Raw genomic sequence first — 57061 nt, 5'->3', positions numbered from 1 at the left:
TACCCACGAAGGACTTACGCCATGACCATTTACAAGGCTCCGCTCGACGACCAGCGTTTCGCCCTCTTTGACGTGCTTGGTGCTGAAGCCGTCCTCACCAAGCTGCAAGGTGGCGAAGGCCACACGCGCGATCTGCTGGACGCCGTGCTGGAAGAAGCCGGCCGCCTGAGCGAAGCGGTGTTGGCGCCGACCAATGCCAGTGGCGACGAGGAAGGCTGCCACTTCGACAAGGCCACCCAGACGGTAACCACGCCGAAGGGTTTCAAGGCGGCCTTCAAGGCGTTCGCCGACGGTGGCTGGACCGGCCTGACCCAGGCCGAGCACTTCGGCGGCCAGGCCCTGCCGAACACCATCGGCACGGCCACCACCGAGATCTTCCAGTCGGGCAACCTGTCGTGGAGCCTGTACCCGCTGCTGTCCGAAGGCGCCTGCCACGCGATGGAGCTGCACGGCACCGAGGAGCAGCAGAACACCTACCTCAAGCCGATCGTGGAAGGCCGCTGGACCGGCACCATGTGCCTGACCGAGCCGCAGGCCGGTTCCGACCTTGGCCTGCTCAAGACCCGCGCCGAAACCGCGGAGAACGACAGCTACAAGATCACCGGCACCAAGATCTTCATCAGCGCTGGCGAGCATGACCTCACCGAGAACATCATCCACCTGGTACTGGCCCGCCTGCCGGATGCACCGGCCGGCAGCCGCGGCATCTCGATGTTCATCGTGCCGAAGTTCAAGGTGAACGCGGATGGCTCGCTCGGCGCGCGCAACGCCGTGGCCGCGGGCGCGATCGAGCACAAGATGGGCCTGCGCGGTTCGGCCACCTGCGTGATGAACTTCGACGCCGCCGAAGGCTATCTGATCGGCCAGCCGCACAAGGGCCTGGCTGCCATGTTCACCATGATGAATGCCGCGCGCCTTGGCGTCGGCGTGCAGGGCCTGGCGCTGACCGAACGCGCGCTGCAGAACAGCAGCAACTACGCCCGTGAGCGCCTGCAGTCGCGTTCGCTGTCGGGTCCGAAGTTCCCGGACAAGCCGGCCGACAACCTGCTGGTGCAGCCGGACGTGCGTCGCATGCTGCTCACCCAGCGCGCCATCGCCGAAGGCTCGCGCGCCTTGCTGCTGTACACCTCGTTGCAGACTGACGTGGAAGCACGCGGTGCCGACGAAGCCACGCGCAAGCAGGCCAGTGACCTGGTCGCCTTCCTGATCCCGATCGCCAAGGGCTTGGTGACCGAGCTGGCCCAGGAAAGCACCAAGGAAGCGCTGCAAGTCTACGGCGGCCATGGCTACATCGCCGAGAACGGGGTGGAGCAATTCGTGCGCGATGCCCGCATCATCACCTTGTACGAAGGCACCACCGGCATCCAGGCCGCCGACCTGCTGGGCCGCAAGATCCTCCAGCTGCAAGGCGCTGGCTTCAAGATCTTCCTCAAGGAAATCCAGGCGTTCTGCCAGCAGCACGCGCAGGACGCAGCGCTGCGTGAGCTGATCGCGCCGCTGGCCACCTATGCCAAGCAGTGGGCGGATCTCACCCTGGCGCTGGCGCAGCGCGTGCAGGGCAACCCGGAAGAACTGGGCGCCGCAGCGAACGACTACCTGTACTACTCCGGCTACGTCACCCTCGCCTACATGTGGGCCCGTAGCGTGGCGGCCCTCGCCGGCAGCAGCCAGCAGGAGGCGTTCAAGCAGTCCAAGCGCGATACGGCGAAGTTCTACTTCACCCGCATCCTGCCACGCTGCCTGACCCACCAGGCCGCCATCGATGCCGGCATCGACACCTTGCCGGCGATCGTCTGACCGGTGCCTAACGACCCGGCCCGATCCCCGCCGCGAGGCGCGGACCGGGCCGGGACTACCGCGACGACGAGGCAAGGTGTAGAACCAGCAAACCTTTCCTTGGCGGCCCGGTTTCCCCGCATGAGCGATGCGACCTACCTGATTCGTCTGGCTGAAGACGACGACGATTTCATTCTTGGCCTGGTGCCCCGTTTCGTGGACTTCACGCTGCCGCCCTGGCGGCGTCGCCACGAATGCATCGAGGGCATCCGCAACGACCTGCTGCGCCATCTCGAAGACCAGCCGGCCAACAGTTTCCTGTTCGTGGCCGAAGACAGCGATGGCGAAGCAGTAGGCTTCATCCACCTGCAAAAGACCCAGGACTTCTTCAACGGGCGCAGCAATTGCCATATTTCCGACTTGGCCGTGGCGCCGGAACAGGAAGGCCGCGGCGTGGGCCGGGCCTTGCTCGACCATGCCGAAAGCTGGGCGCGCGAACATCGCTGCCAGCTGGTGACGCTGGCCGTGTTCCCCGGCAACGAGCGGGCGCGGGCGATCTACGAAAGCGCGGGCTATGCAGCCGACCTGCTGCGGCTGGCCAAGCCCGTTCGCTGACGCTGACGTAAGACAGGGGCGCTGACCGCGGCGTGCACGGCCTTGATCATCAGGATGCTCTGACCTATTCCGCGGGGGTGGCATGACGTCCAGAAAGCTCGCCGGGTGCGGGGCGGGGCGCAGCGCAGGCTGGCCGCCTGGGCAAGCCGCGCGCTGCGACCTGCGGGCTTTCTGGACATCACCCTAAGGGTCGGTTCTGTCTGCCCGCAGCTGCGCGCCACGCCGTCTCGACAGGCAGCCAGCCTGCCTTCGCCGACCCAGCACACATCTGCGGGCAGACAGAACCGGTGACACCCCCCGCGGAATAGGTCAGAGCATCCTGAAGGGAGACGACCATGGAACAGTCGCTGCATTCCGTTCGATTCCCTGGCGAAACCGACGCCTATCGCCGCTCGCGCGACCGCCTGCTGAAGGCCGAGATGGAGTTGCGCCGGCAGGTCGAAGCCACCGCCGCCCTGCGACGCGCATTGCCGCCGGGCGGCCCGGTGCCGATCGACTACAGTTTCGATGATGAGGGCGATACGCCTGTCGACACGGATATCGAGCGGCAGCTGCGCCTGTCGGACCTGTTCGAGGACGGCAAGGACAGCCTGGTCATCTACAACTTCATGTACGGCCCGGCGATGGCCCAGCCGTGCCCGTCGTGCTCATCCATTCTCGACGCGCTCGACGGCGAGATGCCGCACCTGCGCCAGCGCACCAATGTGGCCGTGGTGGCCAAGTCGCCGATCCAGCGCGTCCGTCACTTTGCGCGCGAACGCGGATGGCGCCATCTGCACCTGCTGTCGTCGGCACACAACACCTACAACCGTGACTACCATGGCGAGACCGCCGACGGTAAGCAGATGCCGATGCTCAACGTGTTCGTGCGGCGCAACGGGCAGATCCACCACACCTGGGGCAGCGAGTTGATGTTCGTCGCCCCCGAGCCGGGGCAGGATCCCCGCCATGTCGACCCGATCTGGCCGCTGTGGCACGTACTCGACTGCACGCCGGAAGGCCGCAGCGTCGACTGGCGGCCCAGCCTCACCTACGGCGGCAGCTAGCGCCGGTTACCTCAGGGCGCCGCTCAAGGCAGCGGCAACGCCATCTGGCGAAATATCGACGCCACGTCACGGGTGCCCCAACGACGCTCGATGTGCCCCTGCCTGATCGCAAACCACTCCATGGCGACGACTTCATAGTCCCTGCCCGTCACCGGGCCATTCTTGAACGGCGCCACCGAGCGGCCGCGTTCGGTATAGCGGACCGCCACGGTTTCACCTTCGGCCACCATGGCGTCGACTTCGAGGCTGACCTGGAAGCAGCGCATCAGGTCGCCCCACAGCGGCCTGGCGACGTCGAGCCCGCCCCAACCGAGCGCGCCATAGATCAGGGCATCGGTGGCAAAGGTGGCGCACATCGCGTCGAGATCGCCACGATTGAAGGCGTCCACATAGGTCAGCACGACACGCTTGTTCTGTTCCGACACGGTGGCACCCCTTCGGAAACGGAGATCACGCCGGGCACTGGATTGGCCCGCTCAACCGGTCATGTCACAGCAAGCATAGCCCCAGGCCGCGCTTGGGTTATGTGAGGGTCCGCCGCGGAACAGGCGCTGGCTAGCCATGGCTGGCACGGCCTGGTGGCGTTTACCCGACCCCCGGCGCCTTGCGCGCCAGGAGAAAGCGTCGCGGCATCGACAGACGCCGCGACGCTGCGCGATCAGTTCTTGGTCGCGGAAGCCGCTTCCGCCACTTCGACCTGCTCGCGCTGGCTCAGGCGCTGGCCGATGCGGTCGATGTTGGACAGCGACAGCAGGTGCGCGTAGATCCAGCCGAACACGCCCTCGCGCAGGAACTCATGCGAGGTCTTCTCGTCGAGCAGGCGCAGCTTGTCTTCGTTCACCACGAACAGGCCATTGAGGTTGATGGACTTGCCATCCTTCTCCAGGCGGATGTTGCGCGGCTCGAGCAGGTTGTGCTTGCGCAGCTGCTCCATGAACCACTGGGTGCGCGCGACATGCTGCTGGAACTCGCCGAGGAACTTCACGGCATTGGCCAGCAGTTCGCTCTCGGCGCCGTCTTCCTTGAACAGGCGATCGCCTTCCGCGGTGCCGAAGCCTTCATAGGCCTCGTCGAGGAAGACGGTGAAGTCATCACCTTCCTGGCCGGCGGGCTTTTCCGCCAGCACGAACGGATAACGACGCACGAAGGCGGGGATATAGGTATTGGCTTCCCACTGGCCGGCCGCGTTGATGAACAGGTTCTCGTTCTCGCGCAAGCCAAGCAGGGCCATCGGGCCGGCATCCTCGGGGGTCATGCCACCGAACAGGATGGGCAGATCACGCGCCGCCGCGGGGAACTCCACGCCGGTCAACGGCACCGAATGCACCGCGCTTGCGAACTTCAGGTTCGGAATCGGCTTGATGCGGAGGTCTTTGTGTGCGGTGCGGTTGAGCGGAACAGGACGCTCGTAGAAAAGAACTTCAGCCACGTTTACTACCTCTCCCCCAGCCGTGCCGGGGTCGCCACCGAGGCTCCCCCTCCCAAACCCGGCCCCGGGTCTACAGATGAACGACCACTATATCAGTGGCCGGCGCCCCAGCGAACACCCCTGTCCATCCGGGGTTCTCCCTGCCCAGACAACCATTTGCGTGTGTTCTGTAACGAATTTGGACTATCCTGCCGTGGTTACGAGCATCGTTGCATCGCCCGAACGTTCATTCGCCTTGGTTGAAGGACGCTTTGCATGCTGATGGAAGTGCCTCGCCGCGTGGTCGACCTGCATTCGACCCGCGTGCTTTCGCTGGATGCCGCTGGCCGCATTCTTGATTGGATCAGCTGGCAGGAGGCGGTTTGCCTCTACGTACGCGACGCCGTCGCCTGGACCCTGGGCGACCCCTGCCTCACCGTGCACGGCGGCCAGAATCGGCTCAGTGGCGAGCAGAGCAAGCTGTCACTGCATCCGATCATCGCCAGCACCGGCCATTGCCGCGACCACGCGATCGATCCGGCCCCTGCGCTCACCAATACCGCTCTCTTCGCTCGCGATCGCTACCTGTGCATGTATTGCGGCGAGCGCTTCAGCCGCGGCGAACTCACCCGCGACCATGTCCTGCCCATCTCCAAGCAAGGCAAGGACACCTGGGAAAACGTGGTCTGCGCCTGCCTGGCCTGCAACCTGCGCAAGAGCAATCGCACGCCCCAGCAGGCCAATATGCCCTTGCTCGCGGTACCGTACCGCCCGAGCTGGGTCGAACACCTGATCCTATCCAACCGCAACATCCTGGCCGACCAGATGGAATTCCTGGTCAGCCACCTGCCGCGCGACCGCCGGCAGCAGATGGCCTAGGGTCTGTTCACATGGCGCGCATGACAGGCCGCGCGTGGCCTGCGGGGCCGGGTGCGGCGCGGCGACCGCAGGTTTTCACTTCTGCGCCCTTGCCCCGCCCTTCCGCTGGGCCAACAATAGGCCCATGAACGACTTGTCCCGATACCCCCATCTGGCGCCCATCGAATCGCCGGCCGACCTGCGCCGCGTCTCCGATGAGGATCTGCCCGCCGTGGCCGATGAGCTGCGCGAATACCTGATCGAGGCCGTGGCCAGCTCCGGCGGCCACTTCGGCGCCGGCCTGGGCGTGGTCGAGTTGACCGTGGCCTTGCATCGCGTGTTCGACACACCGAACGATCGCCTGGTATGGGACGTCGGCCACCAGTGCTATCCGCACAAGATTCTCACGGGCCGTCGAGACCGCATCACCACGATCAAGAAAAAAGACGGCCTCGCGCCGTTCCCGCGTCGCGAAGAGAGCAACTACGACACCTTTGGCGTCGGCCACTCCTCCACCTCGATCTCGGCTGCGCTGGGCATGGCCATTGCCGCGCAGCGCAAGGGCGACCAGCGCAAGATCGTGGCGGTGATTGGCGATGGCGCGATGACCGCCGGCATGGCGTTCGAAGCGTTGAACCATGGCGGCGATGTCGAGCCGAACATGCTGGTCGTGTTTAACGACAACGGCATGTCGATCAGCGAAAACGTCGGCGCGCTGACCAAGATGGCCGGCCGCGCCATGTCCAACCGCACGCTCAACGCCTGGCGCGAACGGGCCAAGCGGGCGATCCCCAAGCAATCGTATTTCGGCCGCTTCTTCAAGCGCTGGGAAGAACACGCCAAGGGCATGTTCGTGCCGAGCACCCTGTTCGAGGAGCTGGGCTTCCACTACACCGGCCCGATCGACGGCCACAACCTGCCGCTGCTGCTGACCGCGCTGCGCACGGTCAAGGACCTGCCGGGCCCGCAGTTGCTGCACATCATCACCACCAAGGGCAAGGGTTACGCGCCCGCGGAACAGGCGCAGATCGAATACCACGCCGTCGGCCCGTTCGACCCGCAGGCCGGCCTGGTCAAGAAATCCGCGCCGTCCAAGCCCACCTATACCGATATCTTCAGTGACTGGCTGTGTGACATGGCCGCGGCCGACAGCCGCCTGCTCGGCATCACGCCGGCCATGCGCGAAGGCTCCGGACTGGTTCGCTTCTCCAAGGAATACCCGCAGCGCTATTTCGACGTGGCGATCGCCGAGCAGCACGCGGTGACGCTGGCGGCCGGCATGGCCTGCGAGGGCGCCAAGCCGGTGGTGGCGATTTATTCCACCTTCCTGCAGCGCGCGTATGACCAGGCCATCCACGACGTGGCGCTGCAGAACCTTGACGTGACGTTCGCCATCGACCGCGCCGGCGTGGTCGGCCCGGACGGTGCGACGCATTCGGGCAGCTTCGACCTGACTTACCTGCGCTGCCTGCCGAACATGATCATCATGGCGCCCGCGGACGAAAACGAATGCCGCATGATGCTCAGCACGGGTTTCCAGCATCACGGTCCGGCCGCAGTGCGCTATCCGCGCGGCACCGGTCCTGGGGTGGCCTTGAGCAAGGAGCTGGAGACGTTGCCGATCGGCAAGGCGGACCTGCGTCGTCGCGGCCATGGCCTGGCCCTGCTCAGCTTTGGCGCGATGTTGGCGCCGGCCGCGGAGATCGCCGCCGAACTCGATGCCACCCTGGTCAACATGCGCTTCGTGAAGCCGCTGGACGAGGCGATGATCCTCGAGCTGGCGAACTCGCATGAAGCCTTCGTCACGCTGGAAGACAACGCCATCGCAGGCGGTGCTGGCAGCGCCGTGGCCGAATGCCTGGCCGCGCATGGCGTGCTGATGCCGATCCTGCACCTGGGCCTGCCCGACGTGTACCTGGAACACGGCAGCCGCGAAGAGGTGCTCACCATGGCCGGCCTCGACCTGCCTGGCATCCGCAAGGCAATTCGCACGCGCTTCCCGCACATGGGTACGTTGAGCCAGGTCACTGCCTGAGTCCCGGTTCTCACCCAGCCGATGTGCTTCCGCACATCGGCTGGCGACGTCTAGTCGCCTTTTTGCCCGCCACTCACCCGGTCCCGCTGCTCCAGGTCGACCGCGGTAAACACCTCGACGAAACCAGCCCCGGCCAGTACGACCCGCACGGCTTCGCCCTGGTTCCAGCCATGCTCCATCATCAACCAGCCACCCGGCTCGAGATGGTTTCGCGCGTCGGCCACGATGCGCCGGATGGCGTCCAGCCCATCGTGCCCTGAGGCCAGCGCGCTGGCTGGCTCGAAGCGCAGATCGCCTTGCGCGAGATGCGGATCGTCCGCTTCGATATAGGGTGGATTCGAGACGATCAGATCGAAGCGTTGATCCGCCAGGGGAGCAAGCCAGTCGCCCTGTACAAACGTGATATTGGCTATACCCAGGCGTTCGGCGTTGCGCCGGGCCACCGCGAGCGCGTCTGCACTTGCGTCGCTGGCCACCACCTGCGCGCGCGCGCATTCGCGCGCAAGAGCCAGTGCGATGGCCCCGCTACCGGTGCCAAGATCGGCCACGCGCGAGGCCCGTTTCGCCGGCAGCTTGTCCAGAGCCAACTCCACCAGCAGCTCGGTCTCGGGACGTGGAATCAGGGTTGCCGGCGTGACCTCGAGATCGAACGACCAGAAACCGCGGAGGCCGGTGATATAGGCCACGGGTTCGCCGATGCGACGGCGCTCGACCAAGGCTGCGTACGCCGCCTCCTGCGCCGCATCCAGCGCATCGTCTGCATGCGCGATCAGCCAGCTGCGCGGCTTGTCCAGCACATGGACCAGCAGCAGTTCCGCCTCCAGCCTGTCACCGAGCTGGAGCGCCGCTTGCGTCAGATACTGGCGTACCTCAGCCATGCGGCAGGCTCCACGCGATCAGGCGACAGGGCGCGAGGGAAAACGACCGAGCAGGCATGCGGATGTCCACCAGCAAAAGGCGCACAGTGTAGATCGAACGCGCGGGAATTCAGCCGACGTCCGGGGCGAGAAACCTGTGCACGGCCTGGACCACCACGGAGCCTTCGCCGACGCTGGAGGCCACGCGCTTCACCGATCCGGAGCGTACGTCACCCACCGCGAAGATGCCGGGCTTGGTGGTGGCGAACGGCGACTCCAGCAGATGGCCTTCGGCACAGCGCCCGGTCAGCACGAAGCCTTTGTTATCGAGTGCAAGGCAGTCCTTCAGCCACTCCGTGCAGGGTTCCGCGCCGATCATCACGAACATGTTGCTGACCGGACGCGTGGTCAGATCACCGCTATCGCGATGACGCCAGGTCACCTGCCGCAAGCGCTCGTCGCCCTCGAGGCCGATGATCTCGCTGCGTGTATGCAGGGTGATCGACGCTGAGCGCGCGATGCGTTGCACCAGGTAGTCGGACATGGTGGCGGCGAGTCCGTCTGAACGCACCAGCACGTGCACGTGTGCCGCGATGCCGGCGAGGAAGACCGCGGCCTGTCCGGCGGAATTGCCGCCGCCGACCACGACGACTTCCTCGTTCTTGCACAGCTGCCCTTCCATCGCGGTCGCTGCGTAATGAATGCCCGCACCCTCGAAACGAGCATAGCCAGGCACATCGAGTTTGCGGTAGCGGGCGCCGGTGGCCACGATGACCGCCCGCGCCGTGACCTTCTGGCCGTCGTCGAGCTGCAGCCGAAACGGCTGTTCGGAGCAATCCACGCTGGCTGCCTGGCGCGAGATGGCCAGGCGCGCGCCGAACTTCTGTGCCTGCGCCTGGGCGCGTCCGGCCAATGCCTGCCCGGAGATACCGGTGGGGAAGCCCAGGTAGTTCTCGATCTTCGAGGAAGTACCTGCCTGCCCGCCCGGCGCCATGCCTTCCACCACCAGGGTGGAAAGGCCTTCGGAGGCGGCATAGACGGCAGACGCCAGCCCGGCAGGACCGGCGCCCACCACCACCACGTCATACACGTGCTGCGGGTCGATCGTCTCGGTGAGTCCCAGCTCATCGGCCAGCTCGGCATTGCTCGGGTTCTGCAGGAAGCAGCGTTCCGGACAGATCACCACGGGCAGCTGTTCGCTCCTCAGCTGGAAGCACGCGACAAAACCGTCCGCGTCCGGATCGACCTCGGTGTCGATCAGCTTGTGCGGGTAGCCGTTGCGCACCAGGAAGCGCTCCAGCCGCAGCGTGTCAGCGCTGTGCCCCGGACCGACCAGCACCACGCCGCCAAGACCCTGCCGGATCAGGCCAACCCGGCGCAGGATGAAGGCGCGCATGATGATTTCGCTGATATCGGCCTCCGACGCAACCATGCGCCGGAAGTCCTCCGAACGCACGCGCACCACCTTGCTGTCGCAGGCCGCGCGCGCCGAAGCCAGGATGCTGCGCTGGTTGAACAGGTTCATTTCGCCGCTGAACTGGCGCGCCGCATGAATGGTGAAGACATTCGCATGTCCAAACTTGTCCGTCTCGAAGATCTCGATCAAGCCGTCCAGCACGAGGAAAAAATCCGCGCCGCGCTGGCCTCGCTCGAACAGCAAGGTCCCCATCGGCACCAGCTCCTCCTTGCCGTAGGCAGCGATCCGTCGAACCATCTCCGGACTCAGGCGCGGAAACATCTGCTCCTTGCGCAACATGGGATCGGTGGGGTCGTATACGACCTCGGGCGGTGGGGACTGATCCGACATGCAAGACACCTCGTCATGGGCCATCCCGACAAGCAGCGCCGGGTTCTTCCAGGGTTATCTGCTGCATCGCACGTTCAATGCGTGCGAACCGATCCGAGCATCCTGCGCCTGTATCCGCGTCATCGGCAAGTCAGTTGAGCCTGTTCACGATCTCCACGTAGCCCGCGTTGAGCGTGTGTGCCCGCCAGGGAGTGATGCGTGGCGAAGCGCCTGACTGGCGGTCAGGTCGAGCCGCGCGTCGCTTCCTGGCGGGCACACGCGCTCAACCCTCTGGGCCGGGTCTGTTTGCCCCCAGTCCTTCGTCATCACTCGGTTGTGTACGGACGTACACGCCCTCGCTCTTCCTCGGCCTGAGCGCAAACAGATCCCGGCGCGGGCCACGTGGAGATCGTGAACAGGCTCTAAGACGATTCCATCGCTTGCGTGATGGCGTGCACGAGGCGCTCGCGAAACCAGCCATGCGCCTGGTCTTCATCCTTGGATTCATGCCAGTAGGCGAGGATCGGAAACGCCTTCAGGCGCATCGGCAAGGGGCGCACCGCAATCGGCAACAGGCCTGCGAGATGGTTCGCATAGGACTGCGGCACGGTCAGCAGCAGATCGCTGGCGGCAGCGATCTGGCAGGCAGAAAAGTAGTGCTGGCAGACCAGGCGCACTTCGCGAAACATGCCGCTCTGGCCCAGCAGCAAGTCCAGCGCGTTCGACTCACCCAGGGGCGAGACGACGACGTGCTGTGCAGCGAGGTAGTCGGCGCGACGCAGCTGGCCCGCCAACGGATGAGCGCGGCGCATGACCACCGCCAGCGACTCGTCCAGCAGATAACGACGCGAAATACGCGGCCCGGCACGCAGCGGCCGGTCCACCGCCAGATCCAGCGCGCCCGTGCCCAGTTCGCGTTCCACCTCGTCCGCGGGGAGGCGCCGACTGACGACCCGCACGCCTGGCGCATGGCGTTCGATGTCCGTCATCAGGGCGGGCAGCGCAATCGATTCGAGGATGTCGCGAAAGCCGATGACAAACTCCATCTGCAATTGCGCCGCGTCGAATTGGGGCTGCGCATGCGTGCTGCCAAGCAGCCCCTTCAGATGCGCCTGCACGGCCGGCATCATCGCGCGCACTTTTTCCGTCGGCAGCAAACGATTGCCCTGGCGTACGAACAGCGGATCGCCGAGATGGTCCCGCAAGCGGCGCAAGGCATGCGTGACGGCGGGCTGGGTAAGGTGCAGCACCCGTGCCGCCGCGCTCACGCCGCCCTGGCTATAGATGGCGTCGAGCACGCGAAACAGATTGAGATCGATGCGACTGTCGCGCTCCACGGCAACCTCCCTAGAGCCGCCCAGGCTCATCGCCAACATATTCACACGACTAATACGCAGACATAAAGCATATTCATTTCAATTATTCGCTGATGCAGGCGTAGGCTGGCCGCTTCTGGAGGAAAGCCATGGACTTCTCACCTTCCGAGCGCACCCAAGCGCTTACCGCACGCCTCCATCGCTTCATGCGTGAGGAAGTGATCCCGGCCGAGACGGTTTATGCCGCCCAGTTGACCGGCGGTGCCGACCATCGCCAATGGCGCCAGCCGGTCATCATGGAGCAGCTGAAGGCACGCGCCCGTGCCGAGGGCCTGTGGAATCTGTTCCTGCCCGACCTTGAAGGTGGCCCTGGCCTCAGCAATCTCGACTATGCGCCGCTAGCCGAAATCATGGGGCACTCCTTCATCGCCCCGGAAGTATTCAATTGCGCGGCGCCGGACAGCGGCAATATGGAAGTGCTGCATCGCTATGGCTCACCTGCCCAGCGCGAACGTTGGCTGACGCCGCTGCTCGATGGCGAGATCCGCTCGGGCTTCGCCATGACTGAGCCGGAGGTGGCCTCGTCCGATGCGACCAATATGCGGGCCACGGCGCAAGTCGATGGCGATCACATCGTGCTCAACGGCCGTAAATGGTGGACGACGGGCCTTGGCCATCCGCACTGCCGCTTCGTGATCTTCATGGGCCTGAGCGACGAGCATGCCGAGCCGCATCGGCGGCACAGCATGGTGATCTGTCCGCTGGACCAGGCTGGCGTGCACATCGAACGCATGTTGCCGGTGTTCCATGACTACGACGAACCCTCCGGCCACGGCGAACTCAGCTTCAACAACGTGCGACTGCCGCTGGGCAACGTGATCCTCGGTCCGGGCCGCGGCTTCGAGATTGCGCAGGGGCGACTCGGCCCCGGTCGCGTCCATCACTGCATGCGCGCGCTCGGCGCTGCCGAACGCACGCTGAGCCTGCTCTGCGAGCGCGCCCATTCGCGCGTGGCGTTCGGCAAGCCGCTGCTTCGTCTCGGCGGCAATGCGGACATCGTGGCCAACCTGCGCATGGCGATCGAACAGGCGCGCCTGCTGACCTTGAAGACGGCGTGGACGCTGGACACGCAGGGCATCAAGGCCGCGCTGAGCCTGATCTCGCAGATCAAGGTGGTAGTGCCTGCGGTGGCGCAACAGGCGGCCGACGCGGCGATCCAGATGCATGGCGCCGCCGGCCTGTCCGACGATGTACCGCTGACGCGGTTGTTCGCCTATGCGCGCGTACTGCGCCTGGCGGACGGCCCGGACGAGGTGCATCGTGCCGTGGTCGCCAAACTCGAAGCGAAGGCGCAGTTGGCGAAAGGAGCGCATGCATGACCGCGATCGAGGACCCGACGCGCCCGGTGCGCGAGGAAGATGCGTTCGATATCGCACGCGTCGATGCCTTCCTCAAGCAACACATCGCGGGCCTGGAGGGCACGCCGGCGGTGACACAATTTCCCGGCGGCGCCTCCAACCTGACCTACCTGCTCCGCTACGCCAACCGGGAGTTGGTACTGCGCCGTGCGCCGCGCGGCGCGAAGGCCAAATCCGCGCATGACATGCTGCGCGAGGCGCGCGTGATGGCTGCGCTCAGGCCCAGCTATCCGTACGTGCCGGCGATCCTGGCCTGCTGTGACGACGCTGACGTGATCGCGCAGGACTTCTACGTGATGGAACGTTTCGACGGCAGCATTCTTCGTCGCGACCTGCCGCCGGCACTGGGACTCGATCGCGATGATGTGCGGCGCCTGTGCACGGGCTTCATCGACCGCCTGATCGAACTGCATCATGTCGACATCGCCCAAGCGGGCCTCGCCGCGCTGGGCAAAGGCGAGGGCTATATCGCACGGCAAGTCAGCGGCTGGAGCGAGCGCTGGCGACAGGCCGCCACCGACGGCTCCGACCCGTGCGAGGACGTACTCAGCTGGCTCGATGCGCAGCAACCTGCCCACGACAACGCCAGCTGCGTCATCCACAACGACTACCGTTTCGACAACGTGGTGCTCGCGGCGGACGATCCGCTGCGCATCATCGGCGTGCTGGACTGGGAGATGGCGACCATCGGCGATCCGTTGATGGACCTCGGCGGCTCGCTGGCCTATTGGGTGCAGGCCGACGACGATCCGGTATTCCAGTCGTTCCGGCGCCAGCCCACGCACGTAGCCGGCATGCTTAGCCGCCGCGAAGTGATCGCCTACTACGGAGAACGCAGCGGCCTGGACGTGGCGAACTTCGGCTTCTACGAAGTGTTCGGCTTGTTTCGGCTGATGGTGATCATCCAGCAGATCTACCGCCGTTACGCCCTGGGCCAGACCACCCAGCCGCAGTTTGCCGGCTTCGGCGACGCCGCGCGTTACATGGGCCAGCGCTGCCGACGCATCATCGCTGGCATGGTGGCGTAAGCGATGCGCGAGTTGCTGCTGATTCGCCACGGCCAGGCCAGCTTCGGCGCGGACGACTATGACCAGCTCTCACCCACCGGCGAGCAGCAATCGTCCCTGCTTGGCGCATGGCTGGCAGCATCTGGCCCTGCACCCGACCTGGTGGCCGTCGGGCCACGCCTGCGTCATCGCGACACGGCGTCCCTGTGCCTGCAGGCCGCCGGCGTGAGTTCGCCAGCCATGCTGTTTCCCGGCCTGGACGAATTCGATCACCACGAGATCCTCGCGCGCCAACGTCCTGATCTCGCCGGACCCGGTGCCTTGCGCGCCGAACTCAAGCAGGACGCTGATCCGCAGCGCGCGTTCCAGCGCCTGTTTGCCGACGCCGTCGCGCGCTGGGTCAGCGGCCGGCACGATGCAGAATACAGCGTGCCCTGGCCGACGTTTCGCGCGAATGTCCTCGACGCGCTGCGGCAGCTCGCCGAGCATCCCGCCAGGACCCTATGGGCGTTCACCTCCGGCGGCCCCATCGCGGTGATCGCCAGCGCCTTGCTGGAAGCGCCTGTCGCGCAGACGTTCAAGCTCAGCTGGCCACTGGTGAATACCGGCGTGACCCGATTGCGACTGAGTTCGCGGGGAGCCACGCTGGTCACCTATAACACCTGGCCGCACCTGGAGCGCGTCAACGACAAGCACCTGGTGACCTTGCGATGAGCATGCGGATTGCAGCCCGCGTCTTCCTGCCCTCTCGAACATCACACATTCATTCCTCGACTAGCGAGTATCGACCATGACCACGCCCGCCACTTTCGACCTCACCGGAAAAATCGCCATCGTCACCGGCGCGAGTCGTGGCATCGGCGCCGACATCGCCAGGTTGCTCGCCGTACACGGCGCCCATGTGATTGTGTCCAGCCGGCGCGAGGCCGACTGCCAGACTGTGGTCGACGGCATCGTGGCGGAAGGCGGCTCGGCCGAGGCGATCGCCTGCCATATCGGCGAGATGGAGCAGATCGAAGCGCTTTTTGCCAAGGTCGAGCAGAAGCACGGACGCCTGAACATCCTGGTCAACAACGCCGCCACCAATCCGTTCTTCGGCCACATCCTCGATACCGAGCCCTCGGTATTCCAGAAGACGGTGGATGTGAACATTCGCGGCTACTTCTACATGTCGACGCATGCTGCGCGCCTGATGAAGCACAACGGCGGCGGCTCCATCGTCAACGTCGCCTCGGTCAACGGCGTCGTGCCCGGCGTGGCGCAAGGCATCTACTCGATCACCAAGGCCGCGGTGATCTCGATGACCAAGGCCTTTGCGGTGGAGTGCGCCGAAGCGGGCGTGCGTTGCAATGCACTGTTGCCCGGCCTCACCGATACGAAGTTCGCGTCGGTACTGGTCAATACGCCGGCCATCCTCAAGCAGGCGCTGGCCCATGTGCCCATGCGCCGCGTGGCCCAGCCATCGGAGATGGCTGGCGCTGCGCTTTATCTCGCCTCCGACGCCGCGTCCTACACCACCGGCGCGGTACTGAATGTCGATGGCGGCTATCTGTGCGTCTGATCCGAAGGAATCCCGCATGACTTATACAGCTTCCCTGCGCGCCGCCGGCAAACGCGCCTTGATCACCGGCGCCGCTGGCGGCCTTGGCTCCGCCACCGCCCGCATGCTGGCCCGCCACGGTGCCAAGGTATTTCTTACCGACCTGGATGCCGCCGCCGCCGCGCAACTGGCCGAAGAGATCAATCGCGAGCTCGGCACGCAGATGGCATGGTCCGCCGCACAGGACGTGCGCGACGAAGCCGTGTGGAAACAGCTTCTCGATGAAGCCGCCCAGGCCCTGGGTGGCCTGTCGGTCCTGGTCAACAATGCCGGCATCGGCTCGCTCGGCAGCATCGAGAACGTCACGCTGAAGGAGTGGCAGCGCGTGATGAGCATCAACCTGGACAGCGTGATGCTGGGCTGCAAATACGCGCTGCCGTACCTGCGCGATGCGCAACCGGCCTCCATCATCAACATCTCCTCGCTGGCCGCCTTCAAGGTCGACCCGGACTACACCGCCTACAACACCTCCAAGGCCGCCGTGGCCATGCTGAGCAAATCGGTGGCGCTGGAATGCGCGCGGCAGAAGATCGACGTGCGCTGCAACTCGGTGCACCCGGCGTTTATCCGCACCGGCATCGTGGCGCCGTTCTTCGAGGCCCTGGGCGAAGAGGAAGCCACACGCAAACTGGTACGAGGCATTCCCCTGAAGCGCCTGGGCGAGCCCGATGACGTCGCCTATGCAGTGCTCTATCTAGCATCCGATGAAAGCCGCTATGTCACCGCCGCCGAGCTGGTGATTGACGGCGGCGCCCGCGCCATCTGACTCCTTCCCCACGAGACCTCTCATGTCATTCGTCAATCGCCAACTGCTGTTGAAAAGCCGGCCCGAAGGCCTGGTCCGCCAGGACAATTTCGAACTGCACGAACAAGCCACTACCGAACTCGCCGAGGGCCAGGCCCTGGTGCGCGTGCTGTATCTGTCGATGGACCCGACCAACCGCGTGTGGATGAGCGATATTCCGCAATACATGCCGCCGGTGGCGATCGGCGAAGTCATGCGCGGACTCGGCCTCGGCCGCGTCGTCGCTTCGCGCTCCGCGCAGTACGCGGTCGGCGACCTGGTGCAGGGATTGGTGGGTTGGCAGGACTACGCCGTGGTCGACGAAAAACGGGCCAAGGACTGGGTGAAGCTGCCGCCAAATCCGCCGGTCCCCTTGCCTACCCTGCTAGGCGCCTGCGGCTTCAGCGGCCTCACCGCCTATTACGGTCTCACTGAAATCGCGCCCGTGCAGCCAGGTGAAACCCTGGTGGTCTCTGCCGCAGCCGGCTCGGTGGGCTCCATTGCAGGACAGATCGGCAAGCTGCGTGGCGCGCGCGTGGTCGGTATTGCGGGTGGCCCGGACAAGTGCCGGCACTTGATCGACGATCTGGGCTTCGATGCCGCCGTCGACTACAAGGCGGATGACTGGAAGCAGGCTTTGGCCGCCGCCACGCCCGATGGCGTGCACGTGAACTTCGAGAATGTCGGCGGCCCGGTGATGCGCGCGGTGCTGTCGCGCATGGTCAACGGTGGACGTGTGGCGCTGTGTGGGCTGATCGCAAACTACACCAGCGGTGCGAAGCCTGCCGACGACTACAGCGTGATCATCGTCAAGCGCCTCACCGTGCGGGGCTTCCTCGCGTTCGACTATCGCGACAGTCAGCGCGCCGTGCAGGACCTGATTGGCTGGGTGCGCGAAGGCCGCATCAAGGCCGGCGAGACCATCGAGGATGGCCTGGAGAACGCGCCGCTGGTGCTCAACCGCCTGTTCGAAGGCAGCAACACCGGCAAGCTGGTATTGCGCGTCGCCGAAGACGCCTGAGCCGCGCAAGATCATCGCTGCGACGGACCATCCGTCGCAGCGATGCATGCCTGCTACTCCGTGGCCGCCGGCACTTGCACTGGCTCGATCGCTTTAGGCTTGCGCGGACGCCAGTAACCACCCGTGGTCCAGGCCTCGAAACCCCAGCGCAACCAGCCGATCAACGCATTTGCCAGCCACAGCGCCCACAGCAGCATGGCGATCTTGTAGACCCATAGCGAGACGCTGAACACGCCGGCATGCGGCAGCACGCCACGACTCTGGTCGGCAAACCAGTTCAGCTGCCAGGCGCTGGAATCGTTGCCGGCGACGTGCATGTCCGGCAGGCCCAGCAGTCCTTTCGGCACCGCCGAGACCAGCACGACCAGGGCCGCCACGGTCATCAGCGCCAAGCCCGCTTGCAGCAGGTTGAAGCGGGTAGCGAAGCGCTCGGCCACGACATGGCGTGCACGCAAACCGAGCAGGATCAGCCAGAGCACCACCAGCGCATACGCGCCCCAGGCAAAGGCCGAGAACCCAAGGCCAAGCAACAGCCATTGATGAAAGCGCAGCGGCGTCGGCGCATGGCGCGACAACAGCCATGCGGCGAGCAGCAGCACGATCAGTTGCGACCAGTACATCACGGCCGGACCCGCTGCCGGACCCCACGTCCACAATACCCAACGATCCTCCGGCAACGTCTGCTGCAAGGAGATGTTGGCCGCCGGCGCATCGAGCGAAAACGTCGGCGTGCGTGTGCGCACGCCGACGCCTTGCGGCTCGCGCAGGCGCAAGCTGTAGCGATGGCTCCCCGGCAACAACGGCAGGCTGAGCTTGCCGTCGCGGATGGCCAGGCTCAGGGGCGCTGCGTCGCGGCGCGCCTCGAGCAATGCCGCCCCCGGTGGCAGGCCGATCACGTGCTCGCCGCCACGCGTGCTGCGCGCAGCAAGCACCAGCACGGTTTCCGTGGCGCGATCGGCCGCATGGCTGCGCACGGTCACTTCATCGAAGGCCAGGCTGTCGCCGGCCATCGCCCTGGGTCGATGGATGGCCACCTGCAGGCTTTCACCGGGCAAGGGCAGGAAGCGCAAGCCATCGTCACTGAGGTTCGCCGGTACGCCCTTCGCTTCGAGATGCCAGATCGGAGCCGCCTGCAGCACCCATACTTCGGCGCGATCATTCAGGCCCGGCGCGGTCAGCGCTAGGCTGTCCGAGCTATCGAGTCGGCTGCTCCAGCGGACCAGGTCCTGGCCGGCGTTGAAGGTCACGCCGATGCGGCCGTCGTGGACCCGGATGTTGTCGCCGAGCGGGTGTTCGCCTGGCAGCAAGGGCAGCTCAAGGCTGAAGCCGCCATCGCTCGGCGCGATCCGCTCGACCGTGTTCTCGACGCTCCAGTCCACGCCAAAGACCAGGGTTCGGGTCAACCTCACATAGGGTGGAAAAGCCTGCGCTGCCGCCGCTTGTGGCTTTCCATCCGACCCTGCGCGCACGCGGTTCAAGCTCAGGCTGTCGCCCAAGAGCCGATGTTCGTCCACACCGTCAGCTGCCCATCCATCGCCACTGAATTCGATACGTTGAGGGGGTAAGGCGAACTGCAGGCTGGCCGTATCCACCGGCGCCGCGCGATAGCGCAACGAAACGCGGTGCACGCCACGCTCCAGCTTGACCAGGAGCACATCGTCCTGCTGGGCCAGGATGGCATCGTGCCCATCCGTGCTGACGCTGCTCAATTGCAGGGAGGCGTCGGCTTGCGGCAAAGGCACGGCCACGCTGGCGCCGGCATGCATGTCCAGATCGAGTACCACGCTGTCGCCGCCGGCCTGCACCGCGGCGCGCGCCACCGCAGCGCAATCCGGCGCGCAGGTCGGCGCTTCGGTGAGGCGCGTGCGCAATTGCGTGAGCACCTCATGGCTGGGCGTGTCTTGCGCCTGTGCGGCGTACGGTATCAAGGCCAGCGCGAGCAGCGCGACGGCAGCACCGCGCACACTCCAGCCACGCCACGGCCCCAGCGATGGACCTAGCAAGCCCAGCGACAGGCGGCCCAGCAACAACAGCAACAGCGCCAACATGGCGACACGCAACAGGCGCACCAGCCAGGCCGGGGCAATGACGAAGCGCGTGGTCTGCTCGGCCGTGACCGGCCCGGACCAACCGAGCCGATAGTTGTTGCCGACATCCCAGTGCGGCGCGCCACGGCCAGCCTGGATGACGCTATGCGCATCGGTTTCCTGACCCACCGTCATGGAGGCCGTGAGGCGCGTACCGGTTACCGTCACCGCCTGGATGATCTTCGGTGGCGCCGCCTTCCCCGCACTGATCTCCGCCACAGCTGTGGGCGGCGCAGGTGGGGGCGGCGGGGCCGGCTGCATCATCGCCATGGGCGCGGGGGCGGATTCGGGTGCGTTCGATGCCGCGAGCTGATCCTGTTCCTCCTGGTTCGCATAAGCCGCCGGCTGGACGAAGCGCATCGCAAGAGCATAGCCACCACCGACGCTGCGCCCTTCCAATTGTGGATGCAGGGCGTAACTCATCTCCCTCGCTGCGAATGGCAGCGTCCACAGCACGGCCAAGGCGAGCAGCGCGGCGGCCGTGATGCGCGAGATCGCGCGCAACCGCCCGTCCGGCAAGGCGCGCATCAGCAGGGCCAGCGCAAGCGCCACGGCCAAGGTCCAGCGCGGCGCGCCGAACTCATGTTGCGACAAGGCAAGAAAGCCCACGGCGACCAAGGCCCACGGCCAACCCAGCAAGCGTCCGGCCAGCAATCCGATCAAGGCGACCACGAACAGATCGAGCAAGCTCCATTGGGCGATCCATGAATCGGGCGAACGGTCCGCCCCCGCGGCACCGAGCAGACGGTAACCGTACGGCAGGTGCAGGGTGGCGTCGATGCTTTCCAACGGCAGCTGCCAGCCCGTGCTTGGCATCGCGCCCCGCTCGGGCAGGCGCAGGCCGGCCTTGAGGTTCACCGACGTGTCGCGCAATTCGACGCCGCCATGCCCGTCGCCGTTGGCGGTGATCAACAACGGCGTCGCGTCCTGCACGGCGCTTTGCAGTTGCCATGGCCCGCTGACGTCGAGGCGCTGGTGACGGCGAAGCGTACCGGTAAGGTGATCGGCAGCGTTGTAACCGCGGCCATCGAAATCCAGCCACAGCTGGCGATGCAGGGTGAGCTGATCGCCTTGGCCGCCTTCGCCGCCGCGCGTGCCCTGTTCGATGGCGAGCCCGCTGCTGTCATCGAGTACATAGGCGGGAAGGTGTTGCCAGTCCCCGGGTACATCGGCCTGGGCCGCATCGGTCGCCTTCCCCTGCACACGCGTACTGCGCAAGGTGGTGTCGTCGGCGTAACTCCATATTTCCTGGCGCGGCCAGGGCACGGTGGGCAGGCTCAAGGCGATGTGTGTAAGCACCTCGGTACCGCGCGCGCCGAGGGTCAGCGTCCAATGGCCGGGGCGCAGTTGCACACGCAGACGTCCATCGTTTTCCAGTCGCGCCGGCAGCTCGCCCTGGAGCGAGGTGGCGACGAAACCCTTGGGTAGCGCAGGGCCAAACAGCTGTTCGCGCGAACTACCGGTGACATCGACTTGGAGCTGGGTTTCCAGCCTCGACGGCAAGCCATCGGCGAGGCGCCGGTAAACCCGCAACGACAGCGCATCGACGACACGCTGGGCCGCCGCCGCCTCGCCCAGGGTGAGCTGATCGGCATGGCGTTCGACCCGGTTGACCGCCTTGCCGTCCGGCGTGAGCGAGACCAGGCCGATCGATTCGGGCACCCGCAGGCGCGCCGGACGGCTGTCCCATGGCAACACCCCGCGGATGACATAGTCACCGGCGGCCAGGCGCAGCGCCGGATTTTCCTCGCGCTCGAGCACGGGCCAGGGCTTGTTGTCGACACTGACCTGCTGCGGCCAGTTGCGCGCGTCGCCCGGCAGGCCCACCCAGCTTTCGGCGTCCACATGCACATCGAGGCTGAAGTGTGCGCCGTCCTTGTCGACGTCCACGAGCAGACGTCCCGGCCATGCGCAGGTGCTGCCGTCAGCGCCTGAGCCCTGCGTGGCGAGCATCGGACAGGCGTGCTGGGGCACGTCATGCAACACCCAGTCCTTCCAGTCGCGCAAGGCGGGCGGCACGTCCTGCGCCAACAGCGGCGCGACCACCAGCATGAGTCCCAACAACCATTCCCATGGACGACGCATGTATCTCTCCCTGACGACCCGTGCGGGTCGGGACAGTGTAGAAGCAAGCCAGGAAGCGCGTGTTGAGCTCCCAAGCCATGCAACGTCGATACGGGTTGAACGGGGTTAGGGCAAAAAAAAGCCGGGCGGTGGATGCTGCCCGGCGTGATGGTGAGGTCAAGCTGGCCGGCCAACGGCCGGCCATTGGATCAACGAAGGATGACCGATGCGTCCTGCTTCGCCGCCAGTGCGGCACAAAGCAGGGTCGACTCGCTGGTCTGCGCCAGACCGCGTTCGGCACCGGTCACATCCTTGGCGCGAGTCTTGAAGAATGCCTGCAGACGATCTGCTTCGTCCTTCGAGCAGCCGCCACCGGCCATGAGGTTTGGCAATTGGCCGCCGGCGAAACTGCCGGTACGTTCCACGATCTTGTCGTAGTTGGCGACCGACCAGTCCCAGGAGGCGTCGCGCTGAGCACGCGTGTCGCGGACACCACGCAGCAGCGACGCCATCTCGCCCACCTTCACCTGCTTCACTAGGGCAAAGTCACGCACCTGTGTCGCAAGCGCGGGATCTTCCACTTCGCTCAAGCCACCGAGGATGGCATTGCGCATGGCCGGATCGCTGGTCTGCGGCAGCTCGGCAATCAAGGCATCAACTGCGCTCTTGCCACGCTCCTGCACGGCGACGCCGAGTGCGATGCCGAGCAGGTCGGGATCGGCCGCGGCGAGATCCAGACGGCCATCCGGCTTGCGCTTGAGCGCTGCATCGCCCTGCTTGAGCAGTTCGGTACGCACTTCCGGCAGCTTCACACCCAGCGCCAGCTGGGCAGCCAACGTGTCGCGCAGCAGCGAATCGGTGTCGGCCTCGCCCGGCTTGCGGTGATAGCCCAGCTGCTGCATGCGAGGCAGATAAGCGGCCTTGGCCCACTCGGCGAGCTTGGCGCGCTGCGCATCGGTCTGTGCCACATTCTGGTAGATCCAGTTGAAGCTGTTCAGCGGCGCCGTGGCCACTTCGCGCGTCTTCGACGAAGTCAGCGGCTTGAGCGCGGCGAGCACATCGGCCGCATCCAGATCGCCATGCTTGAAGCTCGCATACACCGCATCGGCGTAGGCGAGCTGCTCGGCATCGTCGAGCTTGCCGACCTGCTGGCCTAGCTTGGCCAGGTCGTCCTTGGCCATGGCGAAGCGGTAGTAGCCGCTGCCATTCGCGTTCGGCATCACCCAGGTCGGGTTGCTCGCGCCGGCCAGCACCATGGTGCCCTGGGCCTTGTCGAGCAGTTCACAGCTCACCTTGCTGCCATCGGCGGTGCCGTAGCGCACGCACATCGGCACGCCCCACACGCTCTTGGCGTCGCCCGCGCTGCCGAGCGGCAGGTAGCGGCCCTGGGTCAGGTGCAGCACGGTCTTGCCGCCTTCCTGGCTCACCTGGGTTTGCACGTAAGGCACACCCGGCTGGTTGAGGAAGCTCTTGAACGCCTGCTGGAAGTCCTGGCCCTTGTCGGCCGCCTTGGCGATCGAAGCGACCAGATCATCCGCCGTCGCGTTGCCGAACTTGTGTTGCTGGATATACGAGCGCATACCCTTCTGGAACGTCGACTCGCCGACGTAGCCTTCGAACATGCCCAGCACCGCCGCACCCTTCTGGTAGGTGATGCCGTCGAAGGCCGTCTCGATGTCGCCATTGCCGGTGATCGGCTGGCGGATCTTGCGCGTGGTGACCAGGCTGTCGCCATTCATGGCGCCCTGCGCACCGCGCACGCGGTCGAGGTCGGCGCGGTATTCCGGATGCACCTTCTGGGTGACCTTCTGCTGCATCCAGGTGGCGAACGCTTCGTTGAGCCAGAGGTCGTCCCACCAGCCCATGGTCACGGTGTCGCCGGTCCACTGGTGCGCCAGCTCATGCGCGGTGACGTTGAACGAACCGCGCACGTAGTTGGCCGGGGAATCCGGATCGATCAGCAACAACCAGTCGCGGAACGTGACCAGGCCCGGGTTCTCCATCGCACCGGCAGAGAAGTCCGGCGCGGCGAGCAGGTCGAGCTTGTCCCACGGATAGCCGAAGCCGTAGTAGTCCTCGAGCGTGTGGATGATGCTCGGCGTTTCGCTCAGCACATGCTGCATGCGATGGCCTTCGCCCTTCGCGGCGATGCCGCGCAGTTCGGTGGGCTGCGCGCGGTACTGGGTCGAGGAGATATCCGGCCCCTTCACTACATCCCACGGGCCCACGCCAAAGGCGACCAGGTAGGTCGGCAGCGGCTGGGTCCTGGCGAAGGTCAGCGTCTTCCAGCCGTCGCCGGCGCCTTCTTCCTTCACCTGCTTGGTGTTGGCGATGCCGACTTCGTCGTTCGGGACGGTCAGGCGAATGTCGAACGGCGTCTTGAACGACGGCTCGTCGAAACCGGGGAATGCGAAGCGCGCACTGATCGGCTCCATCTGCGTCATCGCATACGGCTGGCCCTCGTGGCTCACCTTGTACAAGCCCTGCAACTGCTGGTTGAGCGGCGCGCTATAGGTGATCGCCAGGCTCAGCTCCTGCGGCGCCAGCTGGCTGCCGAAGTCGATGCGCACCACGCCTTCCTTCGGCGCCACGTCCACGTACTTGCCTTCATGCACCTTGCCGGCAGCATCGGTGATGGCGACCTTGCTGACTTTCAGCTCGCGACCATGCAGCCACAGGTGATCAGTGGCCTTTTCCAGCTTCAGCTTGATCGTGGTGGTGCCGGTGAAATCCTGCTGGCGCGGGTCGACCTTGAAATCGAGCTGATACGACTCCGGCATCGCCCAGCGCGGCAGCTTGCCTTGCGGCTGATCACTGGCGGCCGGGGCGGCCATGGCGGCGCCGCAGCAAGCGGCAAGGGCAGTAAGGACGAGCGGGCGGACGAGGCGGCGCATGGTGCGTGGGCACTCCTTGGACAAATAAACGCCCACGCTAGGGGCTGCCATGACGAGCGACACAGTGCCAGAAGACATGCCGCACATTGTCGAAATCGATGAATACCATCAGAATCCATAGATATGACCTATCAGATCCGTGTGGACGCTCGTTCATGAACCTGCGCGACCTGCACTACCTCGTGGCCCTGGCCGAGCATCGGCATTTCGGGCGCGCCGCCGAGGCCAGCTTCGTCAGCCAGCCCACGCTCTCCACGCAGATCAAGAAGCTCGAGGACGAGCTGGGCGTCGCCCTTGTGGAGCGCACGCCGCGCAAGGTGCTGCTGACCGAAACCGGTCGCGAAATCGCCCGCCGTGCACGTGGCGTGTTGTCGGAGATCGACGAGATCAAGGCGATTGCGCAGCGCACGCGTGATCCGGAGTCGGGCACCTTGCGACTAGGCATCTTCCCCACGCTCGGCCCTTACCTGCTGCCGCATCTGGTGCCGCTGGTGCGCAAGCACTTCCCGCGACTGGAACTGCTGCTGGTCGAAGAGAAGACCGAGCAGGTCGTGAAGATGTTGCGCGAGGGCGCGCTGGATGTCGGCGTGCTCGCCCTGCCCTTGCACGAGGACAGCCTGCACGCCGAATTCCTGTTCGAGGAACCGTTCGTGCTGGCCGTGCCGGACGATCACCCGCTGGCGCACAAGCGCACGCGCCTGAAACTCGACGACCTGGAAGACGAAAGCCTGCTGCTGCTGGAAGACGGCCACTGCATGCGCGATCAGGCGCTGGAGGTGTGCCAGCTCGCCGGTGCCGGTGAACGCTCCGGCTTCCGCGCCACCAGTCTTGAGACCTTGCGCCAGATGGTGGCGGCGAACGTGGGCATCACCTTGCTGCCGACACTGGCGATCAAACCGCCGATGTCGCGTACCGACAATGTGCACCTGATCGAATTTTCCGGGCACGCGCCCAGCCGGCGCATCGCGCTCGTGTGGCGCAAGAGCTCGTCGCTGGGGGTGTTCCTCGAGCGGTTCGGCGACGTGATCCGCGGTTTGCCGCCGGAGCTGCTGCAGCCGAACCTGGGCGAAGCGAAACCTGCCAAGCGCGCCGCGCCCTGAGTGACCATGCCACGCTCTCTGCTGATCGGCGTACTGCTGCTTGCCGGCCTCGGCGCGGCGCACTGGTGGCGCGCGCGTCCGCTCACACCAGGGCCTGGCGTCCTGGCCCCGGATGTACCCACGCAAATCGATCTCGAACAGGGCACCACGCTACAGCGCGGTGACATCACGCTGGTGACACGCGCGCGCTTCGAACTGACTGCGCGCGTGCTGTCCCGTGAGGACTACCACTTCGACGCAGGCGCCAAGCTGGCACCGGTCGATCTGGCCATGGGCTGGGGCCGCATGTCCGACAGCAGCGTGCTGGCCGGCATCGAGATCAGCCAGGGCAACCGCTTCTATCACTGGCACGTCGACGCATTTCCGATTCCACGCCGGGAAATCGAGACGTCCAGCGCCAACATGCACATGATCCCCGCTGACAACAACGTGCGTAACGAACTGGAGCGCGTGCGCCAAGGTGAAGTGGTGCATCTCGAAGGGTTTCTGGTCGACGCCAGCCGTCCGGGCGGCTGGCGCTGGCGCACCTCGATGACGCGCGACGACACCGGCGATGGTGCGTGTGAGCTGGTTTATGTCGAGAGCATCGCACCGGCCATGCCCTGAGCCGCCGCGCGGGTAGGCTCGGCGAACAGGCCCGCGTCAGGCTCGCTCAGTAGCGCAGCAAGGCATGCAAGGGCGCGTCGTCTTGCCAGCGCGCGCGGCCCTGCAGTGCGGCCAGTTCGATCACCACGCTGGCCCCTACCAGCTGCGCCCCGAGCTTTTCCACCAGGGCTCGCGCTGCCGCCACGGTACCGCCCGTGGCAAGCACATCGTCCACGATCAAGGCCCGTTCGCCCACACGCAGCGCGTCGTTGCGCGCCTCCAGCCGATCGACGCCGTATTCCAGCGCGTAGTCCACGGCAACCACCGGCGGTGGCAGCTTGTTCGGCTTGCGCAGCGGCACGAAACCCGCGTGCAGCTTCTGCGCCAGCGCAGCGCCGAAAATGAAGCCGCGCGATTCGATCCCGCATACCGCCTGCACGCCACTGCCCTGCCACGGCTCGGCCAGCGCATCCACACAACGCGCAAAGCCGCCAGCATCGGCGAGCAGCGGCGTGATATCGCGAAAGACCACACCCGCCTTCGGGAAGTCGGCTACGGCGCGGATCAGCGCCCGGATCTGCGTCAACGAACTGTCCACCTGATTCGCTCCTATGCCGCACGCCGGGGGCGTTGCGCGCCTGACAGCATACCGCCCAGAGCCAAGGCCGACCCGGGCCTGCGACGTCGTCGAGCGATGATGGGGTTCAACCGAAAGCGGGCTGCGGTGCGTCCGGATCTTCGTCCGCTTCGTCCATGGCGAGACGGGCCTCGGCCAGGCTGCGCTCGACTTCGCGCACGATCCGTTCGGCCGCGTCCAGGCTCGCTTCCGACACCAGCACGGCCACATAGTCCAGCGCCGGCAACTGACCCACCGCTCCGGTCAGGTATTCACCTGAAATGAACGCGGGGATATCCGCGCGCTCCAGCGCGTCCTTCACCAGGTGGGCGTCAATCAGGGTTTCAGCTCGGTATGCGATGCGCATGGGGGCACGCTAGCGCGGTGTGGGACGGGGGGCAAGTTTTTGCTTGTCGGTGATGGAGAGGTGATGCTCATTTGATGGATGGCTCGCGTGGAGCGCGTGGCAGTCTTTTTTGCGCGTCATCAAACGGATGCTGGGGCGCGTCACAACGGTGAAGTTGGTCATCCAGTGGCTGTCGCTCTGTTGTGATGTGGCTGCGACCTGGCTCGCCTGCGGCGGGCTTCCGACCTCCTGCCGGAGGCCGGGTTACTTCTCTTTGCTTGCCCAAAGAGAAGTAACCAAGAGAAAAGGCACCCCGCTTGGCGCTTGCCGAGCGGAGCTCGGCAAGTCCGTGAGGGTCGGCCGGGCTTTTCGACAGGGCTCCTGCCCTGACGAAAAGGCATCGGCATCCCTGCCGATGCCCCCTGCGGGGCCTGATCGTCCGCCCCTCACCGCCGCACAGGGGCCCCACACGTCAAAAGCACAAGGCTCGAGCAGCGCATGGCGCTGCTCATTGCTGTTGCTTGGCTTTCGCTTTCGCTTTGGATCTGGCTTTGGCTTTGGGGGTTGCTCTACCGCTCTTCGGGTCCCCTATGGCGCGGCGGGTGGGTGGAGGAAAAGCCCGAAGGGTGGCTTGCATGGATGCAAGCCAGTTTGTCGTCAGGGCAGGAGCCCTGTCGACAAACCTCCGTAACCCACCCGCGCACCTGCAGGGCGTCAGCCCGGAAGGCGCGCCATCGGGGTGGCCTTTCTCTTGGTTACTTCTCTTTGGCCACGCAAAGAGAAGTAACCCGCTGCCCGGCAGGGCAGCGGAAGCCCGCGGCAGGCGAGCCAGGTCGCGGTAGCGTCAAGACAGCGCGAAAGTCACTGGATTCCCGCTTTCGTGGGAATGACGGTGAGGGGGAACGGGGCGTGATGCACGCTTGGCCGGCGTTCGCGGGGATGACGATGAGGAGTGCTATGCGTTTTGCGCAATCCGAGCTCGTTTGGCTTGGCCAGCCGCAGGGCTATTGAGCGTCGCTGAGATAACGGCTGACGGCTATTGCCACGAGGGCGGGCAAACCGCCCCCCCCCACTTTCCCACCCGCTGAAACCCCACAAAACACCCCCACCTTGGACAGGGTAAACTTGGTCGTTTCCGCCACCGCGTACGAGTTGTGAGTCCCGATGTCCACTGAAAACGCCGCCATTGAACCCATTGTCTCGTCCGCCGCAGCGCAGGCCGAGGGTCAACGCGCTGATGTGCAAAGGGATTTCATCCGCCAGATCATTCGCGAGGACCTGGCCAGCGGCAAGCACCATGCCATCCGCACGCGCTTTCCGCCCGAGCCCAATGGCTACCTTCATATTGGCCACGCCAAGGCGATCTGCCTGAACTTCGGCATCGCCTCGGAGTTCATCGGCTGGTGCAACCTGCGCCTGGACGATACCAATCCGGGCAAGGAAGACCCCGAGTTCGTCGAGGGCATCAAGGACGACGTGCGCTGGCTCGGCTACGAGTGGCACGACCTGCGCCATGCCTCGGACTATTTCGAGGTGTTCTACGACGCTGCGATCAAACTGATCCAGGATGGTGTCGCCTATGTGGACGACCTCAACGCCGAGGACATGCGCGCCTATCGCGGCACGCTGACCGAGCCAGGCCGCAACTCACCGTTCCGCGAGCGCAGCGTGGAGGAGAACCTCGACCTGTTCCGGCGCATGCGCGCGGGCGAATTCGACGATGGCGCCAAGACCTTGCGCGCCAAGATCGACATGACGTCGGGCAATATGAACATGCGCGACCCGGCGATCTACCGCATCCGCAAGATCGCGCACCAGAACACCGGCGACGCCTGGCCGATCTATCCGATGTACGACTACGCGCACTGCCTGTCGGATGCGCTGGAAGGCATCACCCATTCGCTGTGCACGCTTGAGTTCGAGGACCACCGCCCGCTGTACGACTGGTTCGTCGACAAGGTCGACCTGGTCAACCATCCGGAACTGTGGCAGCACCTGCGCGAAGGCGGCTTCCGCACCGAACCGGCCAAGCCGCGACAAATCGAGTTCTCGCGCCTCAACCTGTCCTACAGCATCACCAGCAAGCGCAAGCTGGCCCAGCTGGTGAACGAAAACCTGGTGGATGGCTGGGACGATCCGCGCATGAACACGCTGCGCGGCCTGCGTCGTCGTGGCTTTACCCCGGCCGGCCTGCGCCTGCTGATCGAGCGCCTGGGCGTGAGCAAGCAGAACAGCATCATCGACTACTCGATCCTCGAGAACTGCATCCGCGAGGATCTGGACGCGACCGCGCCGCGCCGCATGGCCGTGCTCGACCCGCTCAAGCTGGTGATCACCAACCTGCCCGCGGATCACCAGGAAACGCTGGTGTTCTCCAACCATCCCAAGGACGAGAGCTTTGGCACGCGCGAAGTGCCGTTCTCCCGCGAGCTATGGATCGAGCGCGAGGACTTCGCCGAAGTGCCGCCCAAGGGCTTCCACCGCTTGAAGCCCGAAGGCGAAGTGCGCCTGCGCGGCGTCGGCATCGTGAAGTGCGACGAGATGGTGAAGGACGCCGACGGCAACATCACCGAGCTGCGCTGCACGCTCGACCTGGAGTCGCGCCAGGGCCTGCCGGGTGCCGACCGCAAGGTCAAGGGCACCATTCACTGGGTGAGCGCGAAGCATGGCGTGTCGACCGAGGTCCGTGTATACGATCGCCTGTTCAACGTGCCGGCACCGGACGACGAGAGCGACGGCAAGAGCTGGATCGAGCACATCAATCCGGAAGCCAAGCGCATCGTGCGCGCCTGGCTGGAGCCGGCCGCAGCGAACGCTGCGCCGGAACAGCGCTATCAGTTCGAGCGCCTCGGTTACTTCGTGGCCGATCGCCTTGACCATCGTGCCGAAGCGCCGGTATTCAACCGTACCGTTACGCTGCGCGACGCGTGGACCAAGCAGGCTGGCTGAAACCCGCGCTATAAGGAGATACGCATGCTGCGCCTGCAGATTCACCTGACCTTGCCGCCATGGATCGGCGACGTGGTTGACACCGGTAAGCGCTACATCACCGACCTGGAACGGGTGGGGCTGGCCATCGAACTGGCGCGTCACAATATCGGGCATGGTCACGGCGGTCCGTTTGGCGCGGCGGTGTTCCATGAGGATGGGCGCCTGGTTTCCGTGGGCGTAAACCGCGTCGTGCCGCAAACCTGCTCCGTGGCGCACGCGGAGATGATGGCGTTCATGAGCGCCCAGCAGCGCCTCGCCAGCTACCGCATCAATCAAGACGGCGGCCGTTACACGCTCGCCACCAGCGCCCAGCCGTGTTGCCAGTGCTACGGCGCCACCGTCTGGGCCGGCGTCGACGAGCTGCTGATCGGCGCACGCGCGGAGGATGTCGAAGAACTCACCGAGTTCGATGAAGGTCCGCTGCCCGCCGACTGGGCGGGAGAACTGGAACGCCGCGGCATCGCCGTGCGCCGCGACATCCTGCGCGAGCAGGCGCGTGACGTGCTGGCCACCTACGGCCGCAGCGGGCAACACTATTGAGCCGCCTGCGCGCCTCGCTGCCGCTGATCCTGCTGGTGCTGGCCGGCATCGTGCTGTTTAGCTCCGGCCTGCTCGATCGCCTGCATCCTGAGCAGCTGGTGACGCACCAGGCCCAGTTGCGCGCCGGCATCGCCGACAGTCCCTGGCTCAGTCGTCTTGCCTATATCGGCCTGCTCACCCTGGCCATGTCGACGGGCATCCCGGGCACGGTGATCATCATCATGGCGGGCGGCTTCGCCTTCGGTACGGCCGAGGGCAGCATTTATTCCTCCATCGGGCTGACCCTCGGTACCCTGATCCTGTTCCTGGCCAGCCGTTACGCGTTCGGCACCGGCAGCAAGCACCCGCCGGCTCTGGTGGACAAGATCCACCACGGCTTTGAGCGCCATCCCACCGCCTACACCATGTTCCTGCGCTTCGTGCCGGTGGCGCCGTTTGGCCTCGTCACGGTCGCGCTGGCTTGGCTGCGTTGCCCGCTCTGGCTGTTTCTGGGTGCGAGCTGGTTGGGCGGCACGGTCTCCCTGATCTTCGAGACTTCCATTGGCGCCGGCCTTGGCGAGGCGCTTGCCCGCAGCCATGGCCACTTTGGCATGGGCCTGCTGATGCAGCGTGGGGTGTGGATGCCGCTCAGCGCCATCGGCGTGCTGGCCCTGCTGCCCCTGCTGGCGGAACGCATCAGCCGCAGACGCCGGAGTGGACTACCGCCGTCAGCAAAAACCAGGGACCCATGAGGGGTATACCCTCGACCAATAGGATAGCTGTCCTACCCAACGAATCGCGCTAGTCTCACACCTATCGGCGCACGAAACGCCGAATGGGGTGACGGCCAATGGGTGCAGGGGCGAACTCCCGGGCGGTGCGGTGGTGGCGGCGTACATCGCTCATGCAGCGATTTGCGCTGGTGGCGCTCGTGCCCACCATGGTCACGGCCACGCTGCTGGTCACCATGCTCACGCGCAGCCAGTTGATCACCCTGCGCGACATGGCGCAGAACACCGCCGGCGCGATCGCCACGCAGGCAGCCTCGGTATCCACGACGCCGTTGCGCGACATGCAGCGCCGCGAGCTGGTGCGCATTGCCGAATCCATTGGCGAATTGCCCCATGTGGCGCGTGTGCAGATTCGCGCGGCCGATGGCGAAATCGTCGCCGACAGCCTGGGCCGCAGCGGCACGGGCAACGCTGAAAGCCTCACGGTCGTGCGCGACGTAGTCGACAGCGACCAGCCCGGACACCCGGTACTCGGTTCGGTGCTGGTGGACGTCAGCCTCAGCAGCGCGATCTCCGCGCAACAGGCCAGCCTTCGCAATGCGCTGATCGCCCTGATCGCCAGCCTGGTGGTGGCTTCCGTGATCGCGTGGCAGGCCGCGCGCTGGATCAGTGCGCCGCTGCGCCGCCTCGTCGCGGCGGTGCACCAGCTCGGTCGCGGTGACCGCCATGTCGAGGTGGAGGTCACCGACCAGTCGGAAATCGGTGAACTGCAGCGCGGCTTCAACAGTGCTGCGCTGGCGCTGTTCGACGTCCAGCTCAGCATGGAAAGGGAGATCGAGCACGCGACCGTGGAACTGGCGCGAAAGAACGCGGCGCTTGAAGCGGCCAGCGTCGCCAAGGCGCGTTTCCTGGCCGCGGCGTCGCACGATCTACGCCAACCCTTGTATGCACTGACCCTGTTCTCTTCGTCGCTGGCCGTGGACGAGCGCGATCCGGTGCGGCTGGATCGCATCGCGCACATCCAGGAATGCGTGGAAGCACTCGACCACTTGTTCAGCGAACTCCTCGACCTCTCGCGCCTGGAAACCGGCGCGATGCAGATCGAGATCACGGAATTCCCGCTCGACCAGGTACTGCAGGAAGTAAGCCGCAACTTCCGCATGATTGCCGAGCAACACGGACTGCGGCTGATCATGCGCGCAACCGACGTGTGGGTACGCAGCGACCGCACCATGCTGGCGCGCATTCTCAACAATCTGGTCAGCAACGCGCTGCGCTACACCAGCAAGGGCGGTGTCCTGGTGGTCGCGCGACGCCGTTGTGACGGCACCGTTCGTCTCGACGTCTGGGACACTGGCAGTGGCATCGCACCCGAGCACCAGGCGCGCGTCTTCGACGAGTTCTACCGGGTGGAATGCCACGGCACCAACGAGCGCGATACCGGTGCACGTCGCGGCCTGGGCCTGGGGCTGGCCACCGTGCAGCGGCTGGCGGAACTGCTGGATACGCAGGTGGTGCTGAAGTCGCACCCTGGTCGCGGCAGTGTGTTCTCGTTTCATCTGCCCGAGATTCCGGCACAGGTGGTCTTCGACACGCCGGCGGAGGAGACACCGATGGATGTCACGGGCATGCGCGTGCTGGTGATCGACGACGAGCCGGCCATCCTCTCCGGCATCCGTTACCTGCTGCGCAGTTGGGGCTGCGAAGTCGCCATCGCCGAGGATCGGATCCAGGCCTTGCAAGCGGCGGAAGAATGGCCTGCGCCACCCGATATCGTGATTTCAGACCTGCGCCTGCGCGACGGCGAGAGCGGCCTGGACGTATTGGCGGCGTTGGATCAACTCTATGCACGCGACGGCCACGCTCCCTTCCCGCGCCTGCTGATCACTGGTGAAACACGCAGCGATCGCCTGCGCGAGATCATGGCCGCCAATATCCCCGTGCTCTACAAGCCGGTGTCACCCGAGCAACTGCGCGAGGCCATGATGGTCGCGTGGAATGTCGCCCGCGCCGCGGCCGCCTGAAGCATGTTTGCCTGAGCCACGCACTGGACGACGCAGCCGCTGGCCTCAAGCCGTCCTGCGCGCCAGCAGGCGGTCGCCGGGCAGGAAACGGTTGAACAAGTCTTCCACGAATTCGCCGCCGGTCGGGTCGCCCGGCGACGCGCCCGTAAAGTAAAGCCCGCACCAACGTAGCCCGTGCTGGCCCGCGGCATCCTCCGCTATCAGCCGATCAATGAAGACATGCAAGCCATGCTGCAGCTCGGACAAGGCTTGGCGAAACTCGAAAATCTCGCGGCGGCCATGCGGCCCGTGCTGCCTGGCCAGCGCCGCCAGGCCAATCATCCGCATACGCTCAAAAGCGTCGTCGTAGGGAGCATCCGCGCGGCCAGGCGACGCGCCGGCTGAAGTCGCCTCGGATTTCCTCCATCCCAATACCTTGCGAAACACCGGTGCGGGCAAGGCGGCTTTGAACGAGGCGTGCCCGGGCAGCAGGTCCAGGCCTGTCACCACCACATACAAGGGGAGCTGAAGTTGCAGGCGCTGGGTGGCCTCGTGCGCCATCCGGCGCAACCTCGCGGCCGTAGCCGTGATGTCGGCAGCCGGCCCGAGCAGGCTTTGCGCGGCAACGCCAAGCACGACTCCATCGAGCGGCAACTTGCGACGCTCGCGAGACAGGCGCGTCAAGGCCTCGGACCAGAGCAGGTCAGCCGCCTGGGGATCGTCGCGGGTCTGGGCCAGGCGCGGGTCCATTTCGATCGCTACCAGGGATCGAAACAGCCACCAGTGCCCACTGGCCGCTCCACCATCGCCCGGCAGCAGGCGTCCGTGACATGACTGGGCTGCCGCCTGCAGCAGCCCGCGCACGTTCGCGCCACTGTCGCCAAGAAACAACAGCCAGGGATGACGCGACAGCTGCCGCCATTTGCCACGGCGCCGGAACGGGTGAAGGATCGCGCCGCGCACGCGGCGAGCAGCCTCCTTCAGCGCCGTCCACACGCTGCGCAGGTCCCATCCGGCATGCGGATCGGCCGACGCCCGCGCGGAGGCCAGCCAATGCCAGGCCAGCGATCCCGCCCAACCCAGCATGCCAGCGATGACCACCAGGATGCCCGCCAGATACCAGGCCTGTGCCGACATCGCGCTGCTGAAGACCGGGGCGACAAAGGCCACCAGCACCAGCAAGACCACACCAAGCGCCACGAACAAGGCCGGTCGCCGGCCCGCCCATGGCCCCGGCTTTCGCCGCGCCGGAGAATCCGGCGTGAGGTAGGGCTGTGGCGTGATCGACTCCCGCTGCAGCGCCTGCAGTACCGTCGCCGGCGCCGCATAGGGGCGGCAATAGACCGACTTGATCCGGCCCAGCTCCCCGCCATCGCCCTTCTCGTAGTAATACTGGCCGACAAAGCCGAGCAGCAGCGCCGTGCCATAGACCTCGCGCACCTCGTCGGCCCGGCTGTCCAGCCGGGCCAGATGCTCGAAGAATTCACTGGAGGCATCGCTGGTATGGAACAGCGTCAGCTGCAACGGACTGGGCTGATCCCGCCTGGCCTCATGGCGCACGATGATCTCGTCGAACCAGGCCACCACCGCAAAGCCAGCGAGCTCGACGTCCTGCATCGACTTGCCGTTGGCGAGCGCGATCTTGCGGGCCTGATCGATCAACTCGCGCGCCCGTGCATTGAGTGGCGCAAGTTCACTGGGGGCGGCCTGGGCCGCTGCCTGTTCATCGACGGCCAGGCCGTAGGCAAACAGCGGTGCAAAATAGTCCAGCAACCGCATGACGGCTAGGGCGACCTGTAAACAGGCAGGAAAGGCTTCACTTCATCACCGCGCCGCGCCGGCGAGCATGGGTACTGGAGGTAGTGGCATTGGCGTACCCAGGTTCGCACGAACACGCTTGCCCATGGAGACATCGCCGCCGCCATGCTGGCGTCGTCGCTGCTCCACCTGATGCATGGTACGCATGGCGACTCCCCCATCGCAGTGAATCGATTCTCCCGAGTGACCCACAAGCCAGCCATATCACCTTGAGAATAGGCCATTCGTAGGCGTCCTGAGGTTGCCGCGCAGGCGGTGTGGGACTATGTTCCTACAAGCGGGCATACGGCGATCGGATCTCCGCGTGCCGCCACGGGGAATGACATGCGCATACTGATTGCGGACGACCATCGGCTTATCGTCGAAGGGGTCAAGCTCAAGTTGGCCGAGCTTGGCCCTGACACCGAGTTCGTCATCGCCATGGACATGGCCGAATTGCGCGAGGCGATTCACGCACCCGAGGCCTCCTCGCTGGAGCTGGCCCTGGTCGACCTGGCCATGCCTGGCGTGCAGGGCAGCGAGCATCTGGCCGAAGTGGTCGAAAGGCTGCCGGACGTGCCGGTGATCGTGCTGTCCGGCTCGGAAGATCCCAGCCTGATGAAAGACCTGCTGGCCATGGGCGTGCAGGGTTTCATTCCCAAGGCTTACTCGCCTGACGTGATGTTGTCGGCGGTGCGGCTGGTGCTGTCCGGCGGCGTCTATGTGCCGCCCTTGCTGTTGCAGGAGCGTGCCAACGGCGCGGGAGCCACCCCGATGCCGACACCCTCGCCCGCGTCGCACGCACCGTCGCCCAGCCAGGATTCGCTGGAAGAACGCCTGCGCAAACTGCTGACGGAACGTCAGATCGACGTACTGCGCCTGCTGTCGCAGGGCAAGCCAAACAAGCTCATCGCGCGCGATCTGGGCATTAGCGAAGGCACGGTAAAGATTCATCTCGCCGCCATCTTCCGCGCGCTCAATGTGCGCAACCGGGTCGAAGCCGTGGTGGCCTCGAGGCGCATCAGCGGTATCTGACGCCTTTCACCTGTCGCTGACAGCCACCGCGTATGCTGCGGCGAGCAGTGGCACGGCGTACCGCCTCGTCGTTTTCCGGCCAGAGGCATCCGTCGGGTTCCCAGGGGAGATACCGCGTTGCTGAGGGGGTGGATTTCCAGCCACAGAGGTTGCTCGATCCGGGCAGGCCAGCGAGTCCGCCGGGTCCTGCTCGGCGTGCTCGCCTGCGTCATGCTGGGCGCGCCGCCGTCGTTCGCCGATCCCGGGGGCACCGCCAACACCCATATCCGGGCGCTGACCTTCGGCATCCTGCCGATGGGCGGGCCCTCCGAATCGCTGGAAGCATGGCGCCCCATGCTGGACGACCTCAGCCGCAGCTTGCACCTGCCGGTGCGCAGCCTCTCGGTCAGCACTTACGAAGGGCTGGCCCAGGCGATGTCGGACGAACGTGTCGACTTTGCCTTTGTGTCTGGTCGGCTGGCGCTCGACGCCGTCACCCGGGACCGCATGCAGGTGATCGCCCAGCTCACCCGCAGCCAGGGACCGCGTGGCTATTTCGCCGTGCTGCTGGTCGAGAAGGATTCACCGCTGCGCAGCCTCGACGACATGTTCCGCCAGCCGGGCCGCCTGCGCTATGCCAGGGGCGAGGTGCTGTCCGTCTCAGGCTACCTGGTGCCGGAGACCCAGGTGTTCGCGAATCGCCGGCTCGACTCGGATACGTTTTTTGCAAGCGTTTCCGTCGACAACCACCAGAACAACGCGTTGGCCGTGGCGAACAAGGAGGTCGACGTCGCCACCAACAACAGCTCGGACCTGGAGCGCTTTGCCAAACGCTTTCCCGATCAATATGACCGGCTACGCGTGCTGTGGACGTCCAGCCTGATTCCGAATTCCGTCATCGTGATACGCACCGACCTGCCGTCGGAATTGCGCCAACGGGTCGCCGCCGCGCTCACTTCTTATGGCAAGGGCAAGAATGCCACGGCGGAAATGGCCAAGCTGCAGCTTATCTGCAACCTCAGCGCCTTCTCGGCCGCCGGCAATGAATCGCTGGTGCCTTTTGCGGACATCGAGTTCAACCTCGACAAGCGTCGCGTCTACAGTGCCCAATGGGTGAGCGATGCGGCCATGCAGACCCGCCTGCGGAAGATCGATGCCGAGCACGAGGCGCTGATACACCGGCTCATGCAGCCACCCTCTCGCTAGAAGCCGCCTGGCGTCGCTTTACCCTCCCCCACCCAACGGCCACGAGCGCCGAGGCCGACGCCCGTGAGACCGGCATCAGGGATGCATGTCCTTGATGTTCATGGTCTGCCCGTTGGACATGATCATGTCGCCGGGCTTCTGACCCGCCGCGCATGGCCCCACCCAGCGGCCGGTGCTGCTCACCGCCATCTGCCCCATGCCGGCGGGGGCCGGATCGTAGCTGACGTGGCCTTCGGTGTGATACGAGGAGTCGCCATCGAACTGGGTCTCGCTGTGGCTGGTGATGCTCATGGGGCCGTTGGGGCCGTCCACCTTGCAGACCGCGTCAGACACTACGGAATTGCCCTTGACGTCGATGTTGAACTTGCTGCATTTCTGGCCGCTCATCTGCGTGCCCATCTTGTACATGGCCTGATCGGTATCCGCGTCGAGGCATAGCTTCATGGTCTGCTGGCGCCCGCCCATGCCGGTGGTCTGCATTTCCCACAACCCGGCCTTGCGCCTGGGCATATTGGCGGGGATGTCCTGGGCAAGGACTACGCTGGTAACACTGATCAATGAAACGGCGAGCAGGAAGCGAAAGCGAGCGGACATGACGATCTCCATTCGGCCGACGGGCCGTGCGGGTCTGCAAGGTACCGCCAAATCGTTGCCGCGTCATGCAACCAGGGCCTGTTCACGATCCGCCATGCCATGACGGCGCGCCAACATTCCGGCCGGACGGGCAAATAGACCATTTGCCCTATGGCACCTCGCGCTAGAACGAAATGTGTATCGCCGGGTCCCATACGATTCTTTAGAGTCTCATGCAGGGTGGTCCCGACCGGGACCTGTCCAGGATGCTCGTTTCCGTTGCTCTCCTGCCGCGGGTCAACCATCATGCAACCGGCTCACGTCATGCACCGTCAACGGACTCCCGGGCCGTGCCTCGCGCCGCTTCCACCGAGCCGTGCAACAGTGGAGGCCTGACCCATGGAACAGCGCGCGCGCCTGCTGTCCCGCCTGTTCATCGACGCCATCATGCCGAGCACGATTGCCGCGCTGGCACTTGTTCTGGCACTGTGTATCCAGCAGACGCACAACCTCGGCGAACGCGCCGATGCGGCCGTCACCTTGCGCATGGAGCGCCTTGCCAGCCAGCTGAGCCGCCAAGGCATCGCCTCGCCACAGGCAACGCTCGACCTGGCCCTGCGCGATGGCCAGGCGGATCAGTTACAGCGGATTGAACTCCATCGCCCTGACGGTGGTTTCTGGAGCAGCGGCGCCGCACTGAAGCAAGATGGTGCGACCTATCGAAGCGAGCTGGCCGACCATGGCGGCACATCCTCCTGGCTGAGCATGCAGGTCGATACGCACGCGCTGCATCGGGCACAGGGTCTGGTGTGGCTGCTCGGCAGCCTTTGCAGCGCCGGCGTCATGCTCCTCGCATGGTTGGCGCGCATGACGCTCCGCAATCGCGTGCTCGAACCTCTCTCGCATGTCGAAGCTGCACTGCATGACCTGATCAATGCCCGACGGCCGGTTGCCGACAGCAAGCCGGGCAGCGCGGAATTCACGCGCGTGAACCAGGCTTTGCAGCGTTTGTCCGAATTGCAGGAGGAACAGCAGCGCGACTGGAGCGCAGTCCAGCACGACAACGCCACCGAAGCCCTGGATCGCCTACGTCAGAGCCAGGCCGCCACCCGCAGCAAGTCCCAATTCATCGCGCTCGTCAGCCATCATTTCCGCCAGCCTCTGCAGGCGCTGGAGTTGTTTGCCGGCGGCCTGGATGCCGGTGCGGACAACGAGCAGCAGTCCATGGTTCAGCAGATGCGCATCAGCATCGCGTCGATGACGCGCCTGCTGGACGCACTGCTGGAAATATCCCGGCTCGACGCCGGCGTGATTGCGGTCAAGCCCGCGGGATTCACCGCCGCCGAGCTGTTCATGCGGGACCGCACCTCGCTCAATCACGAGGCGACACTGCAAAACGTCACGCTCGCCTGGCGGGGTAGCCAGCATCGGCTGCACGGCGACGCCGATGTCGCTGCCAGCCTGCTCTATCAACTGGCCAGCAACGCGATCGCCAATGCCTCGGGTGGACGCGTACTGATTGCTGCGCGGCGCCGCGGCCAGGCGATCCGGATCGAGGTGCGTGACAACGGACCCGGCATCGCCGTCATCCACCAGCAACGCATCTTCGAAGAGTTCGTGCAGCTGCAGACCGCGGAAAACGAGCGCCGCGGCGGCTACGGCCTCGGGCTCGCCATCGCCGAGCGACTCGCCCGCCTGCTGGGCACGCGCATCGGCCTGCGCTCCGAGCCCGGACAGGGCAGCACGTTCTGGTTCGACCTGCCCCGCATGCCTGCCATGGAGCGGCACTCGAGCAGCCGCAGCCGCTCCTCGTCGCCCTGGCGTCAGGCGGGTTGATTCATCCGCGCGATCGGCAGCTTGACGCTGCACGCCCCAGCTCTCATGCAGGGTCGAGATAGCGGCCAAAAAAAGACCTGCGTTTCCGCAGGTCTCCGAATGCTTTGGTGGGCCGTCCGAGATTCGAACTCGGGACCAATAGATTAAAAGTCTACTGCTCTACCGACTGAGCTAACGGCCCATCTTCAAAGGCAAGCCCGCAATTTTATTGACTTAGCGCCGAAGGCACAAGCAAGCGCGTTCAGATATAGCGGGTCGGATCGGGCAAACCAGCCGAAATGAAGCCTTGCGCGCGCAGTCGGCAGGCGTCGCAATGGCCGCAGGCGCGGCCTTCGGTGTCCGCCTGGTAGCAGCTGACGGTGATCGAGAAATCCACCCCCAGGCGCTGGCCTTCGCGTGCGATATCCGCCTTGCTCATGCGCATCAGCGGCGCGCGGATCTTGATGCCCGCCCCTTCCACGCCGGCCTTGGTGGCCACGTTGGCAAGTTGCTCGAACGCTTCGATAAAGGCAGGCCGGCAGTCCGGATAGCCGGAATAATCCACCGCATTGACGCCGCACCAGAGGTCATTGGACCCAAGCACTTCGGCCCAGCCCAGCGCGATCGACAACATGATGGTGTTGCGCGCAGGCACATAGGTGACCGGAATGCCGTGGTCGCCGGTCTGATCCAGCGGGACATCGATATCGGCGGTCAGTGCCGACCCGCCGATGGTGCGCAGGTCCACCTGGACGGTCTTGTGTTCGACCGCGCCCAGCGCACGCGAGACGCGCTCGGAAGCCTCCAGCTCGGCGCTGTGACGCTGTCCGTAGGCAACGCTCAGTGCGTGCACCTGGTAGCCCTGTTCACGGGCCAGGGCGATCGTGACGGCCGAGTCCATGCCGCCGGAGACGAGTACGACGGCCTTGCGGGGGGATTCCTGTGACATGCGTTGCATCCATCCAAGTCAGGCCGGTCACCGGCCGAAAAACGCCACCGGCAAAATGGCCGGCGCGTGGGAAGCTTTGTTGGGGCATGGTGATGGCCCCAAGAAACTCATGGTGTCGCGAGGTTGTATCGCGCACTGGGTGCGCTCCTACACAAGCGGTTCAGTGGCCGGGTTCGTCGTTCCATAGCAGCTTGTGCAGCTGCAGCTGGAAGCGTACGTCGAGCTTGTCCTCGATGATCCACTCGGCCAGTTCGCGCGGCTGGATCGCGCCATGCACCGGCGAGAACAACACCATGCAACGCTCGATCAGTCGATGCTCGGCCACCACGCCGCGCGCCCACTCGTAGTCGGCCCGGCTGGCAATGACGATCTTGACCTGATCATGCGGCAACAGCAGCTCGATGTTCGACCACAGGTTGCGCTGGCTTTCGCCGGAATCGGGCGCCTTCAGATCCATCACCTTGCGCACGCGCGGATCAACCTGCGATACATCCAGCGCGCCGGAAGTCTCCAGCGACACGTCGTGGCCGGCATCGCACAGGCGCTGGAGCAGGATCAGGCAGCGCTTCTGCGCCAGCGGCTCGCCGCCAGTCACGCACACATGCCTGGCACCATGCGCGGCGACTTCGGCCACGATGTCGTCGATCTCGCGCCAGTTGCCGCCGTAAAACGAATACTCGGTGTCGCACCAGACACAGCGCAGCGGACAGCCGGTCAGCCGCACGAACACGGTGCGCCAGCCAATCGCATCGGCCTCGCCCTGGATCGAGTGGAAGATCTCGGTGATGCGCAAGCGCTCGGATGCTGCTTGCGATGAGGTGGTAGGCACCACGCTCGCGTTACTGCTCACAACTACAACCTCAATTGGCCGGCTGCAGTTGGAGCCGGCGCAGACGTTCCTGGGCCAGCTTGGCCGCGTTGGAACCCGGATACTTGCTGGATACCGCCTTCAGCGTGGCCTTGCCGGCATCGACCTGCTTCAGCTCGAGCTGGCTGTAACCGAGCTTGAGCATGGCATCGGGTGCCTTCTCGCTTTGCGGGAACTGACTCAGCAGGTGCTGAAAAGCTTCGACCGCCACCGGGTAATTCATGGTGACGTAGTACGACTCGCCCAGCCAGTAGAAGGCGTTTGGCGTCAGCGGACTGTCGGGGTACTGCTGGATGAAATTGCGAAAGCCACGCGACGCTGTCACATAGTCGCCGCCACGCAGCGCCTTGAATGCATCATCGTAAGCAGCCTGCGCGCCCGCCGCATTGGCCGGCGTCGGCGCTGCGCCAGCGGCCTTCGCGTTCTTGCCCTTGCCTGCGTCCGGCGTCGCCGCAGCGACGGCACCCGCGGCGGCGGCCACAGCCGGCGCGGCGTTCGGCGCATTGGGCGCAGGCGCCGGATTCGCGTTGGCGGCACCGGCGGCAGTCCCGCCCGCGGCACCGGCACCACCCTCAAGGCGGCCCAGGCGCGAATCGAGATCCGTGTACTGTGCTTTGTTCTTGTCGTCGGCCTGCTGCAGCTGATGCTGAAGCTCCTCGACCTGACCCTGCAGCTGCTGCACCTGCGATTGCAGTGCCTGCACCTGGTTGACCAACCCCACGCCGCCCTGGTTCTGGTTCTGCGCCTGCTGCTCGAGCCGCGCCACGCGGTCGGCCAGGCTCAAGCGGGAATCCTGCGCCAGTGCTGGGACGGCAAAAAGCATGGCGGACGCGAATGCGCCCGCCATGCTCATCCTGGCTGTAAAACTTTTAGCCAGATGCTGCTTCATTACTTCGCCGTGTAGATGATCTCGACGCGACGGTTCTTGGCCCAGCAATCCTCGTTGTGCTCACGGCACACCGGCTTTTCCTTGCCGAACGAGATCACGCTGAGCTGGCTGGCCGAGCCGCCGTTAGCCTGCAGGGCGTTCGACACGGCGTTGCCACGGCGCTCACCCAGGCCAAGGTTGTACTCGCGGGTACCGCGCTCGTCGGTGTGGCCTTCCAGACGGATGGCAGCCATCGGGCGGTCCTGCAGGTACTTAGCATGGCACTGCATGATCTGCTCGAACTCAGGACGGATCACGTCCTTGTCGAAATCGAAGTACACGACGCGCTGACGCAGGCAGGCATCGGTATCGAGATCGGCCGGGGTGAACTTGTTGCTGGTCGGGGCCGGCTGAGTCATGGGCTGCGGCTCAGGCTGCGGCTGCGGCTTAACTTCCTGCTTCTTCGAGCATGCGGCCGCGCCAACGCAAAGCAGGGCGACCAGGGCAACGCGAATGGTCTTATTCATGGTGGACGTTCCTTCAAACAGGTTTGAGTTCCGACAGTCAGTAATGATTGCGGTTTCGGGACAGTGATCGCCGGTCAACCGGCTGTTATTTTGACATTTTGCTGCCGGCGGTGCGCTGTCTCGCAACCGCCTGACCCGCCGATTGCGACGCACTGCCGCGACCGACAAGCTGTTTGATCCGGGGTGTGGTTATTGCATTCACACCCGAATCACATGGCCGTGCCGCTTACGCGTCACGGCATGAACTGATCAACGCTCCCGGTAGGGCCCCCAGGCCGGTTCGCGGACATCGCCATCGGACAGCACGAGGCGCTGCCGGACCAGGCCATCAGCCGATACGGCATACAACACGCCACGGCGTCCTTCGCTGGCGGCATACAACAGCATGCTGGCATTGGGCGCGAAACTCGGCGTTTCATCGATTGGACCCGGCGAAATGAAGCGCACCTGCCCACCCAGACTGCGGTCCATAATGGCGATACGATACACGTTCCCGTTGCCCTGCACCATCGCGATCTGCTTGCCGTCATAGCTGATCGAGGCGTTGGCGTTGAACTGACCCTGGAACGTGATGCGGTCTGCGCCACCACCGCTGGCCGGCATCTGGTAGAGCTGCGGACGGCCGGAACGGTCCGACGTGAAGATGATGCTCTGGCCGTCCGGAGTCCAGCGCGGCTCGGTATCGATCGCCAGATTGTTGGTCAGGCGGGTCTCCTGGCGGCTGGCCAGATCCATCACATAGATCTCGGGATTGCCCTGATAGGACAGCGAGAGGGCCAGCTTGCTGCCATCCGGCGACCAGGCCGGAGCACCATTGATACCCTTCGACCTGGCCGACACCAGCTGACGCGAACCGGTAGTGATGTCCTGCACGTAGATGGCCGAATTGCCACTCTCAAACGACACGTAGGCGATCTTGCGGCCATCCGGCGACCACGCCGGCGACAGCAGCGACTCGCGCGAGCGGGCCACGACCTGCGGGTTGTAGCCGTCCGAATCCGCCACGATCAGCGCATAGGTGGTGTTGTTGCCTAGGCCTACGGCCGTGATATAGGCAATGCGCGTCCAGAACGCTCCGCGTACGCCGGTGATCTTTTCGTAGATCTGGTCGGCGATCTGGTGGGCGACGCCGCGGAGGTCACCGACCGGTGCGGTGAAGGCCTGGGCCAGCAGACTCTGCTGCTTGTTGACGTCCCACAACTCGTACTCGACGCGCAGGCTGCCGCCACCCGCGTCAATGACGCGCCCCACCACCATGTAGTCCTGCTTGAGCAGGCGCCAGGTGGCGAAGTTGATGTCCGCACCCTTGGAGGGCGTCTCCACGATCTCGCTCTTGGCCAGCGAGCGGAATTTGCCGGACCGGTTGAAGTCGTTGCGCATGACGTCGGCAACGTCGGTCGCCAACGGCTCGCCGCCGGCCTGGGCAAACGGCACCACGGCGATCGGGGTGGCCGTCTTGAGTCCGCCGACGATGTCGACATTGAGCGACTGGGCTGCGGCCGGACCGGCGATCAACGCGGCGACGACCAGCAGGACGAGGGCAAGGCTTGTGCTCAATTTGCGCATGGGCTTCATCACTGCGGCCTGAAAGTGAAATCAAGTTGGCGTGGGAACACGCTCTCGAAGCCCTTGTAGGGCAACGGCTGCGCACGTAACACGGCGTTTTCGATAGAGCGCCTGCCGGCCTCGTCATACGGACAGCTCGAGTCGACCTTGGCGCTCATCACCTCGCCGCCGGGCAGCTGCACGATGTGCACGATGCACGGCGCGTCCGGCATGTTATCCGGGCGAAGCCAATTCTGCGTGACCGCGTTCTGAACCGCCGCCAAATATTGCGCCAGCAGGCCGGCATCCGGCCCGTTGGTGCCGGTCTGGCGCTGCTCGGCGGCGGGCACGTTGGCCAGGCCGTTGTCCTTGGCGTTCTTGAGGTCTTCCATCTGCTGCTTGGCCTGCTTGGCCTTGTCCTGCGCCTTCTGGGCCGCGTTCTGGGCCGCATCAAGCTTGGCGAACATCTCGTCGAGCTTCTGCTTGTCCTGCTTTTGCTTGGCCGCCTGGGCGTCCAATTCCGACTGTCGCTGGCGCTGCTTTTCTTCCTGTTCCCTCTTCGCGTCCTCAGCCTTCTGCAGGGCATCGGCCACGACCTTCTCCTGGTCCTTGGTATCAGGATGCTCGGGCGGCGGCGGCAGCGTCTTGACCACGGGCGCCTGTTCCTGGGGTACCGGCGGCGGCACGGTCGGTGGCGGCGGCACCGTGTCCGGGATCGGCTTGGCCTTGACCGCCTTCGGCGGCGGCGCGCCGGTAGGGCCGACCAGGGTGGCTTCGATGATCTCGCCCGGCAGCTCCAGCGGCTTGGCGCAGGTGATCGGATTCCAGTTGGCCGGCAGGTGCAATGTCGCGAACAGGTTCTCGTAGAACGAGCACGGCACCACCGCGAGGGTCAGGAAACCCACGATGCCCAAATGGAGGATGGCAGAGAGTACGACGGCCTTGGACGTACCCTTGGGGGAGTCGGCCCTCATTTCTTGTTGCCCGACTCCGGCGCGCTCATCAGACCGACCTTGGCCACGCCGGCCTGCTGCAGGTCGGCCAGCACCTGATACACGCCGTCGTACTTGCCGTCGCGATCACCGGCGACGAGTACGCTGACCTCGGGGTTCGCCTTCACGAACGCTCCGACCTTGGCCTTCATGGTCTCCACGTCGATCGGCTGGCGCTTGTCGGTGCCCAGGGTCAGGTACAGCTGGCCATTGGCATCGACCGCGACGATCACCGGATCCTTCTTGTCCTGCAGCGACTTCGCGTTCGCCTGCGGCAGGTTGATGTCGACGTTCTTGTTGATCATCGGCGCGGTGACCATGAAGATGATCAACAGCACCAGCATCACGTCGATGTACGGAACGACGTTGATCTCGGATTTGAGCTTGAAGCGCTTGTGTCGCGCAGTGCTTCGCATGATTCAAGCCCTCGCTCAGGCCGACGCGTCGTCGGCCTGGATCTGCCGCTGCAGCACGGAGGAGAATTCCTCCTGGAACACCTCGTAGCGGGAGGCCACGCGCTCGACCTTGTTGGCGAAGCGGTTATAGGCCCACACCGCGGGAATCGCCGCGAACAGACCCATGGCGGTAGCAATCAGTGCCTCGGAGATGTGCGGCGCCACCACGGCGATGGTCACGTCCTTCATCTCGCCCAGGCCCTGGAACGCGCCCATGATGCCGATGACGGTGCCGAACAGGCCCACGTAGGGGCTGATCGAACCGACGTTGGCGAGGAACTCCAGGTTGCGCTCCAGCCGTCCGATTTCGCGCGTACCGGCGACGCGCATGGCGCGCTCGGAACCCTCGATGACCACGCGCATGTCATGCGTCTTGCGCTGGCGCTGGCGCACGAACTCACGGAAGCCCGACTCGAACACGTTTTCCATGCCGCCGTTCTCGGCGCCGCGGTTGCTCACCTCGCGGAACAGCTGGGCGAGGTCGGCACCGGACCAAAAGCGCTCCTCGAAACTCTCGGCCTCTTCCATCGCCGCCTTCAGCTGCGAGACCTTGCGGATGATGATGACCCACGAAAGGAACGACAGCACCAGCAGCGCCAGCATGACGAACTGGACCAGGATGCTCGCTTCCGCGACCAGCTTGATAATGTTGACTCCACCGTTCATTGCTCGAAGGTTCTCCAGCGCAGGTACTTTTATTGAGGGGAAAGGCCAGGGGTAAAATCGGCCGGAATTTGCACCGGACGCATTCGGCGGACATCGACACAGGCCACGCGCACCTTCGCGCGAATCAGCTCCGTTCCGTCCACCCGGCGGATCGTTTGGGCAAAGAGGATACTGGCTGCGCGCCGTTCTTTGACTTCGACGCTTACCGACAGTTCATCATCCAGCAGGGCCGCCCGCAGGAAGTCGATCTGCATTTCCCGGACCAGGAAGGCCAAACCGGTGGTTTCCTTGTAGGCCGCCTGGTTGATACCCATGGCCCGCAGCCACTCGCTGCGCGCTCGCTCCATGAAACGCAGATAGCTGGCGTGATAGACCACGCCGCCCGCATCGGTATCTTCCCAATAGACGCGGACGGGCCAGTGGAAGGGTTCGTGATCGGTCATGGGCTGGGGATCTAGGAGCTGACTTTGGGGTGAGGGATGGGTGGTGGGGGCGCGAAAACCACCCGCTGCGACCAACCGGAAGCTTGCAGACGGAACATGGCATGCTCGCGGCTATCGTGCGGACTTTCACCCCCGCTACCCGCTCCCCGCCCCCGCCCCCGCTCAAACATTCCCGTCACCTGCGAACAGATCCACCGCCATGGGCTGCCGTGGCGGCGGCGTCAGGCCCAGGTGTCGCCACGCCTTGGCGCTGGCCATGCGGCCGCGCGCGGTGCGCACCAGGAAACCCTGCTGGATCAGATAAGGCTCGACTACGTCCTCGAGCGTGCCACGGTCCTCGCTGAGCGCGGCGGCCAGCGACTCCACGCCCACCGGGCCACCGTCGAAGCTTTCGATGATGGTGTGGAGCAGACGACGGTCGAGATCGTCGAAACCCTCGGCGTCCACCTTGAGCATCTCCATCGCGGCGCGGGCGGCGTCGAAGGTGATCTGTCCTTCGGCACGCACTTCGGCGTAGTCACGCACGCGACGCAACAGGCGATTAGCGATACGCGGGGTGCCGCGCGAGCGCCTGGCAATCTCCTGCGCCCCCTCCGGATCGCAGGCAATGCCCATGATGCGGGCCGAGCGCCGCACGATGGCGGTGAGCTCTTCGGGCGTATAGAACTCCAGACGCTGCACGATGCCAAAGCGGTCACGCAGCGGCGCCGTCAGCAAACCCGCCCGCGTGGTCGCGCCGATCAGGGTGAACGGCGGCAGGTCGAGCTTGATCGAACGCGCGGCCGGGCCTTCGCCGATCATGATGTCGATCTGGAAATCCTCCATCGCCGGATAGAGCACTTCCTCGACCACGGGCGACAGGCGATGGATCTCGTCGACGAACAGCACGTCGTGCGCTTCGAGATTGGTCAGCAAGGCGGCCAGGTCGCCGGCGCGCTCCAGCACCGGGCCCGAGGTGGAGCGGACATTGACGCCAAGCTCGTTGGCAATCACATGGCTCAAGGTGGTCTTGCCCAGGCCCGGCGGCCCGAAGATCAGCACGTGATCCAGCGCCCCGCCCCGTTTCCTGGCAGCCTCGATATAGATCGACATCTGCTCGCGCACGGCCTGCTGGCCCAGATACTCGGCCAGCCGCTTGGGACGGATGGAGGCCTCAAGGGCCTCGTCGTCCAGATGAGCGGCGGCGGTGACGATGCGGTGGTCGGTCATGGGGCCGAATTATGGCAGAGCGCCGCCCGGCAGGCTCGAAAAAGCTGCATTCACCACATATTCGACCGGGGGCGAGGCGGCCGTGGACGCCTCTCGCTCAGATCTCGACCTGCGCACCCAGCTCGATCAAGCGGTTGCCGGGAATCTGGAAGAACGCCGTGGCCGGCAAGGCATTGCGCGCCATGAAGGCGAACAGCTTGTCGCGCCATAGCGCCATGCCCGGACGGCGCGCGTCCGCGATGATGGTTTCGCGGGACAGGAAGAAGGTGGTGTCCATCATGTCGAACGGCAGCCCGACTTTCTGGCACTTGGACAGCGCGCGCGGGATGTTCGGATCCTCGGCGAAGCCGAAGCGCAGTTCGAGACCATAGAAGTTGCCGCCCAGCTCGGTGATCTCGATGCGCTCGTTCGGCTCGGCCACCGGCGTCTCCAGCATCTCCACCGTCAGCAGCACGTTGCGCTCGTGCAGCACCTTGTTGTGCTTGAGGTTATGCAGCAACGCATGCGGCACGGAATTCTGGTTGGCGGTGAGGAATACGGCCGTACCCGGCACGCGCAGCGGCGGATGCTCGGCAATGTTCTCGATGAACGGCTGCAGCGCCAGCCCGGATTGCTTGATCTCGCGCACGACCAACTCGCGACCGCGGCGCCAGGTGGTCATCACGATGAATACGGCCACGCCCAGTACCAACGGGAACCAGCCGCCGTATTCGACCTTGATCAGGTTGGCGCCCAGGAAGGACAGATCGATGGTCAGCAGCAGGATGCCAGCCACGATGACGGTAAGCCGGCTCCAATGCCACTGCCGGCGCGCCACGATCAGGGCCAGGATCGTCGTGATGGTCATGGTGCCGGTCACCGCGATGCCGTAGGCCGCACTCAAGCTGTCCGAACTGCGGAAACCCACCACCGCCAGCAGCACCATCACCAGCAGGAAGTTGTTCACCCACGGCACGAAGATCTGGCCGGACATCTCACGCGAGGTATGCACCACCGGCATGCGCATCGAATAACCCAGCGACATCGCCTCGCGCGTCATCGAGAACGCACCGGAGATCACCGCCTGCGAGGCGATCACCGTGGCCACCGTGGCCAGGCCGATCATCGGGTACAGCACCACGCTCGGCACCAGCTTGAAGAACGGGCTGTCGATGGCTTCAGGGTGTTCCAGCAGCAGCGCCCCCTGGCCGAAGTAGTTTAGCACCAGGGCCGGCAACACGAAGCTGAACCAGGCCAGGCGAATCGGCCGCTTGCCGAAATGCCCCATGTCCGCATACAGCGCCTCGGCGCCGGTCAGCGCCAGCACCACGCCACCAAGCGCGATGAACGCCTGCATGCCATGGGTGAAGAAGAAACGCACGCCATAGACCGGATTGATTGCCGTCAGCACGTGCGGGTTGTGCACGATCATGTTCGCGCCCAGCAGCGCGATGACGATGAACCAGACCACCATCACCGGGCCGAACAGCTTGCCGACGCGCTCGGTGCCATGTCGCTGCAGCGCGAACAGGAAGAACAGGATCACCGCCGTGACCGGCACGACCCAGCGATCAAGATGAGGCGCAGCCACCTTGACGCCTTCCACCGCCGAAAGCACCGAGATGGCCGGCGTGATCACACCGTCGCCATAGAACAGCGCTGCGCCAAAGATGCCGATGATGGCGAGGAACCAGCGCTGGCGCGCATCGCCTTTGACGCTGCGCAAGGCCAGCGCCAGCAGCGCCATGATGCCGCCCTCGCCTTTGTTGTCGGCGCGCATGATGAACACGACGTACTTGAGCGAGACCACCAGGATCTGCGCCCAGAAGATCAGCGAGAGCACGCCATAGATGCTCTCCGGCGTGGGCTTCATGCCGTCGTGGCTCAGCGTCGTCTGCAAGGTGTACAGCGGGCTGGTGCCGATGTCGCCATAGACCACGCCGATCGCACCAAGCGCCAACGCTGCAAGGCGTCGCTTGGTATCGGCGTCGGTCATGCCGTGGGTGGAATCCGGGGTCACGGGTCAATTCCCTAATGCGGCGCGCAGCGCCTTGCGGATGATCGATTCAGCAGTGTCGCCATCGGCGGCGACTTTCTGCACAAGTCGGGTGACTTCAGCCGGCTTGTAGCCGAGCTGTTGCAACGCGACGGTGGCTTCGCCCGCGGGGTCCAGCGGCGCGCCATTCGCCTTGTTTGCCAGGCCAGACAATGGCGCGGCCAAGCCATCCACGCGGTCGCGCAACTCGACCACGATGCGTTCGGCGGTCTTCTTGCCGATGCCGGGGATCTTGGTCAGCGCGACCACGTCGCCGGTTTGCACCAGTCGAGCAAAATCGTTGGTGGATACGCCGGAGAGCACGGCGAGCGAAATCTTCGCGCCAATGCCGCTGACCTTCTGTAGGCTGCGGAACAGCGTGCGCTCGGCTTCGTGAAAGAAGCCGTACAGTGCCACGCTGTCTTCCTTCACCGCGTAGTGGGTGAGCAGGGTTACTTCCTTGCCTATCGACGGCAGGTCGTAGATGGTGGACATCGGCGCTTCCAGCTCGTAACCGACGCCGCCGACTTCAATCAGCAACCAAGGTGGCTGCTTGGAGACCAGGATGCCGCGCAGTCGACCGATCATCGGCGACGCCTCCATGCCGTGCGCGGAATGCCGACGCGATCCAGGCTTGCGCGGGTATGCGCGTGGGTCACCGCAATGGCGAGCGCATCCGCCGCGTCGGCCTGCAACGGCCCCTTCAGTCCAAGCAGGACGCCAATCATGTGCTGCACCTGGGTCTTGTCACCGCGACCGCTACCGACCACGGCCTGTTTCACTTCCGTCGCTGCGTACTCGTGCACCGCGACCCCCTGACTCACCACCGCGCAAATCGCGGCTCCCCTCGCCTGGCCCAGCTTCAGCGCCGAATCGGCATTGCGCGCCATGAATACGCGCTCGATGCCGCATTCGTCCGGCCGATGGGCGGCGATGATGGCACACAGCTCGTCAAATATGCGTTTCAGGCGCAACGGGAAACTGGCTTCGCCAGCCACCGCCAGCGCGCCATGGAAAACATGCGACAGCTTGCCGCCGGCGTCGACATCGATGATGCCCACACCGGTGCGCTGGCTGCCCGGATCGATGCCGATGATGCGCGTCATGGGCGTGGGTTCGCGAGGGCCTTGAGAGCCCGTGCGAACTTAGTTGGCTGCCTCGGTCGGCAGCAAGGCGTTATGGGAAACTTCGCTGACATCGTCGAGTGCATCGAGCTTCTCGAGCAGGTCCTGCAGTGTCTCCAAGGCCTCGTCGGGCACCGCCACGCGGTTGTTCGGACGCATGCCGACGCCGGCGTGCTGGGCATTCAGGCCTGCCGCCAGCAAGGCCTGCTGCACCGCTTCGAAGTTTTCCGGCGCGCACAACACGGTGCTCTCGCCATGCTCGTTGACGACGTCGTCGGCACCGGCATCGAGGGCAGCTTCCAGCACCTTTTCCTCCTTGGCCTCGTCGCCGCCGGTGGCGAACACCAGTTCACCCACGCGCGAGAACTGGAACGCCACCGAACCGGAGGTGCCCAGGTTGCCGCCGTGCTTGGTCAGGGCGTGGCGCACGTCCGCCACGGTGCGGACTGGGTTGTCGGTGAAGCAGTCGATGATCAGCGCGATGCCGGCCGGGCCGTAGCCCTCGTAACGCAGCTCTTCCATCGCGGCGCCGCCATCGGCGCCCGAGCCGCGCTTGATCGCGCGCTCGATGGTGTCCTTGGTCATATTGGCCGACAAGGCCTTGTCCACCGCCGCGCGCAGGCGCGGATTGGCAGACGGATCAGCGACGCCGGCGCGCGTGGCCACGGTGATTTCGCGGATCAGCTTGGTGAATACCTTGGCGCGCTTGGCGTCTTCGGCGTTCTTGCGACCTTCGATGGACGGGCCTCTACCCATGACACTTCCTGCAAATCTGGCAATAGAACAGAGCGCGAATTCTATCCTTTCGGGACGGCGGGCAGGCAAGCCGCCTCGTCAAATGGCGAAATCGGCGACCCGGGGTCAGGAATCCGTACGGTCGAAGCGGCCGCGTTGCAGGAATTGCGTCACCTGACGCGCCGCCTCGACGGAGAACAGCAGGCCCGTATGGTTGGTCTCGATCACGCAATGGTCGGCAATGCCAGGCAGGTGCGTCTCGTCGACAGCCACGGTACCGTCGTTGTCACCCTCGAACTGGCCCAGCACCGCGCCCAGGCCGAGCGACAGGCGTCCGGCAACCACGCCGACCTCGCGCTCACCCTCCCAGCGCTCGAAGCCGTATTCGAGCAGCTCGCGGTTGCCTCCCAGCAGCGCCTCGCCACCGCGCCCCATGCCGGCAAAACCGCGCGCCGCGGCACTGCCCTTCAAGGGCGATCCCAGGCAGACGACCCGGCCCGGCGGCAGATCGACGTCTTCCGCGCAGGCGCGCAGCGCCAGCAGGCCGCCCAGACTGTGGCCCACCAGGTGCACGGCCTCCGTCTCCTGCGCCAATTCGTGGATACGTGCTTCCAACCGGCTGAGGATGCGCTGCTGGGTGGCCGCCACGCTCATATAGTCGAAGCGATGCACGCGAAAGCCGGCCTCCATCATGCGCCGGTGCAGCATGGCCAGCGCAAAACCGCGCATCCACAGGCCGTGCAGCAGGATCACATGATCAGACATTCAGGGACCGCAGCATGAGGAGTCGTGAATGGAACCATAGGCAGGATGGCTCCAGCTAAGCAAACCTGCCTGTAACCAGCCTGTCGCTCCTCGTGCATCCAGGCTCAGCCGTGAAGCTTGTCCGCCGCGGCGATTCGCACATGAAGCTCCTTCAATTGGGGCTCCGAAACCATCGACGGCGCGTCGGTCATGAGATCCTGCGCGCTGGTGGTCTTGGGGAAGGCGATCACGTCGCGGATCGATTCGGTACCCGCCATCAGCGCTGCAATACGATCGATACCGAAGGCCAGGCCACCATGCGGCGGCGCGCCGAACTTCAGCGCCTTCAACAGGAAGCCGAACTTCAGCTCGGCCTCTTGCGGACCGATGCCAAGCAGGTCGAACACCGTACTCTGCATGTCCGGACGATGGATACGGATGGAACCGCCACCGATCTCGTTGCCGTTGAGCACCATGTCATAGCCGCGGCTGACGGCGTTCGCAGCATTGGCGCGCAGCTCGTTCACGTCATCGACCTTGGGCGCCGTGAACGGGTGATGCAGGGCAACGAAGCGCTGCTCTTCCTCGTCGTACTCGAACATCGGGAAGTCGGTGACCCACAACGGCTTCCAGCTGTTCTCGACCAGGCCGCGATCCTTGCCGACCTTCAGGCGCAGCGCGCCCATGAAATCGGTCACCGCCTTCCAGCTGCCCGCGCCGACGAAGACCATGTCGCCGCTCTGCGCTCCCGTGAGTGTGAGCACGCCATCCAGCGCCGCGTCATCGAGGAACTTCGCCACCGGCGAGTTGATGCCTTCGCGGCCCTTGGACAGGTCGTCCACGCGCAACCAGGCCAGGCCCTTGGCGCCGTACTTGGCGACGTACTCGGTGAGCAGGTCGATTTCCTTGCGGCTCAAGCTGGCGCCACCCGGCACGCGCAGCGCCGTCACGCGGCCGTTGGCGGCATTGGCGGGCTCGGCGAAGACCTTGAACTCGACGTGCTTGACCGCCTCGGCGATGTCCACCAGTTCCAGCGCGATGCGCAGATCCGGCTTGTCCGAACCGAAGCGACGCATCGCTTCGGCCCAGGTCATGCGCGGGAAGCTGGGATCGAGCTCGACGCCCTGCACTTCCTTGAACACGTGGCGGATCAGTTCCTCCACGAAGTCCTGCACGTTTTTCTCTTCGACGAAGGCGAACTCAAGGTCGAGCTGGGTGAATTCAGGCTGGCGGTCGGCGCGCAGGTCTTCGTCACGGAAGCAACGGGCGATCTGATAGTAGCGATCGAAACCGGCCATCATCAGGATCTGCTTGAACAGCTGCGGCGACTGCGGCAGCGCGTAGAACTGGCCCGGATGCACGCGGCTGGGCACCAGGTAGTCACGCGCGCCTTCCGGCGTAGCCTTGGTGAGGATCGGCGTCTCGATATCCTGGAAGCCGCGCGCGTCGAGGTAACGACGCAGCGCCTGCACCAGCTTGATGCGCGTGCGCATCATCTTCTGCATGTCGGGACGACGCAGGTCGAGGTAGCGGTAGGTCATCCGCATGTCCTCGTTCGGGTTCTCATGCAGCGCGAACGGCAGATCCTTCGCCGCATTGAGAATCTCCACCGTATCGGCCAGCAGCTCCACCGTGCCGGTGCGCAGCTTGTCGTTCACCGACAGGCGCTTGCGGATGGTGCCGGTGACGCGCAGGCAGTATTCGTTGCCGATCTCGCCTGCCACCGCGAAGGCAGCCGCGTTCTCGCGCTCGACCACCACCTGGGCCAGGCCCTCGTGGTCACGCAGGTCAACGAAGGCCACATGGGCCTGCAATCGGATCGTGTTGACCCAGCCGCACAGGGTGACGGTCTGGCCGACCAGTGCCTCGTCGATGAGGCCGCAGTAATGCGTGCGCATGCGCTTGGAACTCCGGGCCGCAGGGCGGCGTAATGCGTGGAAAAGACCCGGAATGTTAACACCGGCGGCCACGGAGACGGGCAGTGCCGCGCGGCGGCAACCGTCGCGCGGCACTGGACCACCCGCGGTTTACCAGCGCCGGTCTACCGCAAACAGGCCCCGGCAACCCCGGGTAACCCACACGCCGGCACGGTTCCAGCCCCAGCTGTAGCCCTCCTCGCAGGGGCTGCCGGACAGCTGCTGCAGCAGGCGCACGCCACCGCGGGCGCCCACGTCGACCTGGCAGAATTGCTGCTGCTTGTCATTGCTTTCGCACTGAAAACGGATCTCGCGGTCCCAATCCGGACCGGGGCGCCACTCACCCTGGTCCCGATCATCGTCGTCGCGGCGGTCGTCATCGCGGCGCTCGTCGTCCCGCCGGTCGCGGTCGCGCCACTCGCCACCATGCCCCGCTTCCACGAACAGGCCACGGCAGCCGCGATCGACCCACAGGCCTTCGCGATCCACGCCCCAGCTCCGCCCGTGCTCACAGGGGCTATTGGATTCCTGGCGAATCAGCTCGGCATCACGCCATGGCATCTGGCAGCGGGTGAAGCCGCCGTCCTCGCTGCCACAGCGGATCGCCTCGCGCCCCTGTGCGTGCGCCTGAGGCATGGCGCTCAACAACGCACCAGCCAGCAGGCCCACCACTACCCCCATGCAACCCGTTCGAATTTGCGGCATCGGCAACGCTCCCCTTGTGATGGGGCGCCACGCTAACGGACGCATGCTCAACCGGATTTGAATAACTTGCGACGAACCCGCACAAACTTACCGCACGTCCATGCGGCGTTCAGATCCAGCCTCGATCAGGTGTCGCTGCTGGTGCTGGTGGTGCTCGGCGCGGGTGTTGACGGCTTGGCAGCCTCACTGTCGCCGGCAAGGTTGCGCTTTTTGTCGCCGTCCTTCTTGAAGTCGGTCTCGTACCAGCCGCCACCGGCCAGGCGGAAGCTGGGCGCGCTCACGCGGCGCTTCACCTCGGCCACGTCGCAAGCAGGGCAAACGCTGGGATCGGGATCGGACAACTTCTGCAGGCGGTCGAAACGATGGCCGCAGCCGCTGCATTCGAATTCATAGATAGGCATGGAAACTCCGGAATCGGCCAACGTCCCGCAGGGGACTTCCTCCGGTCGCGAACGCTGGCAACCATGCATTATCGAGGCGTGCGGGGCAAATTCAACGTCCCGGCGTGGTCCGCCAGACCAGCCATGCCCCGGCCGGACGTCCAAACGCCGAAGCGAGGCGAGCTCAGGCCGCCAGCGCGAGTAGCACGGCAGCTTCCGTCAGCTCGGTCAGCGCACCGCAGGTATCGCCCGTCATGCCGCCCAGCCGCCGCATGCAGGCCAGGCGCCAGCATGCGAACACCGCCAGCACGACAACCAGCGCACGCAAGCCATGCCAGTCAGCGCAGAAACAAAGCAACCCGGTCACCAGCAATGCAGCCACGCTGGCCCCGCGGGAGGCCCCGAGTAGCCCACTACCCAGTCCGCCGCTGCGTACGTAAGGCGTGCTGGTGAAGGCCGCGGTCAGCACCGCGCGCCCCAGCAGCGGCGCAAGCCATAGCGCCGCGCTGTGCGGCGGCAGGCTGGCCAGGGCGGCAAACTTCAGCAGCAGCACCAGCACCAGTGCCACCACACCCATCGGGCCGCAGCGGGGATCCTGCATGATCGCCAGGGTGCGCTCGCGGTCGCCAAGACCGCCCACCCAGGCGTCGGCGCTGTCTGCCAGGCCATCCAGGTGCATGGCCCCCGTCAAACCGACCCAGACCGCCAGCAGCACCGCCGCAACCAGCAGCGGCGGTGCCGAGGCCAGGGCCCAGGCAAGCACCCACAGCAGGCCGCCGATCAGCAAGCCCACCGCCGGATACCAGGCCAGCGAGGACGACGACGAAGCGCCATCGAACGCCCGCGCCGGCACCGGCAAGCGGGTGAGAAAGCCGATGGCGATGAGCAGGCCGCGCATCAGGCCTTGACCAGGCCGGCCGCCGGTGCCGCCCACGCCAACGGATGCACCGAGGCATGCGGCACGTCGATCGACGCCATCTCGCCAAAGTCACGCCCGTCCGCCTCGCAGTGAAGCAGGCGGATCACCCCGCCGTGCGTCACCACCAGTACCCG

General features: G+C 65.3%; 52 protein-coding genes and 1 tRNA gene (1 of these 53 running past the window's edge). 20 read left to right on the top strand and 33 right to left on the bottom strand.

Annotation, left to right across the window (positions count from 1 at the left end; all coding sequences use genetic code 11):
* Positions 1-21: 21 nt before the first annotated feature.
* The 3 genes from OUZ49_RS01250 (at position 22) to OUZ49_RS01240 (ending at position 3437) form a co-directional block, all read left to right on the top strand.
* The gene (locus tag OUZ49_RS01250; RefSeq protein ID WP_266148090.1) at positions 22-1797 is read left to right on the top strand and encodes an acyl-CoA dehydrogenase C-terminal domain-containing protein; all 1776 of its coding nucleotides are present in this window, start codon (positions 22-24) and stop codon (positions 1795-1797) included.
* A gap of 120 nt (positions 1798-1917) precedes the next feature.
* Positions 1918-2391, top strand: coding sequence for a GNAT family N-acetyltransferase (locus OUZ49_RS01245; protein ID WP_266148089.1), 474 nt, complete (start codon positions 1918-1920; stop codon positions 2389-2391).
* A 335-nt stretch (positions 2392-2726) separates the two neighbouring features.
* Positions 2727-3437, top strand: a complete 711-nt coding sequence (locus OUZ49_RS01240; protein ID WP_266148088.1) for a DUF899 family protein — start codon at positions 2727-2729, stop codon at positions 3435-3437.
* 23 nt (positions 3438-3460) lie between these two features.
* Here OUZ49_RS01240 and OUZ49_RS01235 read toward each other — a convergent pair whose 3' ends face one another.
* Both OUZ49_RS01235 and OUZ49_RS01230 read right to left on the bottom strand, forming a co-directional pair.
* Positions 3461-3862: an ester cyclase gene (locus OUZ49_RS01235; RefSeq protein WP_266148087.1), complete on the bottom strand. Its 402-nt coding sequence runs from the start codon at positions 3860-3862 to the stop codon at positions 3461-3463.
* Between the two features lie 233 nt (positions 3863-4095).
* Positions 4096-4866 (bottom strand): SapC family protein, encoded by a 771-nt coding sequence (locus OUZ49_RS01230; protein WP_266148086.1) that lies wholly within the window; start codon positions 4864-4866, stop codon positions 4096-4098.
* Between the two features lie 255 nt (positions 4867-5121).
* On the opposite strand from OUZ49_RS01230, the gene OUZ49_RS01225 reads away from it, so the two are divergent.
* Together OUZ49_RS01225 and dxs are read left to right on the top strand one after the other, a co-directional pair.
* A complete protein-coding gene (locus tag OUZ49_RS01225; protein WP_266148085.1) occupies positions 5122-5724 on the top strand; it encodes an HNH endonuclease in 603 nt (200 codons plus the stop codon).
* A gap of 124 nt (positions 5725-5848) precedes the next feature.
* Positions 5849-7738: a 1-deoxy-D-xylulose-5-phosphate synthase gene (dxs, locus tag OUZ49_RS01220; RefSeq protein ID WP_266148084.1), complete on the top strand. Its 1890-nt coding sequence runs from the start codon at positions 5849-5851 to the stop codon at positions 7736-7738.
* Positions 7739-7788: 50 nt separating this feature from the next.
* Here dxs and prmC read toward each other — a convergent pair whose 3' ends face one another.
* From prmC to OUZ49_RS01205, 3 genes are all read right to left on the bottom strand, one after another.
* Positions 7789-8616: a peptide chain release factor N(5)-glutamine methyltransferase gene (gene prmC, locus OUZ49_RS01215; protein WP_266148083.1), complete on the bottom strand. Its 828-nt coding sequence runs from the start codon at positions 8614-8616 to the stop codon at positions 7789-7791.
* A gap of 109 nt (positions 8617-8725) precedes the next feature.
* Entirely contained in the window at positions 8726-10402 is a 1677-nt protein-coding gene (locus OUZ49_RS01210) for an FAD-dependent oxidoreductase (protein ID WP_266148082.1), read from the bottom strand.
* A 401-nt stretch (positions 10403-10803) separates the two neighbouring features.
* Positions 10804-11718, bottom strand: coding sequence for a LysR family transcriptional regulator (locus tag OUZ49_RS01205; RefSeq protein WP_266148081.1), 915 nt, complete (start codon positions 11716-11718; stop codon positions 10804-10806).
* A gap of 128 nt (positions 11719-11846) precedes the next feature.
* Here OUZ49_RS01205 and OUZ49_RS01200 point away from each other — a divergent pair, with 128 nt between their 5' ends.
* From OUZ49_RS01200 to OUZ49_RS01175, 6 genes are all read left to right on the top strand, one after another.
* The gene (locus OUZ49_RS01200; RefSeq protein ID WP_266148080.1) at positions 11847-13076 is read left to right on the top strand and encodes an acyl-CoA dehydrogenase family protein; all 1230 of its coding nucleotides are present in this window, start codon (positions 11847-11849) and stop codon (positions 13074-13076) included.
* Entirely contained in the window at positions 13073-14143 is a 1071-nt protein-coding gene (locus OUZ49_RS01195) for a phosphotransferase family protein (RefSeq protein WP_266148079.1), read from the top strand. The genes OUZ49_RS01200 and OUZ49_RS01195 overlap by 4 nt, the downstream gene beginning before the upstream one ends.
* 3 nt (positions 14144-14146) lie before the next feature.
* Positions 14147-14836, top strand: a complete 690-nt coding sequence (locus OUZ49_RS01190) for a histidine phosphatase family protein (protein ID WP_266148077.1) — start codon at positions 14147-14149, stop codon at positions 14834-14836.
* A 76-nt stretch (positions 14837-14912) separates the two neighbouring features.
* The gene (locus tag OUZ49_RS01185) at positions 14913-15683 is read left to right on the top strand and encodes an SDR family oxidoreductase (protein ID WP_266148075.1); all 771 of its coding nucleotides are present in this window, start codon (positions 14913-14915) and stop codon (positions 15681-15683) included.
* 16 nt (positions 15684-15699) lie between these two features.
* Positions 15700-16488: an SDR family oxidoreductase gene (locus OUZ49_RS01180; RefSeq protein WP_266148073.1), complete on the top strand. Its 789-nt coding sequence runs from the start codon at positions 15700-15702 to the stop codon at positions 16486-16488.
* Between the two features lie 22 nt (positions 16489-16510).
* Positions 16511-17527, top strand: a complete 1017-nt coding sequence (locus OUZ49_RS01175; RefSeq protein WP_266148072.1) for an NADP-dependent oxidoreductase — start codon at positions 16511-16513, stop codon at positions 17525-17527.
* Positions 17528-17580: 53 nt separating this feature from the next.
* Here OUZ49_RS01175 and OUZ49_RS01170 read toward each other — a convergent pair whose 3' ends face one another.
* Together OUZ49_RS01170 and OUZ49_RS01165 are read right to left on the bottom strand one after the other, a co-directional pair.
* Positions 17581-21699: a hypothetical protein gene (locus OUZ49_RS01170; RefSeq protein WP_266148071.1), complete on the bottom strand. Its 4119-nt coding sequence runs from the start codon at positions 21697-21699 to the stop codon at positions 17581-17583.
* A gap of 188 nt (positions 21700-21887) precedes the next feature.
* Complete coding sequence (locus OUZ49_RS01165; protein ID WP_266148070.1) at positions 21888-24572, bottom strand: M1 family metallopeptidase; 2685 nt, start codon at positions 24570-24572, stop codon at positions 21888-21890.
* A 155-nt stretch (positions 24573-24727) separates the two neighbouring features.
* Here OUZ49_RS01165 and oxyR point away from each other — a divergent pair, with 155 nt between their 5' ends.
* On the top strand, positions 24728-25672 hold the full coding sequence (gene oxyR, locus OUZ49_RS01160) for a DNA-binding transcriptional regulator OxyR (protein ID WP_266148069.1): 945 nt from the start codon (positions 24728-24730) through the stop codon (positions 25670-25672).
* A gap of 6 nt (positions 25673-25678) precedes the next feature.
* Positions 25679-26278, top strand: a complete 600-nt coding sequence (locus OUZ49_RS01155; RefSeq protein ID WP_266148068.1) for a hypothetical protein — start codon at positions 25679-25681, stop codon at positions 26276-26278.
* Positions 26279-26324: 46 nt separating this feature from the next.
* Here the strand turns inward: OUZ49_RS01155 and OUZ49_RS01150 are convergent, their stop codons facing one another.
* Together OUZ49_RS01150 and OUZ49_RS01145 are read right to left on the bottom strand one after the other, a co-directional pair.
* A complete protein-coding gene (locus OUZ49_RS01150; RefSeq protein WP_380005011.1) occupies positions 26325-26855 on the bottom strand; it encodes an adenine phosphoribosyltransferase in 531 nt (176 codons plus the stop codon).
* A 106-nt stretch (positions 26856-26961) separates the two neighbouring features.
* Positions 26962-27240 (bottom strand): putative signal transducing protein, encoded by a 279-nt coding sequence (locus OUZ49_RS01145; RefSeq protein WP_266148067.1) that lies wholly within the window; start codon positions 27238-27240, stop codon positions 26962-26964.
* A 1143-nt stretch (positions 27241-28383) separates the two neighbouring features.
* Between OUZ49_RS01145 and OUZ49_RS01140 the strand changes: the two genes are divergently transcribed.
* From OUZ49_RS01140 to OUZ49_RS01125, 4 genes are all read left to right on the top strand, one after another.
* Positions 28384-30168, top strand: a complete 1785-nt coding sequence (locus tag OUZ49_RS01140) for a glutamine--tRNA ligase/YqeY domain fusion protein (protein WP_266148066.1) — start codon at positions 28384-28386, stop codon at positions 30166-30168.
* A gap of 24 nt (positions 30169-30192) precedes the next feature.
* Complete coding sequence (locus OUZ49_RS01135; protein WP_266148064.1) at positions 30193-30750, top strand: nucleoside deaminase; 558 nt, start codon at positions 30193-30195, stop codon at positions 30748-30750.
* On the top strand, positions 30747-31481 hold the full coding sequence (locus tag OUZ49_RS01130) for a TVP38/TMEM64 family protein (protein ID WP_266148062.1): 735 nt from the start codon (positions 30747-30749) through the stop codon (positions 31479-31481). The genes OUZ49_RS01135 and OUZ49_RS01130 overlap by 4 nt, the downstream gene beginning before the upstream one ends.
* A gap of 152 nt (positions 31482-31633) precedes the next feature.
* Positions 31634-33484 (top strand): ATP-binding response regulator, encoded by a 1851-nt coding sequence (locus tag OUZ49_RS01125; protein WP_266148061.1) that lies wholly within the window; start codon positions 31634-31636, stop codon positions 33482-33484.
* 45 nt (positions 33485-33529) lie between these two features.
* Here OUZ49_RS01125 and OUZ49_RS01120 read toward each other — a convergent pair whose 3' ends face one another.
* Both OUZ49_RS01120 and OUZ49_RS01115 read right to left on the bottom strand, forming a co-directional pair.
* Positions 33530-35242: a type VI secretion protein IcmF/TssM N-terminal domain-containing protein gene (locus OUZ49_RS01120; protein WP_266148060.1), complete on the bottom strand. Its 1713-nt coding sequence runs from the start codon at positions 35240-35242 to the stop codon at positions 33530-33532.
* A 45-nt stretch (positions 35243-35287) separates the two neighbouring features.
* Entirely contained in the window at positions 35288-35428 is a 141-nt protein-coding gene (locus tag OUZ49_RS01115; RefSeq protein ID WP_266148059.1) for a hypothetical protein, read from the bottom strand.
* Positions 35429-35605: 177 nt separating this feature from the next.
* Here OUZ49_RS01115 and OUZ49_RS01110 point away from each other — a divergent pair, with 177 nt between their 5' ends.
* Both OUZ49_RS01110 and phnD read left to right on the top strand, forming a co-directional pair.
* Positions 35606-36295, top strand: a complete 690-nt coding sequence (locus OUZ49_RS01110) for a LuxR C-terminal-related transcriptional regulator (RefSeq protein WP_266148058.1) — start codon at positions 35606-35608, stop codon at positions 36293-36295.
* Between the two features lie 195 nt (positions 36296-36490).
* Positions 36491-37480, top strand: coding sequence for a phosphate/phosphite/phosphonate ABC transporter substrate-binding protein (gene phnD, locus OUZ49_RS01105; protein WP_266148057.1), 990 nt, complete (start codon positions 36491-36493; stop codon positions 37478-37480).
* 75 nt (positions 37481-37555) lie between these two features.
* Here the strand turns inward: phnD and OUZ49_RS01100 are convergent, their stop codons facing one another.
* Positions 37556-38074, bottom strand: a complete 519-nt coding sequence (locus OUZ49_RS01100; RefSeq protein ID WP_266148056.1) for a DUF3617 domain-containing protein — start codon at positions 38072-38074, stop codon at positions 37556-37558.
* Between the two features lie 378 nt (positions 38075-38452).
* Between OUZ49_RS01100 and OUZ49_RS01095 the strand changes: the two genes are divergently transcribed.
* Positions 38453-39889 carry a sensor histidine kinase gene (locus tag OUZ49_RS01095; protein WP_266148055.1) on the top strand — a complete coding sequence of 479 codons (1437 nt, stop codon included), beginning with the start codon at positions 38453-38455 and terminating at the stop codon, positions 39887-39889.
* Positions 39890-39994: 105 nt separating this feature from the next.
* Here OUZ49_RS01095 and OUZ49_RS01090 read toward each other — a convergent pair.
* The 21 genes from OUZ49_RS01090 to OUZ49_RS00990 all read right to left on the bottom strand — a co-directional run.
* A tRNA-Lys gene (locus OUZ49_RS01090) sits at positions 39995-40070 on the bottom strand.
* A 60-nt stretch (positions 40071-40130) separates the two neighbouring features.
* A complete protein-coding gene (queC, locus tag OUZ49_RS01085; RefSeq protein WP_266148054.1) occupies positions 40131-40817 on the bottom strand; it encodes a 7-cyano-7-deazaguanine synthase QueC in 687 nt (228 codons plus the stop codon).
* Between the two features lie 160 nt (positions 40818-40977).
* The gene (gene queE, locus OUZ49_RS01080) at positions 40978-41667 is read right to left on the bottom strand and encodes a 7-carboxy-7-deazaguanine synthase QueE (RefSeq protein WP_266148053.1); all 690 of its coding nucleotides are present in this window, start codon (positions 41665-41667) and stop codon (positions 40978-40980) included.
* Between the two features lie 10 nt (positions 41668-41677).
* The gene (gene ybgF, locus OUZ49_RS01075) at positions 41678-42574 is read right to left on the bottom strand and encodes a tol-pal system protein YbgF (protein ID WP_266148052.1); all 897 of its coding nucleotides are present in this window, start codon (positions 42572-42574) and stop codon (positions 41678-41680) included.
* Positions 42574-43080: a peptidoglycan-associated lipoprotein Pal gene (gene pal / locus OUZ49_RS01070; protein ID WP_266148051.1), complete on the bottom strand. Its 507-nt coding sequence runs from the start codon at positions 43078-43080 to the stop codon at positions 42574-42576. Before pal ends, ybgF begins: the two co-directional genes overlap by 1 nt.
* A gap of 249 nt (positions 43081-43329) precedes the next feature.
* The gene (gene tolB, locus OUZ49_RS01065) at positions 43330-44646 is read right to left on the bottom strand and encodes a Tol-Pal system beta propeller repeat protein TolB (protein WP_266148049.1); all 1317 of its coding nucleotides are present in this window, start codon (positions 44644-44646) and stop codon (positions 43330-43332) included.
* Between the two features lie 8 nt (positions 44647-44654).
* A complete protein-coding gene (gene tolA, locus OUZ49_RS01060) occupies positions 44655-45599 on the bottom strand; it encodes a cell envelope integrity protein TolA (protein ID WP_266148048.1) in 945 nt (314 codons plus the stop codon).
* Positions 45596-46033, bottom strand: a complete 438-nt coding sequence (gene tolR / locus OUZ49_RS01055) for a protein TolR (RefSeq protein WP_266148047.1) — start codon at positions 46031-46033, stop codon at positions 45596-45598. The genes tolA and tolR overlap by 4 nt, the downstream gene beginning before the upstream one ends.
* A gap of 15 nt (positions 46034-46048) precedes the next feature.
* A complete protein-coding gene (gene tolQ, locus OUZ49_RS01050; protein WP_266148046.1) occupies positions 46049-46738 on the bottom strand; it encodes a protein TolQ in 690 nt (229 codons plus the stop codon).
* 29 nt (positions 46739-46767) lie between these two features.
* Positions 46768-47181, bottom strand: a complete 414-nt coding sequence (gene ybgC / locus OUZ49_RS01045; protein WP_266148045.1) for a tol-pal system-associated acyl-CoA thioesterase — start codon at positions 47179-47181, stop codon at positions 46768-46770.
* A 162-nt stretch (positions 47182-47343) separates the two neighbouring features.
* Positions 47344-48390 carry a Holliday junction branch migration DNA helicase RuvB gene (ruvB, locus tag OUZ49_RS01040; RefSeq protein ID WP_266148044.1) on the bottom strand — a complete coding sequence of 349 codons (1047 nt, stop codon included), beginning with the start codon at positions 48388-48390 and terminating at the stop codon, positions 47344-47346.
* A gap of 97 nt (positions 48391-48487) precedes the next feature.
* Entirely contained in the window at positions 48488-50365 is a 1878-nt protein-coding gene (locus OUZ49_RS01035) for a potassium transporter Kup (protein ID WP_266148619.1), read from the bottom strand.
* A gap of 27 nt (positions 50366-50392) precedes the next feature.
* Positions 50393-50992 (bottom strand): Holliday junction branch migration protein RuvA, encoded by a 600-nt coding sequence (gene ruvA, locus OUZ49_RS01030; protein ID WP_266148043.1) that lies wholly within the window; start codon positions 50990-50992, stop codon positions 50393-50395.
* A complete protein-coding gene (gene ruvC, locus OUZ49_RS01025) occupies positions 50989-51510 on the bottom strand; it encodes a crossover junction endodeoxyribonuclease RuvC (RefSeq protein ID WP_266148042.1) in 522 nt (173 codons plus the stop codon). Before ruvC ends, ruvA begins: the two co-directional genes overlap by 4 nt.
* 39 nt (positions 51511-51549) lie before the next feature.
* Positions 51550-52284, bottom strand: coding sequence for a YebC/PmpR family DNA-binding transcriptional regulator (locus OUZ49_RS01020; RefSeq protein ID WP_266148041.1), 735 nt, complete (start codon positions 52282-52284; stop codon positions 51550-51552).
* A gap of 105 nt (positions 52285-52389) precedes the next feature.
* Positions 52390-53028, bottom strand: coding sequence for an esterase/lipase family protein (locus OUZ49_RS01015; RefSeq protein ID WP_266148040.1), 639 nt, complete (start codon positions 53026-53028; stop codon positions 52390-52392).
* A gap of 104 nt (positions 53029-53132) precedes the next feature.
* The gene (gene aspS / locus OUZ49_RS01010) at positions 53133-54905 is read right to left on the bottom strand and encodes an aspartate--tRNA ligase (RefSeq protein ID WP_266148039.1); all 1773 of its coding nucleotides are present in this window, start codon (positions 54903-54905) and stop codon (positions 53133-53135) included.
* Positions 54906-55034: 129 nt separating this feature from the next.
* Positions 55035-55628, bottom strand: a complete 594-nt coding sequence (locus tag OUZ49_RS01005; protein ID WP_266148038.1) for a DUF3011 domain-containing protein — start codon at positions 55626-55628, stop codon at positions 55035-55037.
* Positions 55629-55753: 125 nt separating this feature from the next.
* Positions 55754-56029: an FmdB family zinc ribbon protein gene (locus OUZ49_RS01000; protein ID WP_266148037.1), complete on the bottom strand. Its 276-nt coding sequence runs from the start codon at positions 56027-56029 to the stop codon at positions 55754-55756.
* A 163-nt stretch (positions 56030-56192) separates the two neighbouring features.
* On the bottom strand, positions 56193-56909 hold the full coding sequence (locus OUZ49_RS00995) for an adenosylcobinamide-GDP ribazoletransferase (RefSeq protein WP_266148618.1): 717 nt from the start codon (positions 56907-56909) through the stop codon (positions 56193-56195).
* Positions 56906-57061, bottom strand: the 3' end of a protein-coding gene (locus OUZ49_RS00990) for a histidine phosphatase family protein (RefSeq protein ID WP_266148036.1). The gene runs 423 nt beyond the window's last position; the window shows 156 of its 579 coding nt (coding positions 424-579); its start codon lies off the right edge, out of view — the gene reads right to left on this strand; its stop codon occupies positions 56906-56908. The genes OUZ49_RS00995 and OUZ49_RS00990 overlap by 4 nt, the downstream gene beginning before the upstream one ends.

It is taken from the genome of Dyella halodurans, assembly GCF_026283925.1.
Classification (GTDB): domain Bacteria; phylum Pseudomonadota; class Gammaproteobacteria; order Xanthomonadales; family Rhodanobacteraceae; genus Dyella; species Dyella halodurans.
This window is presented reverse-complemented; position numbering and strand designations above follow the sequence as displayed.

Bases quoted from the DNA above. Each gene is read 5' to 3' on its own strand.
- OUZ49_RS01225 (WP_266148085.1), top strand. From the start codon at position 5,122: ATGCTGATGGAAGTGCCTCGCCGCGTGGTCGACCTGCATTCGACCCGC.
- OUZ49_RS01240 (WP_266148088.1), top strand. From the start codon at position 2,727: ATGGAACAGTCGCTGCATTCCGTTCGATTCCCTGGCGAAACCGACGCC.
- prmC (WP_266148083.1), bottom strand. From the start codon at position 8,616: ATGGCTGAGGTACGCCAGTATCTGACGCAAGCGGCGCTCCAGCTCGGT.
- oxyR (WP_266148069.1), top strand. From the start codon at position 24,728: ATGAACCTGCGCGACCTGCACTACCTCGTGGCCCTGGCCGAGCATCGG.
- ybgF (WP_266148052.1), bottom strand. From the start codon at position 42,574: ATGAAGCAGCATCTGGCTAAAAGTTTTACAGCCAGGATGAGCATGGCG.
- OUZ49_RS01125 (WP_266148061.1), top strand. From the start codon at position 31,634: ATGCAGCGATTTGCGCTGGTGGCGCTCGTGCCCACCATGGTCACGGCC.
- OUZ49_RS01140 (WP_266148066.1), top strand. From the start codon at position 28,384: ATGTCCACTGAAAACGCCGCCATTGAACCCATTGTCTCGTCCGCCGCA.
- OUZ49_RS01095 (WP_266148055.1), top strand. From the start codon at position 38,453: ATGGAACAGCGCGCGCGCCTGCTGTCCCGCCTGTTCATCGACGCCATC.
- dxs (WP_266148084.1), top strand. From the start codon at position 5,849: ATGAACGACTTGTCCCGATACCCCCATCTGGCGCCCATCGAATCGCCG.
- OUZ49_RS01000 (WP_266148037.1), bottom strand. From the start codon at position 56,029: ATGCCTATCTATGAATTCGAATGCAGCGGCTGCGGCCATCGTTTCGAC.
- OUZ49_RS01110 (WP_266148058.1), top strand. From the start codon at position 35,606: ATGCGCATACTGATTGCGGACGACCATCGGCTTATCGTCGAAGGGGTC.
- OUZ49_RS01170 (WP_266148071.1), bottom strand. From the start codon at position 21,699: ATGCGTCGTCCATGGGAATGGTTGTTGGGACTCATGCTGGTGGTCGCG.
- queC (WP_266148054.1), bottom strand. From the start codon at position 40,817: ATGTCACAGGAATCCCCCCGCAAGGCCGTCGTACTCGTCTCCGGCGGC.
- OUZ49_RS01245 (WP_266148089.1), top strand. From the start codon at position 1,918: ATGAGCGATGCGACCTACCTGATTCGTCTGGCTGAAGACGACGACGAT.
- ruvA (WP_266148043.1), bottom strand. From the start codon at position 50,992: ATGATCGGTCGACTGCGCGGCATCCTGGTCTCCAAGCAGCCACCTTGG.
- OUZ49_RS01135 (WP_266148064.1), top strand. From the start codon at position 30,193: ATGCTGCGCCTGCAGATTCACCTGACCTTGCCGCCATGGATCGGCGAC.
- OUZ49_RS01190 (WP_266148077.1), top strand. From the start codon at position 14,147: ATGCGCGAGTTGCTGCTGATTCGCCACGGCCAGGCCAGCTTCGGCGCG.
- aspS (WP_266148039.1), bottom strand. From the start codon at position 54,905: ATGCGCACGCATTACTGCGGCCTCATCGACGAGGCACTGGTCGGCCAG.
- OUZ49_RS01175 (WP_266148072.1), top strand. From the start codon at position 16,511: ATGTCATTCGTCAATCGCCAACTGCTGTTGAAAAGCCGGCCCGAAGGC.
- OUZ49_RS01180 (WP_266148073.1), top strand. From the start codon at position 15,700: ATGACTTATACAGCTTCCCTGCGCGCCGCCGGCAAACGCGCCTTGATC.
- tolB (WP_266148049.1), bottom strand. From the start codon at position 44,646: ATGCGCAAATTGAGCACAAGCCTTGCCCTCGTCCTGCTGGTCGTCGCC.
- ybgC (WP_266148045.1), bottom strand. From the start codon at position 47,181: ATGACCGATCACGAACCCTTCCACTGGCCCGTCCGCGTCTATTGGGAA.
- ruvC (WP_266148042.1), bottom strand. From the start codon at position 51,510: ATGACGCGCATCATCGGCATCGATCCGGGCAGCCAGCGCACCGGTGTG.
- OUZ49_RS01165 (WP_266148070.1), bottom strand. From the start codon at position 24,572: ATGCGCCGCCTCGTCCGCCCGCTCGTCCTTACTGCCCTTGCCGCTTGC.
- OUZ49_RS01035 (WP_266148619.1), bottom strand. From the start codon at position 50,365: ATGACCGACGCCGATACCAAGCGACGCCTTGCAGCGTTGGCGCTTGGT.
- OUZ49_RS01250 (WP_266148090.1), top strand. From the start codon at position 22: ATGACCATTTACAAGGCTCCGCTCGACGACCAGCGTTTCGCCCTCTTT.
- ruvB (WP_266148044.1), bottom strand. From the start codon at position 48,390: ATGACCGACCACCGCATCGTCACCGCCGCCGCTCATCTGGACGACGAG.
- OUZ49_RS01200 (WP_266148080.1), top strand. From the start codon at position 11,847: ATGGACTTCTCACCTTCCGAGCGCACCCAAGCGCTTACCGCACGCCTC.
- OUZ49_RS01020 (WP_266148041.1), bottom strand. From the start codon at position 52,284: ATGGGTAGAGGCCCGTCCATCGAAGGTCGCAAGAACGCCGAAGACGCC.
- OUZ49_RS01145 (WP_266148067.1), bottom strand. From the start codon at position 27,240: ATGCGCATCGCATACCGAGCTGAAACCCTGATTGACGCCCACCTGGTG.
- OUZ49_RS01015 (WP_266148040.1), bottom strand. From the start codon at position 53,028: ATGTCTGATCATGTGATCCTGCTGCACGGCCTGTGGATGCGCGGTTTT.
- OUZ49_RS01210 (WP_266148082.1), bottom strand. From the start codon at position 10,402: ATGTCGGATCAGTCCCCACCGCCCGAGGTCGTATACGACCCCACCGAT.
- tolR (WP_266148047.1), bottom strand. From the start codon at position 46,033: ATGCGAAGCACTGCGCGACACAAGCGCTTCAAGCTCAAATCCGAGATC.
- OUZ49_RS01195 (WP_266148079.1), top strand. From the start codon at position 13,073: ATGACCGCGATCGAGGACCCGACGCGCCCGGTGCGCGAGGAAGATGCG.
- OUZ49_RS01120 (WP_266148060.1), bottom strand. From the start codon at position 35,242: ATGCGGTTGCTGGACTATTTTGCACCGCTGTTTGCCTACGGCCTGGCC.
- OUZ49_RS01155 (WP_266148068.1), top strand. From the start codon at position 25,679: ATGCCACGCTCTCTGCTGATCGGCGTACTGCTGCTTGCCGGCCTCGGC.
- tolA (WP_266148048.1), bottom strand. From the start codon at position 45,599: ATGAGGGCCGACTCCCCCAAGGGTACGTCCAAGGCCGTCGTACTCTCT.
- OUZ49_RS01115 (WP_266148059.1), bottom strand. From the start codon at position 35,428: ATGCGTACCATGCATCAGGTGGAGCAGCGACGACGCCAGCATGGCGGC.
- OUZ49_RS01100 (WP_266148056.1), bottom strand. From the start codon at position 38,074: ATGTCCGCTCGCTTTCGCTTCCTGCTCGCCGTTTCATTGATCAGTGTT.
- pal (WP_266148051.1), bottom strand. From the start codon at position 43,080: ATGAATAAGACCATTCGCGTTGCCCTGGTCGCCCTGCTTTGCGTTGGC.
- tolQ (WP_266148046.1), bottom strand. From the start codon at position 46,738: ATGAACGGTGGAGTCAACATTATCAAGCTGGTCGCGGAAGCGAGCATC.
- OUZ49_RS01185 (WP_266148075.1), top strand. From the start codon at position 14,913: ATGACCACGCCCGCCACTTTCGACCTCACCGGAAAAATCGCCATCGTC.
- OUZ49_RS01005 (WP_266148038.1), bottom strand. From the start codon at position 55,628: ATGCCGCAAATTCGAACGGGTTGCATGGGGGTAGTGGTGGGCCTGCTG.